At 55.8% G+C, this 55,404-nt stretch carries 59 protein-coding genes and 1 tRNA gene (2 of these 60 only partly in view); 35 read left to right on the top strand and 25 right to left on the bottom strand.

All coding sequences use genetic code 11. The annotated features are described in order from the left end of the window. From coxB to METLA_RS0109310, 4 genes are all read left to right on the top strand, one after another. A protein-coding gene (gene coxB / locus METLA_RS0109330) for a cytochrome c oxidase subunit II (RefSeq protein ID WP_024298300.1) crosses the window boundary here: on the top strand, window positions 1-840 show its 3' portion. The gene continues 684 nt to the left of window position 1, outside the view; the window shows 840 of its 1,524 coding nt (coding positions 685-1,524); its start codon lies beyond the left edge, outside the window; the stop codon is at window positions 838-840. 72 nt (window positions 841-912) lie between these two features. Next, on the top strand, window positions 913-2,535 hold the full coding sequence (ctaD, locus tag METLA_RS0109325) for a cytochrome c oxidase subunit I (protein WP_024298299.1): 1,623 nt from the start codon (window positions 913-915) through the stop codon (window positions 2,533-2,535). A 148-nt stretch (window positions 2,536-2,683) separates the two neighbouring features. Next, the gene (locus METLA_RS0109315; RefSeq protein WP_024298298.1) at window positions 2,684-3,229 is read left to right on the top strand and encodes a cytochrome c oxidase assembly protein; all 546 of its coding nucleotides are present in this window, start codon (window positions 2,684-2,686) and stop codon (window positions 3,227-3,229) included. 11 nt (window positions 3,230-3,240) lie between these two features. Then, complete coding sequence (locus tag METLA_RS0109310) at window positions 3,241-4,113, top strand: cytochrome c oxidase subunit 3 (protein ID WP_024298297.1); 873 nt, start codon at window positions 3,241-3,243, stop codon at window positions 4,111-4,113. 54 nt (window positions 4,114-4,167) lie between these two features. Here the strand turns inward: METLA_RS0109310 and METLA_RS0109305 are convergent, their stop codons facing one another. Next, window positions 4,168-4,449, bottom strand: a complete 282-nt coding sequence (locus METLA_RS0109305) for a twin transmembrane helix small protein (protein WP_024298296.1) — start codon at window positions 4,447-4,449, stop codon at window positions 4,168-4,170. Between the two features lie 89 nt (window positions 4,450-4,538). Between METLA_RS0109305 and METLA_RS0109300 the strand changes: the two genes are divergently transcribed. The 6 genes from METLA_RS0109300 to rpoH all read left to right on the top strand — a co-directional run bounded on the left by METLA_RS0109300 (window position 4,539) and on the right by rpoH (window position 10,478). Then, window positions 4,539-5,240, top strand: coding sequence for an SURF1 family protein (locus METLA_RS0109300; protein ID WP_024298295.1), 702 nt, complete (start codon window positions 4,539-4,541; stop codon window positions 5,238-5,240). Window positions 5,241-5,244: 4 nt separating this feature from the next. After that, a complete protein-coding gene (locus METLA_RS0109295) occupies window positions 5,245-5,841 on the top strand; it encodes a hypothetical protein (protein WP_024298294.1) in 597 nt (198 codons plus the stop codon). 8 nt (window positions 5,842-5,849) lie between these two features. Next, entirely contained in the window at window positions 5,850-7,871 is a 2,022-nt protein-coding gene (gene ftsY / locus METLA_RS0109290) for a signal recognition particle-docking protein FtsY (protein WP_024298293.1), read from the top strand. An 8-nt stretch (window positions 7,872-7,879) separates the two neighbouring features. Continuing rightward, on the top strand, window positions 7,880-8,536 hold the full coding sequence (ftsE, locus tag METLA_RS0109285; protein WP_024298292.1) for a cell division ATP-binding protein FtsE: 657 nt from the start codon (window positions 7,880-7,882) through the stop codon (window positions 8,534-8,536). A 2-nt stretch (window positions 8,537-8,538) separates the two neighbouring features. Beyond that, window positions 8,539-9,540, top strand: coding sequence for a permease-like cell division protein FtsX (gene ftsX / locus METLA_RS0109280; protein WP_084480108.1), 1,002 nt, complete (start codon window positions 8,539-8,541; stop codon window positions 9,538-9,540). A gap of 83 nt (window positions 9,541-9,623) precedes the next feature. Further along, window positions 9,624-10,478 carry an RNA polymerase sigma factor RpoH gene (gene rpoH, locus METLA_RS0109275; RefSeq protein WP_024298290.1) on the top strand — a complete coding sequence of 285 codons (855 nt, stop codon included), beginning with the start codon at window positions 9,624-9,626 and terminating at the stop codon, window positions 10,476-10,478. A 199-nt stretch (window positions 10,479-10,677) separates the two neighbouring features. Here rpoH and METLA_RS0109270 read toward each other — a convergent pair whose 3' ends face one another. Together METLA_RS0109270 and METLA_RS0109265 are read right to left on the bottom strand one after the other, a co-directional pair. Beyond that, window positions 10,678-11,037 carry a helix-turn-helix domain-containing protein gene (locus METLA_RS0109270; protein ID WP_024298289.1) on the bottom strand — a complete coding sequence of 120 codons (360 nt, stop codon included), beginning with the start codon at window positions 11,035-11,037 and terminating at the stop codon, window positions 10,678-10,680. Then, the gene (locus METLA_RS0109265; RefSeq protein ID WP_024298288.1) at window positions 11,034-11,288 is read right to left on the bottom strand and encodes a type II toxin-antitoxin system RelE family toxin; all 255 of its coding nucleotides are present in this window, start codon (window positions 11,286-11,288) and stop codon (window positions 11,034-11,036) included. Before METLA_RS0109265 ends, METLA_RS0109270 begins: the two co-directional genes overlap by 4 nt. Window positions 11,289-11,437: 149 nt before the next feature. On the opposite strand from METLA_RS0109265, the gene METLA_RS0109260 reads away from it, so the two are divergent. Further along, entirely contained in the window at window positions 11,438-13,753 is a 2,316-nt protein-coding gene (locus METLA_RS0109260; protein WP_024298287.1) for an NADP-dependent malic enzyme, read from the top strand. A 38-nt stretch (window positions 13,754-13,791) separates the two neighbouring features. Here METLA_RS0109260 and METLA_RS20795 read toward each other — a convergent pair whose 3' ends face one another. The 3 genes from METLA_RS20795 to METLA_RS0109250 all read right to left on the bottom strand — a co-directional run bounded on the left by METLA_RS20795 (window position 13,792) and on the right by METLA_RS0109250 (window position 15,172). Then, a complete protein-coding gene (locus METLA_RS20795; RefSeq protein ID WP_342665867.1) occupies window positions 13,792-14,184 on the bottom strand; it encodes a Uma2 family endonuclease in 393 nt (130 codons plus the stop codon). Between the two features lie 47 nt (window positions 14,185-14,231). After that, the gene (locus tag METLA_RS23845) at window positions 14,232-14,387 is read right to left on the bottom strand and encodes a hypothetical protein (protein ID WP_342665866.1); all 156 of its coding nucleotides are present in this window, start codon (window positions 14,385-14,387) and stop codon (window positions 14,232-14,234) included. Between the two features lie 65 nt (window positions 14,388-14,452). Further along, window positions 14,453-15,172 (bottom strand): DUF2490 domain-containing protein, encoded by a 720-nt coding sequence (locus METLA_RS0109250; protein WP_024298286.1) that lies wholly within the window; start codon window positions 15,170-15,172, stop codon window positions 14,453-14,455. A 300-nt stretch (window positions 15,173-15,472) separates the two neighbouring features. Here METLA_RS0109250 and sodC point away from each other — a divergent pair, with 300 nt between their 5' ends. The 6 genes from sodC to METLA_RS0109220 all read left to right on the top strand — a co-directional run bounded on the left by sodC (window position 15,473) and on the right by METLA_RS0109220 (window position 21,785). Then, complete coding sequence (gene sodC, locus METLA_RS0109245; protein WP_024298285.1) at window positions 15,473-15,994, top strand: superoxide dismutase family protein; 522 nt, start codon at window positions 15,473-15,475, stop codon at window positions 15,992-15,994. 301 nt (window positions 15,995-16,295) lie between these two features. Beyond that, window positions 16,296-17,498, top strand: a complete 1,203-nt coding sequence (locus tag METLA_RS0109240) for an efflux RND transporter periplasmic adaptor subunit (RefSeq protein WP_024298284.1) — start codon at window positions 16,296-16,298, stop codon at window positions 17,496-17,498. Continuing rightward, entirely contained in the window at window positions 17,495-19,447 is a 1,953-nt protein-coding gene (locus tag METLA_RS0109235; protein WP_024298283.1) for a MacB family efflux pump subunit, read from the top strand. Before METLA_RS0109240 ends, METLA_RS0109235 begins: the two co-directional genes overlap by 4 nt. Continuing rightward, window positions 19,447-20,811: an efflux transporter outer membrane subunit gene (locus tag METLA_RS0109230; RefSeq protein ID WP_245598768.1), complete on the top strand. Its 1,365-nt coding sequence runs from the start codon at window positions 19,447-19,449 to the stop codon at window positions 20,809-20,811. Before METLA_RS0109235 ends, METLA_RS0109230 begins: the two co-directional genes overlap by 1 nt. A gap of 272 nt (window positions 20,812-21,083) precedes the next feature. Next, window positions 21,084-21,173 (top strand) — tRNA-Ser (locus METLA_RS0109225). 222 nt (window positions 21,174-21,395) lie between these two features. Continuing rightward, on the top strand, window positions 21,396-21,785 hold the full coding sequence (locus METLA_RS0109220) for a helix-turn-helix domain-containing protein (protein WP_024298281.1): 390 nt from the start codon (window positions 21,396-21,398) through the stop codon (window positions 21,783-21,785). A 95-nt stretch (window positions 21,786-21,880) separates the two neighbouring features. Here the strand turns inward: METLA_RS0109220 and METLA_RS0109215 are convergent, their stop codons facing one another. Then, window positions 21,881-22,246 carry a hypothetical protein gene (locus METLA_RS0109215; RefSeq protein WP_152539412.1) on the bottom strand — a complete coding sequence of 122 codons (366 nt, stop codon included), beginning with the start codon at window positions 22,244-22,246 and terminating at the stop codon, window positions 21,881-21,883. A 199-nt stretch (window positions 22,247-22,445) separates the two neighbouring features. Between METLA_RS0109215 and METLA_RS0109210 the strand changes: the two genes are divergently transcribed. The 6 genes from METLA_RS0109210 (at window position 22,446) to haoB (ending at window position 29,567) form a co-directional block, all read left to right on the top strand. After that, complete coding sequence (locus tag METLA_RS0109210; RefSeq protein ID WP_024298279.1) at window positions 22,446-23,198, top strand: radical SAM protein; 753 nt, start codon at window positions 22,446-22,448, stop codon at window positions 23,196-23,198. 616 nt (window positions 23,199-23,814) lie between these two features. After that, a complete protein-coding gene (locus METLA_RS21420) occupies window positions 23,815-24,594 on the top strand; it encodes an OmpA family protein (protein ID WP_161635400.1) in 780 nt (259 codons plus the stop codon). A gap of 27 nt (window positions 24,595-24,621) precedes the next feature. After that, window positions 24,622-26,121 (top strand): ExeA family protein, encoded by a 1,500-nt coding sequence (locus METLA_RS0109200; RefSeq protein ID WP_245598767.1) that lies wholly within the window; start codon window positions 24,622-24,624, stop codon window positions 26,119-26,121. 200 nt (window positions 26,122-26,321) lie between these two features. After that, on the top strand, window positions 26,322-26,726 hold the full coding sequence (locus METLA_RS0109195) for a hypothetical protein (RefSeq protein WP_036281615.1): 405 nt from the start codon (window positions 26,322-26,324) through the stop codon (window positions 26,724-26,726). A gap of 187 nt (window positions 26,727-26,913) precedes the next feature. Next, a complete protein-coding gene (locus METLA_RS0109190) occupies window positions 26,914-28,572 on the top strand; it encodes a multiheme c-type cytochrome (protein WP_281171943.1) in 1,659 nt (552 codons plus the stop codon). Further along, complete coding sequence (haoB, locus tag METLA_RS0109185) at window positions 28,572-29,567, top strand: hydroxylamine oxidation protein HaoB (RefSeq protein ID WP_024298274.1); 996 nt, start codon at window positions 28,572-28,574, stop codon at window positions 29,565-29,567. The genes METLA_RS0109190 and haoB overlap by 1 nt, the downstream gene beginning before the upstream one ends. A 35-nt stretch (window positions 29,568-29,602) precedes the next feature. On the opposite strand, the gene METLA_RS0109180 is transcribed toward haoB, so the two are convergent. Next, window positions 29,603-29,902, bottom strand: coding sequence for a DUF1244 domain-containing protein (locus tag METLA_RS0109180; RefSeq protein ID WP_024298273.1), 300 nt, complete (start codon window positions 29,900-29,902; stop codon window positions 29,603-29,605). Window positions 29,903-30,285: 383 nt separating this feature from the next. Between METLA_RS0109180 and METLA_RS0109175 the strand changes: the two genes are divergently transcribed. From METLA_RS0109175 to METLA_RS0109160, 4 genes are read left to right on the top strand one after another with little or no spacing between them, the layout of a single operon-like run. Then, window positions 30,286-30,822, top strand: coding sequence for a septation protein A (locus METLA_RS0109175; protein WP_024298272.1), 537 nt, complete (start codon window positions 30,286-30,288; stop codon window positions 30,820-30,822). Between the two features lie 3 nt (window positions 30,823-30,825). After that, complete coding sequence (locus METLA_RS0109170) at window positions 30,826-31,128, top strand: YciI family protein (protein ID WP_024298271.1); 303 nt, start codon at window positions 30,826-30,828, stop codon at window positions 31,126-31,128. After that, entirely contained in the window at window positions 31,125-31,397 is a 273-nt protein-coding gene (locus METLA_RS0109165) for a BolA family protein (RefSeq protein WP_024298270.1), read from the top strand. Before METLA_RS0109170 ends, METLA_RS0109165 begins: the two co-directional genes overlap by 4 nt. 3 nt (window positions 31,398-31,400) lie before the next feature. Next, window positions 31,401-32,495, top strand: coding sequence for a peptidylprolyl isomerase (locus METLA_RS0109160; protein WP_024298269.1), 1,095 nt, complete (start codon window positions 31,401-31,403; stop codon window positions 32,493-32,495). A 122-nt stretch (window positions 32,496-32,617) separates the two neighbouring features. Here METLA_RS0109160 and METLA_RS22570 read toward each other — a convergent pair whose 3' ends face one another. The 4 genes from METLA_RS22570 to METLA_RS0109140 form a co-directional block, all read right to left on the bottom strand. Next, window positions 32,618-33,646, bottom strand: a complete 1,029-nt coding sequence (locus tag METLA_RS22570) for a TMEM70/TMEM186/TMEM223 family protein (protein ID WP_024298268.1) — start codon at window positions 33,644-33,646, stop codon at window positions 32,618-32,620. Window positions 33,647-34,087: 441 nt separating this feature from the next. After that, complete coding sequence (gene rsmA, locus METLA_RS0109150) at window positions 34,088-34,903, bottom strand: 16S rRNA (adenine(1518)-N(6)/adenine(1519)-N(6))-dimethyltransferase RsmA (RefSeq protein ID WP_024298267.1); 816 nt, start codon at window positions 34,901-34,903, stop codon at window positions 34,088-34,090. Window position 34,904: 1 nt separating this feature from the next. Further along, entirely contained in the window at window positions 34,905-35,906 is a 1,002-nt protein-coding gene (pdxA, locus tag METLA_RS0109145) for a 4-hydroxythreonine-4-phosphate dehydrogenase PdxA (protein WP_024298266.1), read from the bottom strand. Window positions 35,907-35,945: 39 nt separating this feature from the next. After that, complete coding sequence (locus METLA_RS0109140; RefSeq protein WP_024298265.1) at window positions 35,946-37,124, bottom strand: NnrS family protein; 1,179 nt, start codon at window positions 37,122-37,124, stop codon at window positions 35,946-35,948. Window positions 37,125-37,307: 183 nt separating this feature from the next. On the opposite strand from METLA_RS0109140, the gene METLA_RS0109135 reads away from it, so the two are divergent. After that, entirely contained in the window at window positions 37,308-37,871 is a 564-nt protein-coding gene (locus METLA_RS0109135; protein WP_024298264.1) for a thioredoxin family protein, read from the top strand. Between the two features lie 60 nt (window positions 37,872-37,931). Here METLA_RS0109135 and METLA_RS0109130 read toward each other — a convergent pair whose 3' ends face one another. The 6 genes from METLA_RS0109130 to METLA_RS0109100 all read right to left on the bottom strand — a co-directional run bounded on the left by METLA_RS0109130 (window position 37,932) and on the right by METLA_RS0109100 (window position 41,822). Continuing rightward, window positions 37,932-38,822: a carbon-nitrogen hydrolase gene (locus METLA_RS0109130; protein WP_024298263.1), complete on the bottom strand. Its 891-nt coding sequence runs from the start codon at window positions 38,820-38,822 to the stop codon at window positions 37,932-37,934. A 119-nt stretch (window positions 38,823-38,941) separates the two neighbouring features. Continuing rightward, window positions 38,942-39,283, bottom strand: a complete 342-nt coding sequence (locus METLA_RS0109125) for a hypothetical protein (RefSeq protein ID WP_024298262.1) — start codon at window positions 39,281-39,283, stop codon at window positions 38,942-38,944. 95 nt (window positions 39,284-39,378) lie between these two features. Continuing rightward, the gene (locus tag METLA_RS0109120; RefSeq protein ID WP_024298261.1) at window positions 39,379-40,113 is read right to left on the bottom strand and encodes a DUF5765 domain-containing protein; all 735 of its coding nucleotides are present in this window, start codon (window positions 40,111-40,113) and stop codon (window positions 39,379-39,381) included. Window positions 40,114-40,275: 162 nt separating this feature from the next. Then, entirely contained in the window at window positions 40,276-40,602 is a 327-nt protein-coding gene (locus METLA_RS0109115) for a hypothetical protein (RefSeq protein WP_024298260.1), read from the bottom strand. A 90-nt stretch (window positions 40,603-40,692) separates the two neighbouring features. Then, window positions 40,693-41,412, bottom strand: a complete 720-nt coding sequence (locus METLA_RS0109110) for a rhomboid family intramembrane serine protease (RefSeq protein WP_024298259.1) — start codon at window positions 41,410-41,412, stop codon at window positions 40,693-40,695. Between the two features lie 194 nt (window positions 41,413-41,606). Continuing rightward, window positions 41,607-41,822 (bottom strand): DUF2905 domain-containing protein, encoded by a 216-nt coding sequence (locus METLA_RS0109100; protein WP_024298258.1) that lies wholly within the window; start codon window positions 41,820-41,822, stop codon window positions 41,607-41,609. On the opposite strand from METLA_RS0109100, the gene METLA_RS22935 reads away from it, so the two are divergent. After that, the gene (locus METLA_RS22935; protein ID WP_161635399.1) at window positions 41,821-41,976 is read left to right on the top strand and encodes a hypothetical protein; all 156 of its coding nucleotides are present in this window, start codon (window positions 41,821-41,823) and stop codon (window positions 41,974-41,976) included. The two genes, METLA_RS0109100 and METLA_RS22935, sit on opposite strands and share 2 nt — an antisense overlap. Here METLA_RS22935 and METLA_RS0109090 read toward each other — a convergent pair. Both METLA_RS0109090 and METLA_RS0109085 read right to left on the bottom strand, forming a co-directional pair. After that, window positions 41,973-42,545, bottom strand: a complete 573-nt coding sequence (locus METLA_RS0109090; protein ID WP_024298257.1) for a hypothetical protein — start codon at window positions 42,543-42,545, stop codon at window positions 41,973-41,975. The two genes, METLA_RS22935 and METLA_RS0109090, sit on opposite strands and share 4 nt — an antisense overlap. A 133-nt stretch (window positions 42,546-42,678) precedes the next feature. Further along, window positions 42,679-44,175 carry a phenylacetate--CoA ligase family protein gene (locus tag METLA_RS0109085; protein WP_024298256.1) on the bottom strand — a complete coding sequence of 499 codons (1,497 nt, stop codon included), beginning with the start codon at window positions 44,173-44,175 and terminating at the stop codon, window positions 42,679-42,681. Window positions 44,176-44,471: 296 nt separating this feature from the next. Here METLA_RS0109085 and METLA_RS0109080 point away from each other — a divergent pair, with 296 nt between their 5' ends. The 4 genes from METLA_RS0109080 to METLA_RS0109065 all read left to right on the top strand — a co-directional run bounded on the left by METLA_RS0109080 (window position 44,472) and on the right by METLA_RS0109065 (window position 48,616). Next, window positions 44,472-45,890: a diguanylate cyclase gene (locus METLA_RS0109080; RefSeq protein ID WP_024298255.1), complete on the top strand. Its 1,419-nt coding sequence runs from the start codon at window positions 44,472-44,474 to the stop codon at window positions 45,888-45,890. Window positions 45,891-46,016: 126 nt separating this feature from the next. Further along, the gene (gene hemN, locus METLA_RS0109075; protein WP_024298254.1) at window positions 46,017-47,399 is read left to right on the top strand and encodes an oxygen-independent coproporphyrinogen III oxidase; all 1,383 of its coding nucleotides are present in this window, start codon (window positions 46,017-46,019) and stop codon (window positions 47,397-47,399) included. Between the two features lie 8 nt (window positions 47,400-47,407). After that, window positions 47,408-47,617 carry a SlyX family protein gene (locus METLA_RS0109070; protein ID WP_024298253.1) on the top strand — a complete coding sequence of 70 codons (210 nt, stop codon included), beginning with the start codon at window positions 47,408-47,410 and terminating at the stop codon, window positions 47,615-47,617. A gap of 186 nt (window positions 47,618-47,803) precedes the next feature. Beyond that, window positions 47,804-48,616, top strand: coding sequence for a hypothetical protein (locus METLA_RS0109065; protein WP_024298252.1), 813 nt, complete (start codon window positions 47,804-47,806; stop codon window positions 48,614-48,616). 63 nt (window positions 48,617-48,679) lie between these two features. Here METLA_RS0109065 and METLA_RS0109060 read toward each other — a convergent pair whose 3' ends face one another. The 5 genes from METLA_RS0109060 to mpl form a co-directional block, all read right to left on the bottom strand. Continuing rightward, window positions 48,680-49,942 (bottom strand): heme biosynthesis HemY N-terminal domain-containing protein, encoded by a 1,263-nt coding sequence (locus METLA_RS0109060; RefSeq protein WP_024298251.1) that lies wholly within the window; start codon window positions 49,940-49,942, stop codon window positions 48,680-48,682. Continuing rightward, window positions 49,939-51,084 carry a uroporphyrinogen-III C-methyltransferase gene (locus tag METLA_RS0109055; protein WP_342665864.1) on the bottom strand — a complete coding sequence of 382 codons (1,146 nt, stop codon included), beginning with the start codon at window positions 51,082-51,084 and terminating at the stop codon, window positions 49,939-49,941. The genes METLA_RS0109060 and METLA_RS0109055 overlap by 4 nt, the downstream gene beginning before the upstream one ends. 67 nt (window positions 51,085-51,151) lie before the next feature. After that, the gene (locus METLA_RS0109050; protein ID WP_024298249.1) at window positions 51,152-51,940 is read right to left on the bottom strand and encodes a uroporphyrinogen-III synthase; all 789 of its coding nucleotides are present in this window, start codon (window positions 51,938-51,940) and stop codon (window positions 51,152-51,154) included. Further along, window positions 51,937-52,860, bottom strand: coding sequence for a hydroxymethylbilane synthase (hemC, locus tag METLA_RS0109045; RefSeq protein ID WP_029646553.1), 924 nt, complete (start codon window positions 52,858-52,860; stop codon window positions 51,937-51,939). The genes METLA_RS0109050 and hemC overlap by 4 nt, the downstream gene beginning before the upstream one ends. Window positions 52,861-52,902: 42 nt before the next feature. After that, on the bottom strand, window positions 52,903-54,258 hold the full coding sequence (mpl, locus tag METLA_RS0109040; protein WP_024298247.1) for a UDP-N-acetylmuramate:L-alanyl-gamma-D-glutamyl-meso-diaminopimelate ligase: 1,356 nt from the start codon (window positions 54,256-54,258) through the stop codon (window positions 52,903-52,905). A gap of 190 nt (window positions 54,259-54,448) precedes the next feature. Here mpl and apaG point away from each other — a divergent pair, with 190 nt between their 5' ends. Further along, window positions 54,449-54,826, top strand: coding sequence for a Co2+/Mg2+ efflux protein ApaG (gene apaG, locus METLA_RS0109035; RefSeq protein WP_024298246.1), 378 nt, complete (start codon window positions 54,449-54,451; stop codon window positions 54,824-54,826). Between the two features lie 4 nt (window positions 54,827-54,830). Then, window positions 54,831-55,404, top strand: partial view of a symmetrical bis(5'-nucleosyl)-tetraphosphatase gene (locus METLA_RS0109030; protein WP_024298245.1) — the 5' portion only. It continues 275 nt past the right edge of the window; only the first 574 of its 849 coding nucleotides appear in the window; it begins with the start codon at window positions 54,831-54,833; the stop codon falls past the right edge of the window.

The following is a 55,404-nucleotide window of genomic DNA, read 5'->3' as shown; positions in this document are numbered from 1 at the left end:
CAATGCACCGAATTGTGCGGCAAGGATCACGGCTTTATGCCGATCGTGGTGATTGCGATGGATCAGCCCGATTATGATGCCTGGTTCAAAAAAACCAAGGCAGAAGCGGCCAAGGGTCCTGATTTGAGCGATCTGAGCCACGAGGACTTGGTTGCCAAGGGCGCCGGCGTGTACGAAAAGAACTGCTCGACCTGCCATTTGCCGAAGGGCGAAGGCGTACCGGGTGCATTCCCTGCCCTGAAAGCCAGTGCGGTGGTAACCGGCGACATCAACACACAGACCGATCTGGTGTTGAACGGTAAAGGCGCGATGCCGGCATTCGGCAAAATGCTGAAGGCCGACGAATTGGCAGAGGTCATCACTTATACCCGTAACGCCCTGGGCAACTCGGTCGGCGATGAAATCCAGCCGAAAGCGGTGCAGGCGTTGTTGCCGGAAGGCGCGGCCGCCGCTGCGGATGCTGACGAAGAGGAAGAGGATGAGCAAGACGCTGCATCTGCAAAGACCGAAGAAGCCAAGGCCGCTCCAGTCGATCCTACGTCGACAGAGGGTTTGATTGCGAAAGGAAAGACCGTCTATGAAGGCCACTGCGTGTCCTGCCATCAAGCGAATGGCCAGGGCTTGCCGCCTACCTTCCCGGCCCTGAGCGGCAGCGATGTGGTGACCGGCGATATTAGGGAGCAGGTCAAGTTGATGAAGGCAGGCAAGGGCATGATGCCGGCTTTCGGCGAAACCTTGAGCCCCGAAGAGTTTGCCGCGGTCGTCACCTATACCCGTAATGCGCTGGGCAATTCGGTAAACGACAAGATTACGCCTGCGGAAATCGAGGCGCTGCAATAAGGCGGACGAACGGTACGACGTTTACCCGACCCCATGGCTTCTTTTTTTACACTTTATTGAGGTATAACACTTATGTCCGCTGTCATAGCACCCCATGATCATCACCACGATGATCATCATGATGACCACGGCCCGATGAAGGGATGGCTTCGCTGGATCGTCACGACCAACCATAAGGATATCGGCACGCTGTATCTGGTCTTTGCGCTCGCGATGTTTTTCCTGGGCGGCGCGATGGCGATGGTGATCCGCGCCGAGCTGTTCGAACCGGGTTTGCAGTTCGTGAACCCGCAATTCTTCAACTCGATGACCACGATGCACGCGCTGATCATGGTCTTCGGCGCGGTGATGCCGGCTTTCGTCGGTCTGGCGAACTGGATGATCCCATTGATGATCGGCGCGCCGGACATGGCGCTGCCGCGGATGAACAACATGAGCTTCTGGCTCTTGGTCGCCGGCGGCTTATTGCTCGCCAGCACCCTGTTCATGGAAGGCGGCGCGCCCGCCGCCGGCTGGACCCTGTATCCGCCGTTGGTGCTGCAAACCGGAGCGGCGCTGCCGTTCGCGATTTTCTCGGTGCATTTGCTCGGGATTTCGTCGATCATGGGCTCGATCAATATCATCGCGACGATCTTCAACATGCGCGCTCCGGCGATGACGATGATGAAGATGCCGTTGTTCGTCTGGACCTGGCTGATCACCGCGTTTTTGTTGATCGCGATCATGCCGGTGTTTGCCGGCGCGGTAACCATGTTGTTGACCGACAAATTCTTCGAAACCAGCTTCTTTGACGCGGCAGGCGGCGGTGACCCGGTGTTGTATCAGCACATTTTCTGGTTCTTCGGCCACCCGGAAGTGTACGTGATGATTCTGCCGACCTTCGGCGTCGCATCGACGATCATTCCGGTCTTCGCGCGCAAGCCGCTGTTCGGCTACAGTTCGATGGTCTACGCGACCGCGGCGATCGCTTTCCTGTCTTTCATTGTCTGGGCGCACCACATGTTCCTGGTCGGCATGCCGATGGCCGGGGAAATCTATTTCATGTACGCGACCATGCTGATCGCGATCCCGACCGCAGTGAAGGTATTCAACTGGACCGCGACCATGTGGAAAGGCTCGATGACTTTCGAAACGCCGATGCTGTTTTCGATCGCGTTCGTGGTGTTGTTCACGATAGGCGGCTTCACCGGTCTGATGATGTCGATCGCGCCATCCGATTTCCAATACCACGATACCTATTTCATCGTCGCGCATTTCCACTATACACTGGTGCCGGCTTCGGTCTTCATCCTGATGGCCGCCGGTTATTTCTGGCTGCCGAAATGGACCGGCCACATGTATAACGAGCGGATCGGCAAGCTGCATTTCTGGCTGTCGACGATTTCGGTCAACATTCTGTTTTTCCCGCAGCATTTCTTAGGTTTGGCCGGCATGCCGCGCCGTATTCCGGATTATGCGGTGCAGTTTGCCGATTGGAACATGGTTTCAAGTATCGGCGGCTTCATCTTCGGCGCCAGCCAATTGCTGTTCCTGTATATCGTGATCGATACGATCCGCGGCGGCACCGGCGAAAAAGTCAGCGATGAGGTCTGGGAAGATGCGCACAAGCATGGTCTGGAATGGACTCTGCCATCGCCGCTGCCTTACCATACCTTCACGACGCCGCCGGAAACTGTTCCAACCGAACGTTCTTAATTGAGTCGAAACAAATAGATACGCTGCCCAAGGCAGCGTGTCGGTTGATCAAGATGACTATTAAACAGAAAAATATTTTGACGGTATTGATACTGGTCGCGATTGCACTCACGATCTATGTCTTTGCCGTGCTGAAAGCCATTTCGCAATGACCGGCGAATTGCAACGAAAAAACGCCAAGCTGGTCCGCACTCTGTTGCTGGTGGCGGTGGCCATGTTCGGCTTCGGTTTTGCGCTGGTGCCGCTGTATGACGTGTTGTGCGAGGTAACCGGACTGAACGGCAAGGTCGAAAGCACCGCCGCGAAAGAAACCGGCTATCAGGTCGACCCGAGCCGGGAATTGACCGTCGAATTCGTGACCGCCTTGAATGAAGCGGCGCCGATGGAGTTTCGCGCGGAAACGCCGAAGTTAAAGGTGCATCCGGGGCAGTATTATACGGTGAATTTTTATGCGGAAAACAAGACCGACAAGCCGATGGTCGCGCAGGCGATACCGAGCATTTCGCCGGGCCTTGCGGCCGAGTATTTTAAGAAGACCGAGTGTTTTTGCTTTACCGAGCAGAAATTCAAGGCGCGGGAAGGCAGATCGATGCCGGTGCGATTCGTCGTCGATCCCAAAATCTCGCCGGAGCACAAAACGATTACGCTGGCTTATACATTTTTTGACAATACTGAAAAAGCAGAGAAACAATAAAGGGGAACATTATGTCCACACACAATGCTTATTACATCCCGCATAAAGCGACCTGGCCGATAATAGGCACGGTGGGGCTGTTCATCACGCTGGCGGGTTTCGCGAATTATCTGAACGGTTCGTCGATCGGACCGGGCATGATGGTTTTGGGCCTGTTGATTTTTATTTTCATGCTGGCCGGCTGGTTTACCTTGCAGTCGCTCGAAAGCGAATTCGGCATGTACAACACCCAGGTCGGTATTTCGTACCGGATGGGCATGATGTGGTTCATCTTTTCCGAGGTGATGTTCTTCGCGGTGTTCTTTGGCTCGCTCTGGTACACCCGGAATTTGTCGGTGCCTTGGCTGGCCGAGGGCGCCACCGGAGAGATTTTACACCAGGGCTTTGAGGCGGTTTGGCCGACCAATGGTCCTGGCCATCTGCTCGAAGGCAAACCGACTCCGGACGGCGAATTCGAAGCGATGGGTCCATGGGGTCTGGCTTTCCTGAACACCTTGATCCTGCTCAGCAGCGGCGTGACCTGCACCTGGGCGCATCACGGCCTGTTGGCTGGAAAACGCCAGCAGTTGATTCAAGGCTTGATTGCGACCGTTGGTCTGGGTTTCCTGTTCGTTGGCTTACAGGCTTACGAATACCATGAAGCTTACAGCGAAATGGGCCTGACTCTCGGCACCGGCATTTACGGTTCGACCTTCTTCATGCTGACCGGCTTCCACGGTTTCCATGTCTGCGTCGGCGCCATCATGCTGAGCACGGTATTGTTCCGCAGCTGGAGAGGCCATTTCAAACCGGAAAACCATTTTGCGTTCGAGGCGGCCGCCTGGTATTGGCACTTCGTCGACGTGGTCTGGCTGGGCCTGTTCGTGTTTGTATATTTGTTATAATCGGAATTTTGATGCCTTTAAAAGCGTTGCCGCTTAGGCAACGCTTTTTTTTTGTCAGTTGGATTTCGGGGTGTTTTGCGGCGCCGGCGCGGCACTTGCGGCCGGTTTCGGCGCATGCATTCTTACGCCGATGCCGTGCGGCGTGTAAAGCCCGGTCGCTATCATGATGTAAACAAAAATGAACAGCACGAGCGAAAGGGAGATCCGGAAGGTCAGCGCCCTGACCGTTTTTTTTGAGTCTTCATCGCTCCGGTGTTTGACGAGGTGTAAAAGCGCCGAACCGAGACTTATAATGATCAGGATGAACGCGATGGTGACGATGGTTTTGATAATCATGGATGAATGGCGCCGCTGGCTGAATGCTGAAATGAATAAACAACGAAAATTATATCTTTGTCAGGGGAATTGCAAGTTTATTGTGGCCGATGAAATTTGAAAAAATCCCAACCCTGGTAGTGTTGTGCATGCTGCCGATATTGATCTCTCTCGGCTTTTGGCAATTGGACCGGGCCGAGCAAAAGCGCGCTTTTTTCGCGCAGCAAAAGCAGGGCATGGCCGCGCCTTCGCTGCAATTGACCGCGGCAACGCCGGAAGACAAGGACGCATTGCGCTATAAATCGGTTGACGCCAGCGGGCATTATGACGGTGACCATCAGATTTTGATCGACAACCAGGTTGCGGGCGGCAAGGTCGGCTATTTCGTGTTGACGCCGTTCATCCTGGATGCGGGCAATAAGGCCGTGCTGGTGAACCGGGGTTGGATTCCGGCCAATCAGGATCGGAAGACCTTGCCCGCCCCGGCCCTGCAACAGAACCCGACTCAGGTCAGCGGCCGGATCAATCATTTTCCGAGCGTCGGCATCAAGCTGGCCGGCGCGGACCAGCCGAGTGCAGGCTGGCCGGCGGTCGTGCAGGTCGCAGACAGTGCAATCCTGTCCGCAAGGCTCGGTTACCCCGTGTTTCCTTTTATGATCGAACTCGACAAACAGGCGCCCGAAGGCTATCGGCGCGAGTGGCACGAAATCAGTGTGATGCCGCCGGAGAAGCATGTCGCTTACGCGGTGCAATGGTTCGGCCTCGCGCTGGCGCTGGTGCTGTTGTTTCTTTGGTTCAGCCGTGTGAAATAAAAAAATGAATACTCAACAGAAAAAAAATCGTCAGCTCATCCTGATTGTGTTCGCGATGACTCTGATCCCCTTCCTGATCGCCGTGTTGTTCAAGGTCAAGCCGGAGTTGTTGCAGGGTCAGACCAATTACGGCCGGCTGATCGTACCGCCTATCACGACCGAGGCTGCCGAACTGAGTGGTTTCGATACCTTCAGCCGCGACAATATTCAGGAATTGAGCGCGCATTGGCTGATCGTGAATGTGCTTCCGCAGCAGGGCTGTAATGAAGTTTGCCTGGATGCGCTGCATAAAACCAAGCAGATACAATTGATGTTGAACAAGGATTTGCCGAGAACCCGGCGCGTCGCGCTGCTGCTCGGCAATACCGATCCGAAGCTTGCCGAAGCCTGGTGGAAGGACGAGAAGGCCTTATTGCGCGTCAAACCGGCCCCGTCTTTTCTGAACAAACTCAAAGGCATCAGACCCGAGGGCTTTCCGGATGGGGCACTGTTGTTGATGGATCCTTTGCGCAATCTGATGATGCAATACGACCCCGGATTCGACCCTTATAAAGTCAAAAGCGATTTGACGCATCTCTTAAAAATCTCGCAAATTGGTTAGGAACCGCGATGTATAAAAAACTTGCTCTCTTCGGCGTCTTTCTGGCGCTGATCGTGATCGTCTTCGGCGCGTATGTGCGCTTATCGGACGCGGGTCTCGGCTGTCCCGACTGGCCCGGCTGCTACGGCAAGGCGGTGATTGTCGATACTCCGGATTTCAAGGCCGAGGCCGATCTGGCTTTTCCCGAGCATCCTTTCGAGCATGCGAAGGCCATTAAGGAAATGACGCACCGCTATCTGGCGGCGGGTCTCGGCGTGGTGATCCTGCTGCTCGCGCTGCTGTCGCCCTGGGTCAAGACGAACCGTCTGGCTGCGGTCACAGGAAGCCTCCTCTTGTTGATTCTGGTCGGGCTGCAAGCCGCACTGGGCATGTGGGCGGTCAAGCTGCATACGATGCCGCTGATCGTGACCGCGCATCTGTTGCTCGGCATGCTCACGTTCTGGCTGTTGAACGGTCTGTATCTGCGCGTGAAACCGGGTCTGACGCGGCTTCCATCCCGTCAGGGTCCGGTGTGGCTGGCGCGCTTTGCGATGGTGGTCGTGCTGCTGCAAACCCTGCTCGGCGGCTGGACCAGCACCAATCTGGCGGCGCTCGCCTGCGGCAGTGATTTGCCGTTGTGCAACGGTCAATGGTTCCCCGCAGCGGCCGATTTCAACGCCGCGCTGAATCTTTTGAACGGTCTTGTGACCGGCAATACCGGTATCTTGTCGCCGGAGGCGCAAGTCGCGGTGCACTGGCTGCACCGGGTCTTCGCGCTGGTCAGCTTCCTTGTGCTGAGTCTGGTGATGCTGCTGGCGACCTCGGGGAAGAATCCGAAGCAGGTCAGACGGGCCGGCTTGAAGCTCAGCATCCTGCTGATCGTCCAGATCGGCCTCGGCATCGCGATCGTGAAACTGGTCGCGCCGCTGTGGGCGGCGGTGCTGCACAATGCGTTCGCGGCGCTGATGATGATGCCGCTGATTTCGATCAGTTTCTATGGCCGTTATGGCCTGAAGGAAGCCGAAATCCCGGCCGAACGCGTACGGCCGTTGCCGGAAGAAAAAGAAGCTATCAAGGTTCCGGTTTCGGCCGAAAAAGCCGGCGAAGAAGTTTATGTCGAGCCTGCGCCGGAATCCTTGTATCTGCGTCTGAAATCGCAGCTGAAACGGAGCCGTTCGGGACTCGGCGACGCGCTGGCGAGTCTGACGTTCGGTCAAAAAGGCGTCAGCGACGACTTGCTCGAAGACATCGAGGCGACCTTGTTGATGGCCGACATCGGCATCGACGCGACGACCAAGATCATCAACCACCTGACCCAAAGCCTCGAACGCCATCAATTGCGCGACGCGGACATGTTGACCGCCGCGGTTAAACAGGAATTGCTGGCTATCGTCGAACCTTGCAGCGAGCCGCTGAAGATTCCCGAGCAGGATAATCCGTTCGTCATTCTGGTCGTCGGCGTGAACGGCGTCGGCAAGACCACGACAATCGGCAAGCTGGCCAAACGCCTGCAGGCGCAGGGCCACAGCGTGATGCTGGCGGCCGGCGACACCTTCCGCGCGGCGGCGGTCGAGCAGCTGCAAACCTGGGGCGAACGCAACAACATCCATGTGGTCGCGCAGCATACCGGCGCCGATTCGGCCTCGGTGATCTATGACGGCCTGCAATCGGCCAAGGCGAAAGGCATCGATGTCTTGATCGCGGATACCGCCGGCCGTCTGCACACCAAGTCCAATCTGATGGACGAGTTGAAAAAAGTCAAACGCATCATGGGCAAGCTCGATGCAGACGCGCCGCACGAAGTGCTGTTGGTGATCGATGCGGGCACCGGGCAGAATGCGTTGTCGCAAGCCAAGCAGTTCAATGAGGCGGTGGCGCTGACCGGGCTGGTATTGACCAAGCTGGACGGCACCGCGAAAGGCGGGATGATCTTCGCGCTGGCCAAGCAAATCGGCATTCCGATCCGCTTCATCGGCGTCGGCGAAGGCATCGACGACTTGCAGGATTTTCATGCCGACGCCTTCGTCGAGGCGCTGTTCGCCAGGGATTGAATGCTGCCATGTTAAAGTTCGATAACGTTAGCAAGCGCTATTCCGAGGCCGGCGATGTGCTGGCCGGTATCAGTTTCCATCTCGAGCGTGGTGAAATGGCCTTTCTGACCGGCCATTCCGGGGCCGGAAAGAGCACCCTGTTCAAGCTGATCGCGCTGATCGAGCGCGCCAGCCGCGGCCAGATTTTTTTCGACGGGCACAATGTCAGCCAAGTTCAGGATGATCGGATTCCTTTTCTGCGCCGCAAAATGGGCTTGATCTTTCAGGACTTCAAACTCTTGCAGGATCGCACCGTCTTCGACAACGTGGCGTTGCCGCTCGCGGTCGCCGGTTACGGGCATCATGAAATCTCCCGGAAGGTCAGGGCGGCGTTGGACAAGGTCGGACTTTTGGGCAAGGAAAAAAAATTTCCGTTGACCCTGTCCGGCGGCGAACAGCAGCGCGTCGGCATCGCCCGTGCTGTGGTGAATAAACCGCCGATGATCCTGGCTGACGAACCGACCGGCAATCTGGACCCCGAACTGGCCGCCGAAATCATGACTTTATTTACTCAATTTCAACAACTGGGAGCCACCGTATTGATTGCTTCTCATGACATTGCGCTGATCAACAAAATGGACCGGCGCGTATTGACGCTCGACCATGGCCGGCTGATCGCAGGATAATGATGAAACGCAAACGCGCCGTAAATAAAACCCCGCCTCGTCCGGAAGTGCCGCACAATAAGGTCGCCGGCGGCGATTTTCTCGACAAATTGCATGCCTATCGCGATCTGCATGCGCATGCGTTTTTTTCGAGCCTGGGCCGGCTGCTCGTCAAGCCGTTCACGACCGCCCTGACGATTGGCGTGCTGGCGATTTCTATCGCGCTGGCCGCCTGTTTTTATCTCCTGGTTGCCAATCTCGAGCAATTGACCGGTACGATCGAGACGAGCAATCAAATCTCGCTGTTTCTGAAAGATACGGTCAGCGAAGCCGAGGCCAGGAAGCTGGTTCAAACGATCAGCAAAAATGTCGAGGTTGCCGAGATCAAATTGATCAGCAAGGACGAGGCGTTGGCCGAATTCAAGGCCAACAGCGGTCTGGATACGGCGCTCGATGCGCTCGAAGGCAATCCGTTGCCGATCGTGCTCGAAGTCTTGCCCGTGCCGGCGCAAACGAACACCGCGGCGTTGCAGAAACTCCAGCAGACCTTGCAGCAATACCCCGAAGTCGATGAGGCGCAGTTGGATATGCAATGGCTCGAACGGATGCAATCGATCATCAAACTCGCGGAGCAGGCCACCCAAAGCATCAGCATCCTGCTCGGATTCGGTGTCTTGTTCATCACCGGCAATACGATTCGGCTGGAGTTGCATAATCGGCGCGAGGAAGTCGTGATTGCGAAATTGGTCGGCGCGACCAACCGCTTCATTCAACGGCCTTTTTTGTACGGCGGCTTCTGGATCGGCTTTTTGTCCGGCGTCGCGGCCTGGTTCATCGTGACCGTGATCATGTTGCTGCTGTGGCGCTCGGTCGAGAATCTGTCGCTGCTTTACGAGGGCAGTTTTCACCTGCGTTTTCTCGAATACGGCGAATCGGTTTATCTGATTCTGTTATCGTCGAGCCTCGGCGTAATAGGTTCCTGGGCGGTTCTGGCTTATCAGCTTCGGCAATTGCGCCCCGAGTAAGATTGAACTTGCAAAATGATTAGCACTCTTAAAAGCGGAGTGCTAGAATTAAATCAAGTTGACTACCCGAGGTACACTACATCATGAGTCATGCATTAACCTTACCCGTTAATTTATCGGCCGGAACATTCGATGCCTATTTGAATCTTGTCCGGCAAATGCCCAGATTAACATCCGAGCAGGAGCGCGAATTGGCGATAAGGTTTAGAGATCACGGCGATCTGGAAGCCGCGCGGCAACTGGTCATGACCAATCTGCGTTTCGTCGTGCATGTGGCCAGAGGCTACAGCGGTTACGGCCTGTCGATGCCGGACATCATTCAGGAAGGCAACATCGGCCTGATGAAAGCGGTTAAACGCTTCGATCCGGACGTCGGCGTGCGTCTGGTCTCGTTCGCGGTGCACTGGATCAAGGCCGAGATTCACGAATATGTGATCAAAAACTGGGGCATCGTCAAAGTCGCGACCACCAAGGCGCAGCGCAAACTGTTCTTCAATCTGCGCAAATCCAAGCAGGATATCGGCTGGCTGTCGCACGACGAAGCCAAGGCGATCGCCGAAGACCTCGATGTCGATGTCGCCACGGTCTATGAAATGGAGCAGCGCCTGAGCAGCCGCGATGTTTCGTTCGACATGCCGGCAGACGACGATGATGAGCAGACCTACGCCGCGCCGACGCACTATCTGCAACAACACGGCGCCGACCCGGCCGTTTTGCTCGAAAATGCGGAGTGGTCCGGTCATAAGCAGGATTTGTTGATCGACGCTTTATCCGAACTCGACGAGCGCAGCCAGGACATTCTGTCCAGCCGCTGGTTGAGCGAGAAAAAAGCGACACTGCATGAACTGGCCGAGCGTTACAACGTATCGGCCGAACGGATCCGCCAGCTCGAACAAAATGCGATGAAGAAATTGCGGACGGCGGTACTGGCGGCCTGATCGTCTACACATTGAATACTTGGAAGGCTTAACGGGATTCCCGTTAAGCCTTTTTTATTGCCTGCGGTAGGGGGTACGCTGCGCGTACCGTTTTGATATGATAAAACCCGCTCAGAGGCCAGAGAGAAATCATGTCCACTTTTATTAGCCGAAAAATAATCCGCAGGCCTGGGCATGCTTTTTATGCCTGATACGTAGGCTAAACCAAATCATCCAACTCTACAGCCAGGGCTTCGGCAATAGCTTTTAACGCGGCTACGCTACCGGTACGCTTACCGCCTTCCATTTGCGCGACGGTGGCTTGCTTGAGTCCGCAGCGTTCAGCCAATTCCGTTTGCGTAAACCCCCTGTATTCTCGCCAAACCTTGATCTTATTCTCGCCGTCTGCGATTCGGTATACCACGTTGGCGGGGACCAGCTCACCCTCCGACGTCATGGCTTGATCATAGGTTTTAATGTCATCCAACATCTCCGCTTTTTCAAGCAATTCGTCATACAACGCGATCGGAATGACTGCAAACTGCTTTTGCCCGTTATGTTCGATAAATTGAATGCTCATTTGTAAATATCTCCTCGGCTATCGATCTTAACCGCCTCGATCACCATCACAGCATCGATGATGCGGTAAATGGCGCGATAATCGCCAATCCTTAGTCGAAATCCCTCGCGTCCTTCCAGCTTTTTTACGTCCAAACCGATAGAGTCGCCTGCGGCCAACTGGTTAAACGCCGTCCTGAATCGCACCTGATAAGCCGCGGGTAATTTCAAAAAAGACTTGGCCGCTAGTTTGCGATAAGTAATGTTATACATGGCTAAATTATAGCATTTCGCTATATTCGTTCAAGCGCTTAAGCGAATCGGTTGGGATTAAGCTTGCGTTGCGGTAGATGGGGTACGATGCAGCTCCTACTCATCTCTGATACAATCGAGACTAACTCAAGAAAGGGATGGCGGCGCCAATGACTTCATCAGACCGTACTAAAGACGAACTCCGCAAACAACTGCGCGAAGCCGCGCTTGAGTATCACGAATTTCCGGCCCCCGGCAAGATCAGCGTGACGCCGATCAAGCCTTTGGCCAATCAGCGCGATCTCTCGCTGGCCTATTCGCCCGGCGTGGCGGCGGCCTGCGAGGAAATCGCGGCCGATCCGGCCAACGTCTTCAAATATACCGCACGCGGCAATCTGGTCGCGGTGATCAGCAACGGCACCGCGGTGCTGGGTCTGGGCAATATCGGTCCGTTGGCCGCCAAGCCGGTGATGGAAGGCAAGGGCGTGTTGTTCAAGAAATTCGCCGGCATCGATGTGTTCGATATCGAGATCGACGAGCAGGACCCGGACAAGCTCTGCGACATCATCGCGGCGCTCGAGCCGACTTTCGGCGGTATCAATCTCGAAGACATCAAGGCGCCCGAGTGTTTTTACGTCGAGCGTAAACTGCGCGAGCGGATGAAGATCCCGGTATTCCATGACGATCAGCACGGCACCGCGATCATCGTCGGTGCGGCGATATTGAACGGATTGAAGATCGTCGGCAAATCGATCAAGCAATGCAAGCTGGTCGTTTCCGGCGCCGGAGCGGCGGCGTTGGCCTGTCTGGATTTGCTGATCGATCTGGGTTTTCCGATCGAAAACATCACTGTGACCGATCATCACGGCGTGGTTTACCAGGGCCGTGCGGAGGCGATGGACCCGAACAAGGCCCGTTTCGCCCGCGAGACCGACGCGCGCACACTCGGCGATGTGATTCCGGACGCGGACATTTTCCTGGGCCTGTCGGCCGGCGGCGTATTGAAACCGGAAATGGTCAAAACGATGGCGGCGCGGCCATTGGTCCTGGCACTGGCCAATCCGAACCCGGAGATTCTGCCCGAAGAGGTCAAGGCGGTGCGCGATGATGCGATCATTGCGACCGGCCGCTCCGATTATCCGAACCAGGTCAACAACGCCTTGTGTTTCCCGTATATTTTCCGCGGTGCGCTGGACTCGGGCGCGACCACGATTACCCGTGCGATGGAAATCGCCGCGGTCAGGGCGATTGCCGAATTGGCCGAGGCGGAGCAGTCCGAAATCGTCGCGAGCATTTACGGCATCAGCGAACTGACGTTCGGGCCGGATTATCTGATTCCGATGCCTTTCGACCCGCGCCTGATGACCACGATTGCACCGGCGATCGCCAAGGCCGCGGCGGAATCCGGGGTCGCGACGCGGCCGATTCAGGACCTTCCGGCTTATATTGAACGCCTGCAGCAGTTTGTCTATCACAGCGGCACCTTCATGAAGCCGGTGTTTCGGGTCGCCAAAAACGCTCCCGCGGAAAGAAAGCGGATCGTCTTCGCCGAAGGGGAGGATGAGCGCGTGCTGCGCGCGGTGCAGATGCTGGTCGATGAAAATATCGCTTATCCGACTTTGATCGGCCGGCCGGTCGTCTTGCAGCACCGTATCGAAAAGCTGGGCTTGCGTATCAAACCCGGCATCGATTTTACGCTCGTAAATCCCGAGTATGATGAGCGTTACCGTGATTTCTGGAAAACCTATCTGGAGATGACCGTGCGCAAGGGCGTCAGCGAGGCCTACGCGAAAATCGAAATGCGCCGCCGTCTTACCTTGATCGGGGCGATGCTGGTTCATAAGGGCGATGCCGACGGGATGATTTGCGGGCTGTTCGGCACGACCGCGTCGCACCTGCACTATATCGATCAGGTGCTCGGCAAGCGCGCCGGGGTGAACGTTTACGCGGCGATGAACGGGCTGATCCTGCCCGATCGTCAGGTTTTGCTGGTTGATACGCATATCAATCACGATCCGAATGCGGAGCAACTGGCCGAAATCACCCTGCTGGCGGTCGAACAGATGCGCCGTTTCGGCCTGGTGCCGCGCGTCGCGTTATTGTCGCATTCGAACTTCGGGACCAGTCAAAGCGAGTCCGCGCAAAAAATGCGCGCGGCCTTTGCGATCATCCAGCAGCGGGCGCCGGACCTGGAGATCGAAGGCGAAATTCACGGCGACACCGCGCTGGATTACGATATGTTGAAAAAAATGATGCCGGATACGAAGCTGAAAGGCAGCGCGAACCTGTTAGTGCTGCCGAACATCGATGCGGCCAATATCGCCTATAACCTGCTCAAGACCGCGTCCGGCAACGGCATCGCGATCGGACCGGTTCTGCTCGGCTGCGCCCGGCCCGTCCATATCCTGACGCCGGCCGCGACGGTGCGGCGGATCGTGAACATGGCTGCTTTTTGTGTCGTGGATGCGAATGAAGAAATGTCATGACCCGCCGCGTCGCCGCTCAAGAGACCGTCGAAGACGGCCTATCCTTCTGGAAATGATGGCTGTTTGAATTCATTTATATCGGGATTGTCAACGCGGTCGTAAATTTCTTCGACCGTCAGCGTCAGGCCAATCGATTCAAAAGTGACGGAGTCGTCCAGCGAATAATACTCCGTTCGCCAATTGTTGCTCTTTCGCAGCACTTCTACTGAAACAATATCCTGCTCTATCAGGACATATTCTTGTAAAGACGGCAGGTTAAGATAGCGAACAAGTTTCGTCGTGGTATCGGTTTTCCGGGTTGCCCTCGACAGCACCTCGACAATGATAATCGGGGAGGTTGAGAAATAATCGTCTCCCGACATTTTGCTACAGTCCACGAGCACATCGGGATACACATAATCCTTGCCTAGCCGCACTTTCATGTCTGCCATGAACGTGGCGCAGGGCGTACCCTTAAGGCGATTGCCGAATTCACGGGCTAAATAGCCGCAATACAATTATGGTTATATCCGGCGCCGGCCATGGCGTAAACCTGACCGTCAATATACTCGCGCTTCACTTGTGAGGCGGGTTCGCTGCTCAGGTATTCCTCTTCGGTCAGCAAAAAACTCTCGGCTTGACGGTCTTGCGCCATCGCACGGTTCTCGGTGGAATGAAATGGATGCGGCCCATTATATCCTGACGCCGACTGCGGCGGCCTCAAAAATTGATGAACAGCGATCCCATGATCAAATGGTGCATGGTGTTATTCGTGTGGGTCGTGTCATCCAGATATTGATTCAGGTAACCCGCTTCGGCCCGGAAGTTTTTATTGAAAGTCCAGCCGAGGCCCGCAAACGCCCGGTTCTGATCGAAACCGGATTGGCCGCCGAATTTTGTCGAGTTCGCGCGGATGAAAAACTCATCCCAGGCGATCAGGCTCAAGCGCGGTTCGAGATCCAGAGGATGCATGAAGCGGATCATCTGACGCGGCCGGAAACGCACATCGTCGCCTTTTAAAAAATTGCTTTCGACCATCGTCCGGAACATGAAGGTGCCGAAGTCGGTCGGCAGCACATAACGGAACGCCGGCCATACATCCTGCTGAGACACATAATCCTTGCCGACGTTTTGGGTAGGCAGCCAGGTATAGCCCGCCCAGATCGTGGCGCGGTCGCTCAGCGAATAGCCTATTGCCGTGCGGACCATGCCCTGGTACCAATGATCCCAGTTGTCGTCGAAGCGGGATTGGCCTTCCAGCCAGATGCGTCCCTTTTCGAGTCTCGGATCGACCACTTTCAGGCTGCCTTCGCCGACGACTTGCAGCCAGCTGCCGGCATCCTGCAGTAAGTCATCGGCCGCGACGGCGGTCGATGCAAGACTGACCGAACTTAAAATGACTGCCGTCAAGCCGAGGCGATTTATTGCTTTCTTTTTCATAGCGTTTGATCACTCCAAGTACATAAAACTGTCTTTAAAGACGAGCGACGGCTCATAGTGCGGTCGTATCACTCTAATCCGCTGGAGATTCAGCAAGATACAGGCCATTTTTGATTGTTTTTATAAATCAATGGCTTTGTTAATCAGGCTTAATGAAATTTAACGCCATGACGTTGAGAAAAACCGCTGAAGGCAAAGCCGATGGTGGAAAATAACCAACCATTTTAGTGTTGATTTACCTGGCGGCTAGTTTTACTATGGATTCAGTTTTTTCCATTAAATTCATCAACGGAGCGTCAAATGAAATTTTCCTATGCAATCGCGGTATTCGCCTCATCGGTCGGCTGTGCCGTAGCGGCTGATGTCGTAGTCCCGGTTAGTACTGTCAGCGACCAGGGTGTGGTCAAAGCGATCGGCAGCGTCAAAATCAGCGAATCGTCAAAGGGATTGACATTTGCCCCGTCTCTCGAAGGCCTGTCTGCCGGGGAACACGGCTTTCATGTGCATGAGAATCCGAGCTGCGATGCCAAGGAAAAGGACGGCAAGCTGACGCCGGCATTGGCGGCGGGCGGTCATTACGACCCGCAAGCCAGCAAAAAACATGAAGGCCCGGAAGGCAGCGGCCATTTGGGCGACCTGCCGAAATTGGTTGTCGGCGCGGACGGCAAAGCCACAGCCAGCGTTGTGGCGCCGCGCCTGAAACTGGAGGATGTCAAAGGCCGCGCGCTGATCATTCATGCCGGTGGGGATAATTATTCGGACGAGCCCGAGCCTTTGGGCGGCGGTAAGGCGCGGATTGCCTGCGGTGTGATTAAAGGCTAAAATTTGTGGGGCGGCCTCTGCTGTCCCAAAATGTAGTATCATTCCCACGCTCCCGCGTCACGCACCGCTGGAGCGGTGCAAACAAAGGTGTTCCCTCACTTGGAGCGTGGGAGAACGATGAGATAAAATTGCGGAAAGTTGTTCACCAAATCCTAAACGCGGTAGCCTGATTGTTACCGCCCCGCGTCTCTTTGAAATCAGCAGATTTCTAATACAAAAGCCGCCTGAGACAATCGCTGGCACGCTATAATGCAACTCGCAGATATGCGAATGATCCTTATTTTCTTCTAAAATCGATTTGATGCAGGCAAAACAAATTTTTTCTCGCCATCGCGTGTATTGGCTTGTGGGTCTGCTCGTCCTGCTGTTAGCGGCCGGCGCGGCGCTGCGTTTTTATTGGCAAAGGGAGACCGAATCGAAGCAGGCGTCTTTGGCAGATTCGACCGTGCAGATCGCCTACGGCGACATCGAGGAAAACGTGACTGCGCAAGGCAAGCTCGAACCGAAGGAGTATGTCGATATCGGTGCCCAGGTCAGCGGGCAATTGCAGAAGCTGTTTGTCGAGATCGGCGATGTCGTCAAAACCGGCCAACAGCTGGCTCAAATCGACCCGCGCATCTATGCGGCCAGGGTGCAAGCAGATGAGGCCAGTATCAATAATTTAAAAGCGCAACTGGTACAGCAAGAAGCGTTGATCTTGTTTGCAAAACGCCAGTATGCGCGTAACCAGCAATTGTATCCGACCAAGGCGGTCAGCCAGGAAACGCTGCAAAACAGTGAATCGAATTACAAGGCCGCCATGGCGCTCGCCGATTCGATCCGGGCGCAAATACAGCAAGTTGAATCGACGCTTTCCGGCGACCGTACCAATCTGGGCTACACGAAAATTTTTGCGCCGATGGACGGCACCGTCGTGCAGCAAACCGCCCGCGCCGGTCAAACCCTGAACGCGAATCAGCAGACCCCGAACATCATGCAGTTGGCCAAGCTCGATAAGATGACCGTGCGTTCGCAGACCGCCGAAGCCGACATCATGCGCATCAAGACCGGTATGCCGGTCTATTTTACGACGCTCGGCTCGGAGCAGCGCCGCTGGCAGGGCGTCGTTAGGCAGATATTGCCGACCCCGGAAGTGCTGAATAATGTGGTCCTCTACAATGTGCTGATCGATGTGGATAATACCGACGGACAACTGATGAGCGGCATGAGCGCGCAGGTTTTCTTCGTCCTCGGCGAGGCCAAACACGTGCCGGTGATCCCGGTCAATGCACTGGGCAAACGCCTGCACGATCAGGACAATCCACAGGGTAGGGCGTATCAGATCAAGGTGATAGTGTCCGACAACCAGGCACGCGAAAAGGTGATTCATGTCGGCTTGCAGAGCCGCCGTTTCGCCGAGATTCGCGATGGCTTGGCGATCGGCGACCGGGTCAAACTGACGCTGGCCGCCAAGAAGAACGGGGGCAGGGACTCCTACCGACCGCCGAGCATGCCGCGGATATGAGCGCAAATCCCGCAAAAGCGGAGCCGTTGCTGAACCTAGAGCACATCTGCCGGACCTTCAAAAGCGGCGACAATCTGATTCGGGCGCTGGACGATGTCTCGCTGAAGATTTGGTCCGGCGAGTTCGTCGCGATCATCGGTCAGTCCGGTTCCGGAAAATCGACGCTGATGAACCTCCTAGGCTGTCTCGACCGGCCGACATCGGGCTGCTATCGGGTCGCGGGCCGGGATGTCTCCCTGTTCGATCCCGACGAACTGGCCGCTTTGCGCCGGGCCACCTTCGGCTTCGTGTTTCAGCGCTACAATCTGCTCGGCTCGGCCAGCGCGGAAGAAAATGTCGAAATTCCGGCGCTTTACGCGGGCGAACACAAGACCGACCGTATGGCCAGGGCGCGCAAACTGCTTGCCGATCTGGGCCTTGGCGACCGCTGCGACCACCGACCTTCGCAGTTGTCCGGCGGCCAGCAGCAGCGGGTTGCGATCGCAAGGGCCTTGATGAACAATCCGCCGGTGCTGCTCGCGGACGAGCCGACCGGCGCGCTGGACAGCCGCAGCGGCGAGGAAGTGATGGCCTTGCTCGGCGCACTGCACAAGTCGGGACGCACGATTCTGTTGATCACGCACGATGCCGGCGTCGCCGCGCATGCCGACCGGATCATCAATATCAGCGACGGCAAAATCAGCGACGATTCCGCACCCGAAGGCGGCAATACGCCGCACCCGGAGGTGAAGATCGATACTGGCGGCAAGGCCGGCATCCTCGCGGACATCGGCGAAGCGGTCAAGACCGCCTTGCGCGCGCTGCGGGTCAATCTGTTCCGCACCGCGTTGACCCTGCTCGGCATCATCATCGGCGTCGCCGCGGTGGTCACGATGCTGGCGGTCGGCGAGGGCAGCCAACAGGACGTGCTCGATCAGATCCGCTCGATGGGCACCAATCTGTTGTCTATCCGCCCCGGCGCGCCGGGCCTGCGCGGCGCCAGCGACGTGATTACCCTGACGCCCGACGATGCGGACGCGATCCAGGAACTGCCGAATGTCGAGGTCGCCCTGGCCGAACGCAGCAGCCGGCAAACGGTCCGTTTCGGTAATATCGATTATGCGACCAGCATTCAGGGCGTCGGCGCGGCCCTGTCCAGGGTCCGCGACTGGCCGGTCGCGGAGGGTGATTTTTTCACCGAACGCGATATCCGCCGCTATGCGCCAGTCGTCGTACTCGGCCAGACCGTCGCGCAGATTCTTTTTCCCGAGGGCCTCGATCCTCTGGGCCGCTATATTCTGATCGGCAATATCCCTTTCGAAGTGATCGGCATCATGTCGCCGAAAGGCGCGTCCGGCTTCGGCGGCGATCAGGACGACACGGTGTTCGTGCCGGTCAGTACCGGCCTGATTCGCCTGTTCGGACAGAATTACCTGAACGGCGTCACCGTGCGCGTGACCGATGTTTCCACGATCGAAGACACCGAGGATGCGATTAACAATCTATTGCTGTCGCGCCATCAGACCGAGGATTTTCGGATACGCAACATGGCGTCGATCCTACAAACCGCGACCGCGACGCAGAATACCTTGACCACGCTGCTCGGCACGGTCGCGGCGATTTCGTTGCTGGTCGGCGGCATCGGCGTGATGAACATCATGCTGGTCAGCGTGACCGAACGCACCCGCGAAATCGGTATCCGGATGGCGGTCGGCGCGCGCCGCCGCGACATTTTGCTGCAGTTCAACACCGAGGCGGCGGTGGTCTGCACCTTGGGCGGCATCTTGGGCGTCTTGTTCGGTTACGGTACCGGCAAGACGATTTCGATGTTCGAGATGCGCGTGATTTTTTCGCCGCTGCCGGCCATCCTGGCGTTTTCCTGCGCGTTCGGCACCGGCGTGCTATTCGGTTTTTTGCCGGCGCGCAAGGCGGCGCTGCTCGACCCGGTCGTGGCGTTGGCGGCGGAATGATGCGGATCAAACAAGGAATTTTTGGCGTTTTGCTGCTGCTTGCCGGCTGCTCTTTAGTGCCCGATTACCAGCGTCCGGCCGATGCCGCGCCCGAAGCCTGGAAGAATCAAACACCGAAACCGACCAGCGGGGCAACGATTTCCCCCGACTGGTGGAAACTGTTCGGCAGCGCCGAGCTCGATCGTTTGATCACCGAAGCCTTGAGTAATAACCGCGATTTGACCGCGGCGATCCAGCGCATCGACCAATTCCGGGCGCTCGCGAAAATCGCCGGCGCGCCGTTGCTGCCGGCCGTCGGCGCGATTGGCCGTCATATCTACACCGACAGCACCCGTTCCGGTTCAGGTCTGAACACCTTGGAAGGCCAGTGGAACCTGTCCTATGAGGTCGATTTGTGGGGCAGGCTTCGGGCCGGCCGCGACAGCGCCCACGCGCAACTCGACAGCTCCCGCTTTTCTTACGATGCCTTGCGCCTGACCGTGATGGGCGATGTCGCGCAATCCTATTTTACGCTGCTCGGGTTGCGCGATCGCAGACGCATCGCGCTGGATAATCTGAAAAACATCAGCGACGTGCTGGACATCATCGAATCGCGCTTCGAGGCCGGCGCCGCGACCGCGCTCGATGTCGCGCAGCAGCAGACCGAGCGTGCGAACGCCGCGGCCGCGGTGGCCCGGCTCGATCAGGACATCGCGCAAAGCGAAAACGCGCTGGCGGTGCTGCTCGGCCGTCCTCCGCAACAGTTCGAACCGCGCGGCCAAAGCCTGCAAGGCATTTACATTCCCGGTGCCGATCCCGCCCGCCCGGCCACTTTGTTCGAACAGCGGCCCGATATCCAGAGCGCCGAGGCCGAACTGATCGCCGCGCATGCGGACATCGGCGTCGCGCGCGCGGCCTTCTATCCGAAACTTGAACTCAACGCGGACAATATCTTCACCGCCGCGATGATGTCGCAGCCGGCCGGTATCGGGGTCGCGCTGGCGTCATCCCTGACCCAGCCGATCTTCCAGGGCGGCCGCCTCGAAGGCGAACTCGAGCGCACCAAGGCAAGGCGAGGCGAACTGGTCGAGATTTACCGGCAAACGCTGTTGACCGCTTACCGCGAGGTCGAAGATGCGCTAGCGCTCGGCAGCCAGGCCGCGCGCCGCCGCGAGGATTTATTGCTGTCGGTCGACAGTGCAAGGCGGGCTTATGAACTGGGCCTGGATCGCTATCTGGCCGGCGCGACCGATTATCAAACCTTGCTGAATGTGCAGCGTAGTTTGTTGAACGCGCAGGATAGCGAGGTGCAGGCGCATACGGATGTGTTGACCGCGTCGGTGTTGTTGTACAAGGCGTTGGGCGGCGGCTGGCGGCGTTTGTAGGGTACGCTGCGCGTACCTTTCGCATGTTCAGAGCATCCGAAAACTTCTGAAAAGGGTATGCGCAGCATACCCTACGCCCACTAACGAAGGAGTTCCAACGTTCGCGATTGATGGACTTCGAGCCTCTACTGTTCCATGATCTTGTGGATTTTGAAGGCTTTGGACGAGGGATGTTAGCGGTGCATCGGAGGTGTTTGGCTAAATTTTATCTAACCGGCAAGAGCCCTAGTCGATCGAGCCATTTTCTGTGCTATAATGGCACCTTCAAGACAGGAGAGGTGGCAGAGCGGCTGAATGCGCCAGACTCGAAATCTGGTATACGGTTTACCGTATCGAGGGTTCAAATCCCTCCCTCTCCGCCAACACTCTCGATAAAATCAATATTTTAAGAAGATCATTGGTTTTATATCTCATTTGTAGTCTACCTTTCGGTTTTGGTTAGATAACTGCAGCCTTCATCGCGATTGCTGCGTTTCGCTCTCAAGTTTTGTCTGGTTAAAAGCGAGCCCGGAGTTCCGTTTTGAGGCTGAGCGGAAACACAAAATGTGGCGTTGTTTTTTGATACTGTCTGTGTCCAATCTAACATGAAATGGTACGAGAAAGCTAAGGGCCTGATGGTCTATAAAAAAATACGTCAAGATGATTTGCTTGGTGTGTTCGGAGTCACTACCCGTGGAGCTGTTGGCCACTATTTGACCGGCAGAAGGCAGCCCGGTCCGGCCCAGATGAAAGCCTTAGCCGATAAACTTGGATGTTCACTGGATGAGTTGATGACGGAGGGCGAAGTCAATCCGCTACAACTGCAAATTAATCTAATTATCCGCGCCGCCGAAAAAGCGATGGCAATGTCATCTCATCAATTCACGGAATCGGAACGGTTAGGTGTGTATCGAGCGGCCTTTGCCGCTGGCTTAGATATGGAAGTGACCTATGATCAGCTAACTGCGTATCTTGGTAGTTTCGTTAGAAAATAATCAAAATAGCAAGTAGCCAGGATGCAGTATAACGGAATCAGGGAAGAGCGGAGCCGATTACCCCGCATTTCGCATTGCCGTATGCGGGCTACCTGCTAGTGATAAAACTCCCTAATAATCTGTTGCTGGCGTTCTTGCTCCATATCGCTTTGCCTCTGCGAATCATAGTCCAGATAGTCGTCGTAATGATGCCTTGGCTTGCTCTGATTTTCCATTTGAAGCTGTCGCCGCTGTTGATCTAACCGCTGCCGTTCTTTGCGTTGTTGCTCTCGCTGCTGCTGTTCTAAGCGCTCTTGCTCGGCGCGTTGGTAATAAATATCGCTTCGTATCTCTGAATCAGTTTTCTGATTATAGCTGTAATGCTCTGGCTGACGCCTTTCCGCATTTTCATGCTCGATAGACAGGGCGTTGCCGATGTCTGACGTGACAGCAAGGATGATAAAAAGTGAGAGGGCTTTCATGGGATTCTCCCTGCAATTGTATTCAAAGTTCTGACGATAGCGTTTTGTTGGGATACTTTGTTTCCCAGGGGCAGCCGCAGTGATTTTGTATGGAATGACAGTCAAACCGAAACTCATCCCGTTCCGATACGTCATATTAGAAAGCGTATCGCAATGGCGAGTTCAGACCCATTGACGCCAAGCACGAGAGGAGTGCTTTATGTTGAGCAACCCAGCGACGAAGCCCGCTCAAAAAGCCCATGCTGGCTTTCAGGCCGCTTATCTGGCTTTGCTTGAAAGCGGTGAACTGGAACAGCGCGTCCGTATTGCCCGCCGGCATCTGCAAGACTGCGACCTCTGCGCGCGCTATTGCCGCGTTGATCGCATCCGAACCGTTCAGGGCGCGGTATGCCGGATCGGCGAGCGCGCCGTCGTTTACAGCTACGGCCCCCATCACGGCGAAGAAGACGTGCTCGAAGCGACTCTGATCGCGGCCCATCAAGGGCTCAGGCTGCCTCTGGTCTATAATACCGGCGGATTCGACAGCCCCGAGGCACTCGCCTTATTGGATGGCGTGATCGACATCTATATGCCGGACATGAAATACGGCGATTCTGCGATCGCCCACCGCTATTCCCATGTGCGCAATTATTGGGAGGTCAATCAAGCGGCGGTCAGGGAAATGCATCGTCAGGTCGGCGATTTACAATTGGACAAGAATGGCCTGGCCTATCGGGGATTGTGGGTACGGCACCTGGTTCTGCCGAACGGATTGGCCGGGACCGGGAAGGTGCTGGAGTTCATCGCCCGCGAGATTTCCACGGGCACTTATCTGAATCTGATGGACCAGTACTATCCCTGCTACCGGGCCGGCGGCATCCCGGAGCTGTCCCGCCCTGTCAGCGCGGCAGAGTATCAGGAAGCGCTGGCTGTCGCCCTGCGTCTTGGTCTGACTCGGCAGTCCGGCGCATAGAATGGGCGAACGAAGGAAATCCAGCGTTCGCGATTGCCTGGCTTCGTGCCTGAGTGTGCCTTAAATCCCACCAAGGTTAGCCATCCTGGCAAATATTGAACACGCTTTGAAACCTCTTGCCCCCGATGCTACTCTAACAGACCAGTTATTGGTAATTCGAGCGTCACACTAGCTCACCTCGTCACAAACCAATGACTAAGGGCTAGCGTTTTTTCTATAGGAATCCCCGTCAATCCGGCATGACAGCAACAGGAAAATCGCATAACCTTCTTGAAAGCAATAACCCTAATCTTGTAATGAAATTTATGAAATTTGCATAAAAACTTATGATAGGATTAAGTGGCGGGGTTGTCTGATTGATGCCGGCTTTATGGGAAACGCAGGGCAAGCTCTCGGAGAGCTAGGCAAAGTGCCTTGAAAATACCGATGAGACCACGGTCATTGTCCTGCTGGCGGCAATCTATGGCTTTGGCCGTGCCATTCGGTGGTGCGGGGATGCTTTGAGCTGCTATTGAGATTTCTCCCTCGACTCCGCTACAACCCGGTTCGAATCGGGAACAGAGGATTTTCACGGGACGAAGTGGATTCTATGGGGAACAATAACCGGAGCATTGCAATGCGCAGAGCGATTACCGTGATCTCATTTACGTTGTATGGGCTGTCCCTATTGATTTTTATTTCGGCACTGTTAATCCCTTTGCGGAGAGAACCAGCTTCACAAGGAGGCAAAACAGAGGCCTATGCATCGTCAGAATCATTCGATCAGTCTATTGATAAACCGATGCAGGAACAAACGCAGAGTTCCGAGGTCGATAATAAGCTAGAGTCATCCATCACGCAGTTTGAAGGCAAGGTTGAGCAAATCGATAATGCAATTGATACAAGCCGGGGGGATTTGCGCACTACGCAATCACTGCAAGCCGTCCCGGAGGCAACTATCCCGCCACTCGATGAAAAATCGCCAGAGTTAGTCAAGCCAATCGCGGCAGAGGAAAAAACTTCTCCTCCAAAGGGACCGGTGACGCTGCTCGTTCTGGGTGATGGCTCGTTTTCTCCAGGAGTGGCAATACCCATAGCCAGCGCACAAGAAGCGATCGATAACATTATCCCACTTATCCAGGCGCAGCCTTCGGATAAAGTCATTGTTGAGGGACATGCCGATAAATCGATACCGGATGGCTTCACCCCTTTGCAAGCCTCAAAGTGGAATAAAATCGTCTCGATGCTGCGGGCAACGTCTATCGCCCGACTGCTGAAGAAAAAAGGCGTCGCCGGCGACAGAATCATTGTGAAGGGGCTTGGCGATGCTGTTCCGGTGGCTTCCAACCGTACCAAAGCGGGCCGCTCGAAGAATCGCCGAGTGGAGATAAAACTCTCGCCTGCTCGACAGAAATAGTTAAATTGCACTTTGCCTGGAAATCGTTTGTCCTTAGAAAGCCTGCCCTTTGAAAATCTGCCTGATCCGGCATATTTTTTCGACCTAGACTATTATCGGTATTTGCTCAGTCGAATGATGGACAGTCTATGGGCGGAAAGAAGCTTGATGGTGGTGGCGGGCCCGAGTGGTTCGGAAAAAGCCGCCTTTACTGAGAAACTCATGGCGTCTGTTTCCGAGAATACTAGAATAATCTGGTTAGCGAAGCCGCCCGCTAGCAGTGACGATCTGTTATTTTTTCTGACACAAGAATTGCAAATCAGCCCTGAATCGCCCGACAGGACTTTTGTTTTAAGAGATATTAAGGAGTATGTGCTAAAACTCCATAACGAGGGCAATCGTTGCCTGGTCATTATGGAGGAAGCGCATAAAATTTCCGACGATGTGCTGGAATGTGTCCGGCTTTTGAACAATCTGGAACAAGGTAGTATGTATATAAATCATTTTGCATTACAAAACATGCCGTTTGAAAATGTTGCTGATCCGTCATGCTTTTTCAACCAAGGCGATTATAGCCGTGTGCTCAGCCGCATGATCGATAGTTTGTCGGCGGGCAAAGGCTTGATGGTGGTGGCGGGGCCAATCGGCACAGGGAAAACCACCTTGAGTCAAAAACTCATCATATCCGTTCCCGAACAAACCAGAATCATCTGGTTAGGCGAGCCTCCCGAGACCAGTGAAGAATTGCTGCTTTTTCTGACACAAGAATTGCATATCAGCCCTCAATTGCCCGGCAGAGTTTTTGTGTTAAAGGATATTAAGGAATCTTTACTCAAGCTTCTCAATGAGGGCAATCGCTGCCTGTTGATTATAGATGAGGTGCATAAAATAGCCGACGAGGTGCTGGAGTGCGTCCGGCTTTTGAATAATCTGGAACAAGGCAGTTTCAAGCTTATTCAAATACTCCTGGTTGGACAGGATGACTTCCTTGTTAAATTGAACAGGCCGAATCTGGAGTCGTTCAAACAGCGCATTGCCTGGTTGGAATCGATTGGCCAAATGACTCCTTTGCAAACGTATGAGTATATTCTGCATCGATTGAAAGTCGCGGGGAGTCAGTCGAGCATTTTTACTGACGATGCCCTTGAAACCGTCATCTATGCGGCTCGCGGCACACCTCGTTTAATTAATACGTTTTGCGACAGGGCGCTTCGTATTAGCTATGAAGCCAACAAAACGATCGTTGATCTGGATAGCGTGAGACAGGCAGCTGATGAAATAGGCTTAGGCGGTGAAGTTTTTCTGCGGCTGGTGAATCGTCGCGGGGAGGAAACGCAGCAAAAGGTTGCACCGCAGGCTTCGTACTTAAAGGAAAACACCGAGACGATCGAGTCCGATACAAGAAGAATGGAAAGCCCACCTGTTGGCAAAGTCCAATCGGCGCCTACACATCAGGATAAATCCTCATGGTTGTTTACGATATTGCTGCTTTTGGGCTCCCTTTTATTGTTGGCAGCGAGTCTTTTGTTTTATACCGAAAGCATGTGAGCGTGAACTCGACGTTTTAACTTTGTATTCCTTGGCTTTTTATAGGCAAGCGATGGTAAAAGTAAAGGCTTTTCATTCCAGAGGCTGCGGGTATATTCGATAATAACAGTCCAGAGGGCTTTGACATGGTTAATGATGATCGAACCCACCTATCCCGCTCTCGCGCGAGAAATATCGAACAACAACAGTTAAGGCGACGGGTGCTGAAAATCGTCAACCGCTATACGTTGTTATCGAGTGGCATGGGACTGATTCCGACGGTTTTGTTATATCAGATCGCCGTAGATGGCGTGTTAAGCAAAATACTGTGCGACCTCTGCGGGCTTTACGGTACCCACATGAGCAAGCAAAAGAATAAAGCGATCGTAGCCGCTATTCTCGGTGGCGCGCATTCCGAATGGATTAGCGTTTATCTGGGAAGTAGCATCAGAAAAATCCTACCCAGCTTGACAGCAGTCGGCCATCCCGTTGTCCGACCGGTCGTTGCGGCCGGCATCACTTACTCCATCGGTAAACTTTTTATTCAGCATTTCGAGAGCGGCGCCTGGTTGCAGGAAACATCGGCAACGAGCGTATTGCGTCTTTCTATCCGGCAAAGAGGTTAGGACAAGAAACGTCCTTACAGATAGGACGCAGGATCATCGGCATGAATCATGCCCCTGTACATCTGACAACCGTAGGCCCCCTTGCATTAGTTGTTTTATTCTGACGCGTATTGCGCTAGACTTTAGTATTGAATCGATACAAAATAGCAATAAAGACCGGTTACAGGGGTGCATTATGAGATACAAGATGCTTACTTTGCTGATGTTGTTATTCAGCCTAATGGGGTTCAGCGGCATCGGGGTTGCCGGCACGGACAAACCCGATTTTGAACAGCTCAAGAAGAATTATTATGACGCGCACCCCGGCAAGGGATCGCACGCCGCCTATTGGGAGCCGATTCCAATCCAGAAATACTGGAATCCGAAGGATTTCTACAAGCCGCCCAAAACCGTTCAGGGCGAATTTGGCCGCGCTGCCTGCGCCACTTGCCATGAAGCCTCCACGCCGGGCGCATTCCATGCCTGGAAAAACAGCGTCCACAGTAATCTTTCCGCGATTCGAAACCTGCCGGACAGCGATGTGCGCGCCTACAAAAAGCAAAAGCTGGCCGAAGTGGAAGGCAACCTGGTCAAACAGGGTCTCCTGAAACAAGGCCAGCCGCTCGATCAGGTCGGCTGTATCGATTGTCACGGCGGTGTCGGTAAAGAAAAAGTCAACCACGCCGAGAATCTGGTGATGCCGGACCGCGCGGCCTGCGGCACCTGCCACCTGGATGAATTCGCCGAAGCCGAGTCGGAAAAAAACCAGGAATGGCCGCAGAAACAGTGGGGCAAGGGCCATCCTTCCCATGCGGTCGACTGGGAAGCGAACGTCGAAAACACCATCTGGGCGGCCATGCCGGAACGGGAAGTTGCGCAAGGCTGCGACATGTGCCATTACCAGCAAAACAAATGCGACGGCTGTCATACCCGCCACAGCTTTTCCGCCGCCGAAGCCCGGCAGCCGGAAGCCTGCTCCACCTGCCACAACGGCGCGGATCACAATGAGTTTGAAAACTTCATGATGTCCAAGCACGGCACCGTGTATCAAACGCAGGGTAAAGCCAAGTGGAATTTCGAGGTCCCGCTGAAAGACGCGATCGCGAAGGGCGGCTATACGGCGCCGACGTGCCAGGTCTGCCACTTCGAATACAAAGGCGGCTATTCCCACAATCTGGTGCGCAAAGTGCGCTGGGCATTCAACCCGACGCCGGCCATCGCCGACAACCTCGGCCATTCCTGGTTCGAGGACCGCAAACAGGCCTGGGTCGATACATGCAGCTTGTGCCATTCGGCCAGCTTCGCGAAGGCCTATCTGGATGCGGCCGACAAGGGCACCATACAAGCCTTGGCCGTGGAGCAGGAAGCCAAGAAAGTTGTCACTCAGCTTTATGACGACGGCCTCTTGGTTGGGCAGAAAACCAATCGCCCCCATCCGCCGGCGCCGGAAAAGGATGCGCCGGGCGGCTTCTTCCAGTTGTTCTGGGCGAAAGGCAACAACCCCAGTCGCGTCGAGCGTATCCATGCCGACATGTGGGAGCATGATTTGATCAAACATTATAAAGGCATGTTCCACACCAATCCGGGCGGCTTCACTTACACCGAAGGCTGGTCGGAGCTGATGAAGGACTATGCCGAAATCATGGATGAAGACACCCGCCTGCGCGAGGCGTCAGGGAAATCAGCGGCCGGCAGTAAAGCAGTAGCCGCACCGGCATCAACGGCAAAGAGCAAAGAAGGTGGCAGTGGCCTGAGTTTCACCGGCCTGTTATTGATCGTGTTGGGACTTGGCGTCGCCTATAAGGTGTTTGGACCTTTTCGATTCAAAAAAGCAGAAACCAGCGAACAGGGCGAAGAGTCCAAGTGATGTCTGAAAAAACAAGGAAGGCACTGCTTTTGTTGCTCAGTATCGTGCTGCTCGCAACGGGCGGTACGATGTTGTACCGGCAATGGGCATCCTCGCCTGCGATGCAGGCGGATGGCGGTGAACAACTTGCTGTCCGCCATGCGCCGGCAGCACAGACCGGTGCGCCGGGCCGTTTCCCTGCGCAGTCGGTCGAACGCTATATCTTTAGCCAGGACGGCAAGGATCTATTCGATCTGCTGCTTGCCCGCTATCAGGATAACGAAGGTATGCAACAGGGCGCGGTGCTGTTTCCGAAGGACGCGCAGGAGATTGCTTCCAGTCCGACCGGCTTGCGTCATGATGTTTGGCAGTCCGCCGCCGATGTGATTGCCCGCAAGGCGCCGGAAGACGCCCTGTTTCTGAGCTGGTGGGACGATGGCCAGCGCATCCGTTACCTGAGTGGCAAGGCGCCCTGGTTGCAGAGACCGGCCATGCAGACTTTCGTCAATCCGGTGTGGAAGGCGTTGAAGGACAATCTGCCCTTGGCATCGGCCGAGGAGGGCGCGCGCTTGATGCAAATGGCGCGCTGGCTGACCATGGATAGCGACACAGCCCTGGCCGAGATCGCCGCGCATTTCGGCACCTCGCGGCCCGTCTATCTGCTGGTGAATAATGACCTGCTGTTGCATCTGGCCGAGCTTTCCGCCTACGGCGGCGCGGCCTTGGCGCTCGATTCCAAAAATATCCTGGCGGGCAATGACTTGCATGGGGATATCGCCCAGGTCAAGCGCTGGGCTCAAGAAACCGGCGACGGCAATTATCTGGCCCAGAAAGAAGGCAATTATTACCGCGTCTGGTCCACGCCCGATGCGAAAGCGAAAAACTCGCTGCTGGTGCGGCTCCTGCCTTTTGTCGATTCGTTAAAGCAATTGCCCGAGGGCGTCAGCCTGGTCTACCAGAGTCATTGGGGCGGATTTCTGTCCATTTACAAGGTCGATCAGCCGCCAATGCGTTAACGCCTGAAGCGCGGAGAAGAGCGAGGGCTCGACGCTCAGGATTTTTGTTTCTGCTTCAGCTCGAACGCGGCCAATTGCTCGGGCGTTGCCTCCTGCTGATATTTCTCGCGCCATTCCTGATAAGGCATGCCATAGACGATCGTCCGGGCTTGTTCATAATCGACCGCTTCGCCGCGTTCCTGCGCGGCCGCCGCATACCATTTGGCCAGGCAGTTCCGGCAAAAATCGGCCAGCAGCATCAAATCGATATTCTGCACCTCGGTATGCTGTTGAAAATGTGCGAGCAGCCGTCTAAAGGCCGCCGCCTCGATTTCTGTCTGTGTTTGTTTATCCATACCTATTCTCCTGTAATTCAAAACCATTTTATCAGAATCCAAAAGTCGAATGATGTACATTTCACCGCGTCACCATTATAATACCAACCCATTCCTGATGGACTAACAGTCCACGACCTCGGAACTTGCAGGTTCCTGCCCCAACCGCGAAAGGCGGTCACGGCGATCTCAGCTGAATTAACATTTTTCCGGCAGCGGATACGACGAAAACAGCGAAAGTTGAAGGCAAATGGGACCGTTTCATGACAGCGGGAAAAGCGGCCTTGAATTTAGCCGTCGCCATCCCCATTATCTTTGCTCGGGCTCTTTCTGGTCATGACCGCACCATCAGAGTTTACATCCAACACTAACGAAAACACTGCGTCCTCCATCGCACCAGCCGCATGAATCCGATACTCGAATTTTTTCCGATCGTTTTATTTTTTATCGCCTATAAGTTTTACGATATTTACGTCGCCACCGGCGTCGTGATTGTCGCGACCATTCTGCAGGTTGCCATCAGTTGGTATAAGACCCGTAAGGTCAGCACGATGCAGTTGATAACCTTAGGCTTAATCCTAGTGATGGGCGGAGCCACGATCATTCTGCAAAACGAGCAGTTCATCAAATGGAAATTATCGATCATCGAATGGCTGTTCGGCGTGGTCTTCCTGGGCAGCCAGTTTGTCGGTAAAAAAACGGTGATCGAACGAATGCTGTCGGCCAATCTGACCCTGCCCGATGCGGTTTGGCGGCGTCTGAATACGCTGTGGGCGATCTTCTTCCTAAGCATCGGCTTTATCAACGTCTATGTGATGTATCACTACAGCACCGACGAATGGGTCATGTTCAAAACTTTCGTGGTGCCGGGGCTGATGGTTGTTTTTCTACTCGGGCAAGTCGCGTTGATTTATAAACATCTTCCGGAAACCGAGGAATAATCCGTGTTATACGCGATCATCAGTGAAGACGTAGAGAATAGTCTGGCCAAAAGACTGGCCGTCCGCCCGAAACATTTGCAAAGACTGCAGGCGCTTCAGGACGCGGGACGGCTCGTGTTGGCCGGTCCGCATCCCGCGATCGACAGCGAAAATCCGGGCGACGCCGGTTTTAGCGGCAGTCTGGTCGTTGCCGAATTCGCGAGCCTCGAGGCCGCGCGGCAATGGGCCGACAGCGATCCTTATATCGAAGCCGGCGTTTATGCCAAGGTTATCGTCAAACCGTTTAAAAAGGTCTTTCCTCAATGACAGCGCAATTGATCAAGCAATTACTCACCGAAGCCCTCGCACCGCAAACGCTCGAAATTATCGACAATAGCGCGGCGCATGCCGGACATGCCGGCAACCGCGGCGGCGGCCATTATCATGTCACGATTGTGTCGCCGCAGTTTGAAGGCAAATCCATGGTGCAAAGACACCAGATGATTTATCAGGCGCTCGGTGATCTGATGAAGCAACAAATTCATGCCTTGGGCATTAATGCACTTACCCCCTCAGAAGAAACCAAAGGAAATTAATCGATGAATAAAAAAATCATCCCATTGCTCGTCGCAGGCGCCGGCCTGGTTGTCGGTTGTGAACAACAATCCGGTGATACTGGCGCCCCCTCTGCCTCGGCGCCGATCGAAAGCATTGTCAAAAAAGAAGACGCGGTCGCTTCGGTTAACGGCAAATACATCAGCAAGGCGCAACTGGAAGCCCTGGAAAAAGAAATCGCCACGCGTGCGCATGGCGCAAATTTCCCCAAAGAAAAGCTGGTCGAAGAGTTGATTCAGCGCGAATTGCTGGTTCAGGATGCGCTGCAAAAACAATTGGACAAGTCGCCTGAATATCTGGAACAACTGGAAGATGCCAAAAAATCTATCCTGACCCAGACCGAACTGAAAAACTTCTTCAAGACCAATCCGGTCACCGATGCGGAAGTGAAGGCCGAGTATGACACCAAGGTCGCTGCCGAAGCCGGCACCGAATACAAGGCGCGTCATATCCTGGTGAAGACCGAGGATGAAGCGAAAAAGATCATCGCCGAACTCGACAAGGGCGGCGACTTTGCGAAGTTGGCGAACAAAAATTCGATCGATGCGAAGGATTCACAAAACGGCGGCGATCTGGGCTGGTTTGTCTCCGACCAAATGGTCAAGCCTTTCTCCGAAGCGGTCGCCAAACTCGAAAAAGGCAAATACACCGCCGCGCCGGTGCAAACCCAATTCGGCTGGCATGTGATCCTGCGTGAAGATTCCCGCAAGCAAACGCCTCCTCCACTGGAAGCGGTCAAGGACCAATTGACGCCTTACCTGCAACGTCAAAAATTCCAAAAAATGATTGAAGGGATGCGTCAGCAGGCAAAAGTCGAGATTCTGGTGCCGCTGACCGAAGAAAAACCGAAAACCGAGCCTGCTGCGGGTGCGGAACAAAAACCGGCCGCTGAAGGCGCTGCCGGCAAAGAAGCGGCGCCGGCCGAGGCTGCGCCAGCGCCTGCACCTGCGGAAGAAAAAGCGCCGGCAGCCGAGGCGGCTCCAGCTGCGGAACCTGCAACCGCCGCTCCAGCAGAAGCCGCGAAACCGGCCGCAGAGCCTGCAAAGGAAGAAGCCAAGCCGGCGGCTGAAAAGAAATAATCAGGATGATTTAATCCTGGCTACACCCGGGACGGGGCGTTCGCCCCGTCCTTCAAATCTACGGACGGAAACCACGTCTTCCGCCCAGCCTGATCTTCGTCTCTGCCGCTACCGGGTTTTATTCAGCCCGCAGCCAGCAAAACTTCATTGAATGCATCAAAATGCCGGCCCAGCATCGAATCGGTCGGACGCTCGGGCAATGGCTGTTGCGCTTCAATTTTCACCGGAAATGTCGCCAAGAAATGCCGTCTGAGCAACGAGTCTTCGGGCAGCTTGACAGGATCGGAGCATCCGCTGCTGCATGACTTTGCGGCTGCAAACGCTACAGGTGTTACAGGTGTTACAACCGGCCGGGCGGAATCCACCGCCGTCCGCTTCGCCAGCATCGCATCATAATGGCGGGCCAGCATCGAGTCGGTCGGGCGGGTCGGCACTGAAGGCGTGGAGTCGGTCGATCGGGCAGGCGCTGAAGGCTTGGCTGCCGCGGCCAGGTGGGTGATGAAATGACGGCGCAGCATAGAATCCTGGGGCTGTTCATGCGCCGGATCGGGTTTCGGATACAGCGCGGACGCAGGCTGCGCTTCCACTTCGACTTTCGGCTGCGGTTCCGCTGCCGGCCGAGGCTCGGCAACCGGCGACGGATCGATCACGGCGATTTCGGCCGGGATGGATACGGTTTCTTCTATAACGCTGGCAGCGACGGTTTGCACCGTCGGCGTTTCGGGAGTCCTTTCCTGGCGCGCGGCTTGTTGACGACGTTGCCCGGCAGCCTGGATCGCTGCAGCTGTTTCCTGGTCCGCCTTGCGGCAGGCACTCCAGACGATGAAAGGCGTTATCACGCCGATAAATGCGGAGACGCCGGCGACCACGGCCAGGCCTGGATTTTCGAGGATGATCAGATACATCATCCACCACACGAAAAGGGCGAATGCGGCGAAGCCGAAAATAAACTGTATACTCAAGCTGAATAGCGGGATCAGGTGTTGTTTCTGTGCCGGAATCTCGCCGTTTGCGATGGCATGCAGTTCCTGCCGATGCAGTTTCCTTGCACGCTGCAAATTGATGATTTCGAATAAGGTGATGATCAGCAGGATCAGCACGCCGGCAACCGTTGCCTGAATTTCTATAGGGGTCGAATCTAAAATAGCCATAAATCCTCCTACTTGTTAATTAAAAAATCATCAAACACGGCAATTCTTGCCGGCAGCCCTCGATAATTAAGTTAGGCGAAAGTTTTTGCAACTTGCAGCAAGTGTCTGGGTTTAACGCTTGAAATTTATCAGAAACGCCAACGATTTTCTAATAAATTATTTTTGATGCCCAGCCGATCGCGTTTTTAACTTGGGATGTTGAAAGCGCAAGAATAAGACAAATTTTGACGGCGATTGTCCCCCGTGGCGGAGCAATAAAATTAGGGGATGGGATCAGGCGAAAGCGGGAGGCAAAAAACGGCGGGCAAAAAAAATGCGGTGGGTTAGACCGCATCAGAGAAGGATAAGTAACTCCGGATTCCCGTCGGGAATCTTGCATCTCAGGAGTCACTTAATATTCTAATCAGATTTGTCAAGATGGGAATGTGGCATTTTGTCGCATCATTTTTCGCCCTCTTCCGGGGGCTCGGTTTGCGGCTCAATATCCAGCAGATTGCTCAGTTTCGCAAAGTCTTCCAGCGTCAGATTTTCCGCCCTGAGTTTCGGGTCGATAGCCAATGCATTCATCTCGTCATCGGAAATCAGGTCTCTCAATGAGTTGCGCAAGGTTTTTCGGCGCTGCGAGAAGGCATGCGTGACGACACGATTCAAATTTTCCCGGCTATCGACCTGAACCATCCGTTGGCGGTGCGGCGTGAGCCGAACGATAGACGACATCACCTTCGGCGCCGGATCGAAGCTTTCCGGCGGCACATCGAATATATGTTCCGCCTCGCAGTCATATTGCATCATCACGCTGAGCCGGCCGTATTGTTTATTACCCGGTTCCGCGCACAATCTGTCGACGACTTCTTTTTGCAGCATGAAATGCATGTCTTCGATGCAAGGCGCGCTGCTCAGTAGATGAAACATCAACGGCGTCGAAATGTTATAAGGCAGATTGCCGACGATGTGCAGCCTTTCGCCTTCCTTTGCCAGCGCCGAAAAGTCGAATTTCAATGCATCGGCGCTGTGAATGGTGAAGTTCTCTCGGCCGGCAAATTTTTGCTTCAATAAGACCACCAGATCGCGGTCCAGTTCGACCACGTCGAGACGCACGCCGGCTTGCAGCAGCGGCTCGGTCAATGCGCCTTGGCCGGGGCCGATCTCGATCCAATGCTGACTGGGCCGGGCACCGATGCAGGCGATGATCTGGCGGATCACCGACTGATCATGCAGAAAATTCTGCCCGAAACGTTTGCGTGCCATATGCGCCATCTTATTTCTCTCTTCCGATCGCCATTTGCGCGGCGGTTTGCAGTGCATAGAAGAGGCTTCCGGTCTCGGCCTTGCCGGTGCCGGCCAAATCCAGGGCGGTGCCGTGATCGACCGAGGTGCGGATGATCGGCAAGCCCAGGGTAATGTTGACCGCCTGGCCGAAGCCCATGTGTTTCAGGACCGGTAAGCCTTGATCGTGATACATCGCCAGCACCGCGTCCGCGTCTAGTAGATATTTGGGCGTAAACAAGGTATCCGCAGGCAACGGGCCGTGCAGATTCATGCCTTGTCGGCGCAGGTTGTCGAGCACCGGCTCGATCACGTCGATCTCCTCGCGGCCCAGGTAGCCGTTTTCGCCGGCATGCGGATTGAGGCCGCAGACCAGGATCTTCGGTCTTTCGATGCCGAAACGGCAGCGTAAATCGTGTTCGAGCACGCAGATGACCTGGCGCAGGCGGCTGTGTGTGATCGCCCGGCTGACATCGGCCAGCGGCAAATGGGTGGTGACCAAGGCGACCCTGAGGCCGGGCGTCGCCAGCATCATCACCGGGTTGCCGCCGGTGATGCCGGCGATGTATTCGGTATGTCCGGTAAACGCCTGGCCGGCATCGTTGATCACGCCTTTGTGCACGGGACCGGTCACCATCGCGTCGAACAGGCCGTCGATGCAGCCTTTGACCGCTTTGTTCAGCGTTTTGAGCACATAAGGGCTGTTGGCGGGATTCAGGCGTCCGCATTGCGCCGGCTCGATCAGCTCGACAGGCAATACCGACAATTCCCCGCGTCGGTGCGGCGCGGGAGTCGAGGCGCCGTCAAAGCGCTTCAGCCGGATAGGGAGGCCCAAGAGTTCAGCGCGCTCGGCCAGTAAGGCTTCGCTGCCGACCACGACCACTTCGCAAGGCAAATCCTGTTGTGCGATCTGAATGCAAAGATCGGGGCCGATGCCGGCCGGTTCGCCGGGCGTCAGGGCGATGCGGGGCAGCGCGGAGGAGGGGCTATTCATTGATTATTTGGCAAAGCGGTCGTAAGCGCCATCGTCCAGTTAACCCGCCTGGCCGTCGACACGCGGGGCCGTCAATATCGGGGAATACACATAGACGAACAGCGCAAACGCGGCCAGCCAGAACAGCATCGATGCATAAACCAGCGTGCCGTACCAGTCGGGCAAGGCAATCGGCAGTACTACCCGGATCAGGGCCCCGGCATTCAGCAGGATGAAGCCTATCGCCATCGCATTCGAAACGCGCAGCGCCCGGCCGGTATGGCCGAGGGAGACCCGCGCCATCATGCCCAGGGTTAAGACGCCGATGCCGCCGACCGTAAAGGCGTGCAGGGGCAGGGACGGCAACACCTTGCCATACGCGGACAGCGCGGTCAGGCCAAAGCCCAGAATGATCCAGCCGTAACCCGCATACAAGACCCACAGCAACGGCACATACCAGACGCGCTGCACATACCAGCCCCAGATGCGCGCGAAATTGAACAGCACCGCAAGGCTCGAAGCGAGCGCCAACAGTGTTCCCGAAACGCCGGCCAGCAGCAGGCCGTACACCAGCACCGCGCTGCCGATCGCGCCGTATTCATACAGCGGTTGGCTGTTGACGCGGATGCCCGGCAAGCCGCGTTCGGTAAAAAACGGAAACACGCGTCCTGCGATTACCAGAATCAACAACACGATTGTCGCGACCGCCAGTTGCAGGCCCAGCCAGGTCAGATGCGGGAGCGACGTCAGAATGCCGGCGTGGATCAGGCCGTTCGCAGCGGTCAATACCAGCAAGATGCCGACAAAAATCAGATTGACGTATTGCCGGGTTGCCAGGATCGGTTTGGCGATCTGATAGGCCAGCGCGGGCAGGAAGGCAAAATCGATCGCCGCGATCACCGCATCGGGCAACAGCCCCGCATAAAACGGCGCAATGCGTCCGTACAGCCAGATCAGGCTCAGGGTCGCCAGTTGGTCGCCGGTCGGCGTTAATCTGGAGGAGGTCCAGTTTTTGACCGCGGTCAGCAGAAAACCGGCGATTACCGCGGCGGAATAGCCGAGCAGCATCTCATGCGCATGCCAATTGACATTGCCGAAATAATTGGCCGCGCTCAGCTTGCCGTTATAGATCGCATTCCACAGCACGATCAGCAACAGCGCCGATAGGCCGGCCAGTACAAAGAACGCTCTGAATCCTAAGGCGAAAAGCGGGTAATCGAAAAGTTTGGGTGTGGTCATAAAAGTGCTCCATCCGATCCGGTTCGGCTCCATAAACCCCGCTATTATACGCAATTCTCTGCAAAAGGGTCTTATGCTTTGCCCGTCGACAGTCAAACTGTGAACGCAAGCAAAGGTTTATCCGTTATCAGGATCGATTTATAATCGGTCGGACTTCAAACTTTAAGATAAGGAGACTCGACCATGGCGGAAACGTTATCCCAAATGATCCCGCTCGGCGCGATCGCGCCGGACTTTTTATTGCCCGATACGGTGACCGGTAGGACTTTCGGTTTACAGGACCTGAAAGGCGACAAGGGCACGATCGTGATGTTCATCTGCAATCACTGCCCCTATGTGCTGCATGTGAAGGACCAGTTGATCGCAATCGCGAAAGAATACAAGGACAAGGGCATCGCGACGATCGCGATCAGTGCGAACGATGTGCAAAATTATCCCGACGATGCGCCGGATAAGATGAAGGCCTTGATGGAAGCATGGGGGCGGCCTTTCGCGGCGTATCTGTATGATGAAAGCCAGGACGCCGCCAGAGCCTATAAGGCCGCCTGCACGCCCGATATTTACCTGTTCGATGCGGCGTTGGCCTGCGTTTATCGCGGACGCCTCGACGGCTCCACGCCGAAGAACGAGGTGCCGCTGACCGGCGCGGATCTGCGCGCGGCGCTCGACAATCTGCTCGCGGGCCGGACGATCGATCCGCAGCAGATTCCGAGCATGGGCTGCAATATCAAATGGAAAGCGGATTGAGCCTTTGATAAGAAGCCGCCTGTCCGGATGGTCCGGGCAGGCGGCTTTTTAGTGAACGCTTCAGTCGATAAAACGCCGGGTGATGTCGCCGAAGGCATCGATCCGGCGGTCGCGCAGGAACGGCCAGACCTGCCGGACGCGCGCGCTGCGCGCCGGGTCCAGCGTCGTGGTCAGGACTTTCACTTCGCTCGCATCCGCGCTGTCCTGGATGTCGCCCTGGGGGCCTGCGATGAAGCTGTTGCCCCAGAAATTGATGCCGACGCCGGCTTCCTGGTCGGGCGCCTGCTCGAAACCGATCCGATTGCAGGCAATCACCGGGATGCCGTTCGCGACCGCATGCGCGCGCTGGATCGTGATCCAGGCGTTCAACTGGCGCTGCTGTTCTTCCTTGGTGTCGTTCGGGTCCCAGCCGATCGCGGTCGGATAGATCAACAGGTCCGCGCCGGCCAATGCCATCAGCCGCGCGCCTTCCGGGTACCATTGGTCCCAGCAGACCTGCACGCCGAGCTTGCCGATCGAGGTCTCGATCGGGGTGAAGCCGAGGTCGCCGGGCGTGAAATAATATTTTTCGTAGAAGCCCGGATCGTCAGGAATATGCATTTTGCGGTATTTGCCGGCGATCCGGCCGTCCTTGTCGAAGACGACTGCGGTATTGTGGTACAGGCCCGGCGCTCTTTCTTCGAAAATCGTCGAAACGATCACGATCTTCAATTTTTTCGCGACGGCGGACAAAATTTCGGTAGTGGGGCCCGGAATCGGCTGGGCCAGGTCGAAGTTATGATAGTCTTCGTTTTGGCAGAAATAAGGTCCCAGGTGCAATTCGGGCAGCACCACCAGATCGGCCCTGGCGGCCGCGGCTTCATGGATTTTCTCGATCGAAAAGTCGAGGTTGCTTTGCCTGTCCAGATGGCAGGGCTGTTGTACGGCGCTAACGATGATAGGCGATTTCATAAAACGATTCAAAAAAGGTTGGCTCAATCCGCTTATTTTATAACGGTTTGTATGACAGGTGTGCAGGAGATGGTCGGGGCAGGATTTGGGTTCCGCCCCTGTAGAAAATGAGCGATTCCTTAGCGTAAGCTGTCCAGATGCTTGAACAGCAACAGGATGATCGCGCCCGGAATGATCGCGGCGGTGATCTCCCAGTAACCCATCTTCATCAGCACGAGTTGATTGCAGATCAGCAAGACGGTATAGGCGAATGCCGCCCAGCGCCTGAGCAGCCACAAGCCGGCGATGCAGACCAGGCTCAACGCCACCGAAAACGCAAAATAGGCCGGGTAGAGCGCGCCGACCTGTTTGGACATCGGCGAAAATACCAGATTGATCATCTGTATCGCATTGATCAGGCCGACCGCGCAGAGGGCGATGATCACGGCCGGTTTTTCCGGATTCCAGCGTGTGTCGTTCATCAGGATTTCCTCAAACAAATCGAAGGAGAGGTCGCGTTCTTGCCGAGGCAGTCGGCTGATTTCCCGTCTGCCTCGTGCAGGGAACTAGCCGATTCTCAGGCGCTGCCGCGCAGATCGAAGGCGGCCTCTGCTTCGGTCGGACTCGGCGTAAAATATTTTTTGAAGGCCGGCACGAAGCTGCCGGTAATCGGGATCGAGTAGAAGCAATAAATCGCGGCCGCTTCGCCGGTCGAAACGCCGAACAGCCATTGCGGCACGAACAAAGTGAAAAGCGCCATCACGCCGTGATAGAGGCCGATCCGCCAGTTATTGGGCCAGACGAAGGCGCTGAGCGCGAGCGCGAACAACGAGCCCCAGGTCACCAACAGCCCGAGGGCGCTCTGAATCGCATAGGCGACATGGTAAGTGCCCATATACAGGCAGGAAATCATGTCGCCGATGAAGTTCGGCTGGATGGCGAATATCTGGATTTCTTTCGGCAGGAAGCTGAACAGGATGAACGAGCCGCTCAGGGTCGCGCCGACAATTGTCGCGCGTTTCAGGGCGCCGGGATCGGTCGAATAGGTCGCCAAGGCCGGCATGATCGCGAAGGACTGCAAGGCGATATGATAGGTCGATAATTCGCTGAGTAACTGGTTGGTGCCGTAGCCGCATTGTCCGACGACGGGGTACGCGAAATACTGGATCAATTCCATCAACGAAAAGTGAAAGATTGCGAAGGCCCTGGCCGCGCGCACCGGCAAGGTTTCGCTTCTATCCATAAACGTAACGCCTGAGGCGGCGAAGCCGACGATACCCAGGCCCAACGACATATTTGCACTAAAACACATAACGATCCTCAATCAATTAATAGTTGATACAATGCAAAGCAAAGCAAACGGCGCGGAGAATAGCATATTCCCCTTAAGTGGTAATGTTTTTTGATGCGCCCAATAAAAAAGGCGTGGCGGACAACTCCGTCACGCCTTTTCCCCCGGGCAAGGGGTGAAAAACTAGGCTTTTACCGAATTTGCGATCGCGTTGAACGCTTCGACTTTGGCTTTGCCGATCTTGACCAGATCGACGCCGGTTTCGATGATCATTGGGCACAGGCCGGGCGTCCGATAGACGATCAAGCCCAGGTAGGCCACGGCTGGAATCGCGATAGCAGCACCGATGAAGCCATGCAGGCCGACCAGACCGAACAGCTTGATCAGCAAGGTGACCGCATCCAGAGGCAATAAAATCATCGCCCCGAAATAGGTGATGACCACGAAGGTGAACACGACGAACACCACGAACTGGAGCAACCTGACCAAGGCAACATTAATTTTTTTCATATGACTCGTAATTTCCTGATTCCACTAAGTAAACTTTAGTCAAAAAAGAACCCACAGCGCATCGAGGCGCTTTCTTTTTTTAATCGGGAATTATATCTTAAAGCTGCTCGAATCATCCATTTTTATTCCATCCGGCGGCTTCTTCAGGAAAAAGCGATACAGCAGGAAACCCGCAATAAAGCCGCCCAGGTGGGCCCACCAGGCCATCTTGGCCGCGCCGCCTTCGAACAAGAGTGACGTGGTCGCATCATGCAGTTGAATGATCACCCAGACGCCTAAAAAAGCGATGGCGGGGACACTGACCACGATCGGCAGCAAGAAGATCGGCACCCATAGAATGACGCGCTCCAGCGGATAGAGAAAAAAATACGCGGCCAACACGCCCGCAATAGGACCGGAGGCGCCGACCACCGGAATCTCCAGGCGCTGATCGAAATACCACTGCAAGGCCGTCGCGATCAGGCCGCACAGCAAATAGAAGGCCAAAAAAGACAGGCGCCCCATCCTATCCTCGACATTATCGCCGAAGATCCATAAAAACCACATATTCACGAGCAAATGCAACCAGTTGCTGTGCAAAAACAGGTTGGTCAGAAACGATAGATAGCCGTCGAAAGGCAAGCCCACCCGTTCCGCCCATGCCGGGTCCGAATATCGCAGCGGTATCATGCCGAAGCGGGCAATCAGCGGATTGCTGATCTCAAAGGGCAAAAGCTGCATCCAGACAAAAATGCTCACACAAACCGCGATCAGTCCCCAGGTGACTACCGGGCGGGAATTGCATGGTGCGGTATCTCTGATGGGGATCATGATTTCACTCCCGTGAAAGCGGCTGATAATTGATATAGTAATGCAAAAGGCCGATCATGAGGCGATAAAGTTCCCGTTCGGCCAAGATAGCGAATCCCATCGGAAAAACGCTGGCGCACCGAGGTTCTCGAATCGAGGCGGATAAGGAGGGGGGCAGGGGAGTCCCGCTTGTTTTCTGAGCGGCAGGGAAGGACTTATTTGCGGAAAAACAAATTGGCCAGCAGCGTTAACAGCAGGCTGATCACGATCATCGAAGTGATCGGTATGAAAATGAATTTTTTGCCGTCTTCGATGCGGATATCGCCCGGCAATTTGCCGAACCAGGCGAAGAGGCCGGGCAGATAAGTCAGGACAAGCCCGATCAACGCCAGCGCGATACCGATAAGCGTGAATAATTTACCGATCGGCATGAAGATCCTCGCAAGAATGACAGGCGGTAAAAACGGCGGCGCGAAAAAACAGCCAGCGACATCGGGCTGGCTGTTTTCGCAGTGGACAAGCGTTATCTTACCTGAAATCCTGAGTCAGAAGACTCGTATCGCCATCGAGGTGGGGCGGCATTAACCTTTATCGGTCACGGTCACGCAAAGGTTGGTCGGTTTTTGCTGGGCATTCAGCACCGGTTTCAAGGTAAATGCAACGATCGTGTCGACGCCGGCATCGCCTAGATCCTTGACCGGCACATTTTCGACCGAAATTTTACTGCCATTGACCTTCCATTGATAATCGGCGTCGAAGGCGGTGTTTTTAGCCGAATTTTCCAGATCCACCTCGAAGTTGGCGCCCGCGCAGGCGGCCGTCGGCTGTTTTAAATCGAGCACATGGGTGTGGAAGCCGCTTTCCTGATTTTCGTGCGAGCTGTCGTCGATCGGCAGGTGCGTGACCACGACGAGCAGATTATTCGCATTGTCGGTCAGCGCCGCATAGCCGAAGGCGCCGGATTTGCCGTCCACCGGGATCGGCTTCGCGGTCTGGATTTCCAGTGCCAGGGTTTTATTGTCACCCTTTCCCGCGACTTTGACCGAAGAGCGCCAGATCGACAGATAGCCTTCGGTTTCGGACATCGCCGCGCTGCTTGCCAGGCTCAAACCGGTTGCAGCGGCCAGCAGAGTGATAGTCTTGATGAATTGCATAAGTGACCTCCGAGCATTATTAGTATCGAATCGATATTATAATGACAATGCAGAGGAATGCAAACTTTTACTTTGCTTATTGGCTAGGGCGAACCTCGTTGGAGCCAAGATTACGCCCCTGAGCACGGAATCATCAGGTCGCATTCCGCCGCGTATAGCGGTGCTTAACGCCGACAGGAAAATAATCCGGATCGCCGAAAGGCCGTAATTCGATCCGAGGCATTTGTTTGGCTGGCGGTACATAGTTCGCGAATTCGCTGTTCAGCCGGAGCAATTGATTGCGAATCGACGCGGCGATGGCGGCCTCTGTGTCCGTGTCCGCCGCAACCCTGGGCAGCAGTTCGACCGCGACAGCCAGGAATTCGGCGCCGTCGCGGTCGTTTTTGACTTCCATCACGAATTTGCCGCTGACCCAGGGTGTCAACTCGGCCTGCTCCAAGCCGACCACCACGTTTTCCGGATAGATGTTCGCGCCGTAGAACGATACGGTGAAATCGGCGCGGCCGAAAACCCAGACAAAGGGCAGGGGGAATCCTTCGTCTTTGAGTGCGGGCAGCCCGCGCGTTTTCAGGAAAGCGAGCAAGTCGGCATGACTGATCAGTCCGCCGCGGTCGGCGATGTGGTAGCGGATCAGCGGCACGCCGTTGTCGCCGGTGACCGCCAGGGTGGCGCCGTCGATCAGTTCGAAGTAACGGCTGCAGGGATCGTATTGGACCAGGGTCGGCAGGCGCGATTCGCCGAACAGTTCGCGGGCGACGGCGGGATGCTCGGCCAGCCAGCGCCGGATCGCGACGCTGAGCGGCGTCTCGTTGCCCAATACGCCGCCGTCCGCCGTGCCGTAGAGCGAGGCGGAGTCGTGGCAGGGCGCTGTCGAGCCGACGCGTTGCAGCATCAGGCTGCGCCATTCTTCGCTGTACACTTCGCCGGCAAAGACGAACTTGATTTTGTAAATGGGCCAATCGATGCCCTGAGCGGAACCGGCATCGATCACATCCTTCACGAAGGGCGGATAGCCGAGCAGCACGGTCTGTTCAAAATAAGGCCCCAGCTCACGCACCACGCGCAGGATTTCATCCGGTTTGTTGCCCGGCGTCGCGACGGTCAACGGATAGCCTTTTTGCGCGAGATGCCAGCAGCAGGAGGTCGTGAACACGCCGCCGACCCAGTTGCCGAGCGGAAAGCAGACGACCGCCAGGGTATCGCTCCGATCGGCGCGGAAGCTGTGGCGGAAGACCTGCTCGAAGCGCAGCGCGATGTCCAGTTCGTCGGTCATCGCGCGCGGCCAGAAGGTCGAAATTCCGGTCGATCCCGAAGAGACTGCCAGGCGGTCGCAAGCGCTGAGCTGGCCGCCTTGGCAGCGCGCCGGCAGCGGATATTTCTGCATATAGTTCGCCTTGTCCATGAGCGGCAGCATCGCAAAATCTTCGAAGTCTGCGATCCGGTCGGGATCGGTGCCTTGGTCCTGAAGAAATTGCCGGTAAGCCGGCACGTTGGCGGCCGTTTTTTTGAATAATTGCAGCGCGTGTTGCCGAGAATCGGCGGCCAGCCGTTGCTGCATGAGCGTATCGAGCGGGGTGTTCAGAAAGGCCGAAAGCCGTTCGATCACGGCGGCGGGACGGTCGGTTTTCATCAGGCTCTCCGGGTTAGGCGGCAACGGGAAAAGAATTTTATCGGACAGTGTCTCCGATGACTGGAAATCATGCGCCTTAGACAGCCGCGCCACAGGCGCTTGCCGCATTGCGCGGCTATATCAAATAGCGGGCTTGGGTTTTTGTCAAGGACGGCCGTCAAGCGTTCGTTGGTATCGGCATGCCGGCACAGCCGCCGCGAAACCCCGGCCTAGGCTGCGGGTGCAAGCGCGAAGAATATCGGCTATACTGAGTTGCCTATCATAATAAAAGCTTAAGTCGTCGTCGGCATTCAAAAATGCGCATCAAGGTTCTGATTTTGATTTTTGCGTTGTGCTTTCCCCTTTGGGCGGCCGATCGCTTTGTGCCGAAAAACGCTGTTTCCACATTGCCGCTGAATGCCGGCGAAATCGAGTTTTTGCAACGCATCGACCCTATCGGCGTCTGTGTCGATCCCGACTGGATGCCTTATGATTTTGTGACTGATCAGGGCGACTATATCGGCATCAACGCCGATTTCCAGAAAATTTTTGCCGAACGGATAGGCAAGGAAATTCGTTTGGTAAAAACGGCGGATTGGCAAGAGTCGCTTGAATATGCCCAACAGCGGAAATGCTCTATCCTATCCAGCGCGACGAGGACCCCTCAGCGCCTGGCGTATCTGGATTTTACGCGCCCGTTCAATGTCTATCCGATCGTGATCGCCACGCGCAATGATCAACCGTTCATTGCCGATTTTCGGACTGTTTTGCACAAGACCTTTGTGACCGTCAAAGGTTTTGCCGCGCTCGATTTACTGAAGCAAAAATATCCGAATATACGAATCCTCGAAGCCAAGGATGCCCATAGCGGGCTCGAATGGGTCGCCAGCGGTAAGGTGTTCGCTTATCTCGATACGGTCGCGACGATTGCCTACCAAAGTCAAAAACATGGAATATTGAACATCAAAGTCGCCGGCGTGACCGATGTGCATTATACGATGTCGGTCGCGGTCAGAAACGATCAGCCCTTGTTACTCAGCATCTTCGAAAAGGCGGTCGCGTCGCTGACCGAGACGGATAAACTGACGATTTTGAACAAATGGATTGCCATCGCCTATGAAAAGAAGCGCGATTACCGATTGCTCGTCTATGTCCTCTTGGGTTTTGGGGTTTTGCTCGTGCTTTTGATTGTACGGGAATGTGTCGTCCGTCGATACAGGACCAAATTGCAGACCTTGAACAAGGAGCTTGAGCAATTATCGAATACCGATGCGCTGACCGGCATCGCGAATCGGCGATTTTTGGATCATGTCTTTGCCAAGGAAATCGCCAGGGCTCGGCGCTATCATTCCAATTTTTCGGTGATCATGCTCGATGCGGATCATTTCAAAGTGATCAATGATAATTTCGGCCATCATGCCGGCGATCAGGTGTTGAAAAAATTGGCGACCTTGATTGGCTATACGGTCAGGACAAATGATCTGCTCGGACGCTGGGGCGGCGAGGAATTTTTGCTGCTGTGCCCCGAAACGGACCTTGATGGGGCATTGCGATTGGCGGAAACGATCCGGCTAAAGGTTCAGCTGTTTGATTTCGGCATACCGCAACGGATCACCGTCAGCCTTGGTGTGGCGGAGTACCGCTATAGCCAGTCTCTGGAAGATTTCCTGAAAATCGTCGATGCCGCGCTCTACGAGGCGAAAGCCTCCGGGCGCAATCGGGTGAAGGCCAATTGATAAGCGTGTTCGATAGACGTTTGCTTTGACCGTGGACGTTCGGCAACGACTGCGTCTACAATAAGCACACATCCCCTTGGGTTGTTTATTCTTTGCCGGCATTTTTGCCCCCCAGACTTCTCTTTCATGGATCAATCAATCATCTTCGACCTGAACCTGATCAACCGTTACGATAAGGCCGGGCCGCGTTATACCTCTTATCCGACTGCGCTCGAATTGCACAAGGGTTTCGGCGATACCGATTACCGCTGGCATATCGCCAAATCGAATCGGGCGGGCGGGCCGTTGTCGCTGTATTTCCATCTGCCGTTTTGCGATACGGTTTGCTTTTATTGCGCCTGCAACAAGATCGTGACCAAGAATCGCGGGCATGCGGCGCCGTATCTGGACAATCTCTGCAAGGAGATCGCGATGCAGGGCGCGCTGTTCGATAACAGCCGGGTCGTCAATCAGCTGCATTGGGGTGGCGGCACGCCGACTTTTTTGAGCGATGCGCAGATGCGCAAGCTGATGGAAGTCACGCGCGCGCATTTCAAGTTGCGGGACGACGACGGCGGCGAATATTCGATCGAAGTCGATCCGCGCGAAACGCATGACAGCACGATCAGGCTGCTGCGCGAGCTCGGCTTCAACCGGATCAGCCTCGGCGTGCAGGATTTCGACCCTGACGTGCAAAAGGCGGTCAACCGGCTGCAAAGCGAGGAGCAGACATTAAGCGTTCTGGAAGCCGCGCGCGCCGAAGGCTTCCGCTCGACCAATATCGACCTGATCTACGGCCTGCCGCTGCAAACGGTCGCAACCTTCGCCAAAACGCTGGACAAGATTCTGGCCGTAGAGCCCGACCGGCTGTCGGTGTTCAATTACGCGCACATGCCGGTGCGCTTCAAAACCCAGCGCCAGATTCATGAGGCCGAGCTGCCGTCGCCGGAGGTGAAGCTCGCGATCCTGCAAATGGTCGGCCTCAGGCTGACCGAGGCCGGTTATGTGTATATCGGCATGGATCATTTCGCGAAACCCGATGACGAACTCGCGGTCGCGCAGCGCGAGGGCAAACTGTACCGGAATTTTCAGGGCTATTCGACGCATTCGGACTGCGACCTGGTCGGCCTCGGCATCACCTCGATCGGCCGGGTAGGGGATGCGTACATTCAGAACGTGAAAGACCTCGAAACCTATGACCGGCTGATTCATCATCAAAAATTGCCGGTGTTCAAGGGCGTCGATCTCGATCAGGACGACAAATTGCGCCGCGCGGTGATCACGCAATTGATCTGCCATTTCGGCCTGAGTTTTGCCGCGATCGAAAAAGAATTTGCGATCGATTTTGCCGGCTATTTCGCGCGCGAACTCGAAGCCTTGCGGCCGATGCAGGTCGACGGCCTGCTCAGATTGTCGGCCGCCGGCATCACGGTATCCTCGGCAGGCCGCTTGCTGATCCGCAATATCTGCATGGTGTTCGACCGTTATCTGGCGCAAAAAACGCAGCAGCAATTTTCAAAAGTCATATGAAGCAAGCGATGAACGAAGAACGGATCATAGAACTCGAAATCAGGGCCGCCTATCAGGATGATTTACTCCAGGCCTTGAATCAGATCGTCAGCCAGCAACAGCAGCAGATCGACCGGCTCGAAACGGCCTACCGCCAGTTGAACGAGAGGATGCAAAACCTGCTGACCGAAGCCGGTACCCCCGGCGAAACGGTGCATGAAATCCCGCCGCATTATTGAGCTCAAGCGCGGCCGGCAAGCCTGATTTGGCTTGCCGGCCGCGCGCAGGCGATGCTTTGATGTGCCGAAGACAGGCCCATGTCGCCGTCTCATCGTTTATTATGCTTGACTTTTTTGGAATCGCTTGTTATCAATGCCGGTGTTCCGAGTAAAAATATAACAACAACATCACAGAGGGGGAAGGGTATGGAATCGAATGGCGACACCGTCCAGGGCGACTTGCTGGTCAAATTGAACCGGCTGGAAGATCAAGTCTCGACGCTAACCATGCAGCTGGAGTTGAACAAAGAAACCATCGCGTTTTTGAAAACGACCTTGTCAGAGCGCGATTCCTATATCAGCGATCTCGAAATGAAACTGGCCGCGGCGCAAAAAGATCTCGAAAAATCGACGCTGGAGAAGATTTACGAATTGCGCGATCAAATCAAAAACGGCATCGACGACAAAATGGTCACGCCGGTATTGGCCGAAATCCGGCGCAATATCGGAGTGCTGCAGGGTTTTGTCGAGCAGACGCGGGAGATCATCAAGCAGAAGCAACGTTTGATCCGGGAGAATAGTCAGGCTACGGTCAATATGATTTCGCGCACTCCCGATCGGGCAATACGCTATGTCGAGGAAACGATCATTGAGCCGGCGCGTTTCGCCCTGCATCACATCAGTCAGCAGACCGCGATCCGCTACGCGGCGGTTGTCCAGCAACTGGAAGAGGAAGTGTTAAGACCCGGTGTCCGGAACTACCAGCGCCTCGCGCATCTGGCAAACGAGCTGCCGTCGGACATTGCGGTATTGTTTCAGATGCGGGTGGTCGAGCCCTGGCTGGCTTTCGTCCATGACCTTCCGCGCGCGACGGACGAAGTCGGCGGCGCGTCGAAGGCGCAGCTGAAGCAGTTGATCGGCTATAACCGCAAGCTGGTCAGGCAATTCATCGAGTTCTTGTCGGATGCAATCAAGAAATCGCCATTCTGGGACGGTAAAAACCGGATCGCGTCGGCTTGAGGATGCTGCGCGTCAGGGTCACGTTGCCGAGTCAACGGTGACGCGACCCTGGGGGTGGTGGGTTCAGCTTTGCGGTTCGGATGCCTGCTCGCCATATTCGGCGATTTGATCCAGGCGCGTCACGATTTCACTCGAAGACAATTCCAGCGCGGATTTGTAGCTCGCGCAGGCCTTGTCTTTTTCGTTTTGTGCGAAATACAAATCGCCCAGCAGTTGATAGGCCTGTACGGTCGGATCGCTGGCGAGGCTTTGGCTCAGGTAAACTTCGGCTTTTTCATACTCACCCTGTTGCAGGCACAGTTTGCCGAGCAGCGACAGCAATACCGCGTTGTTCGGCCCCGAAATCAGCCATTGTTCGGCGTTCGCCAGTTGTTTTGCCGCATCGTTCGATTGCACGCTGCCGTATAAAACCAGCAGGGTATCGTCCAGGTTGACCGACAAGGTGTGCGCGAGTTCGGCTTCGATCGTGTTGCCGGCGCCGGCCTCGATCATCGCGGCAAAATAGATCGCCGCCATGCCGTGCATTTTTTTGATATGAGTCGGCGTTTCGGACCAGAGCAGGGCGATCTGCTTCGCATCGCCCATCTCGGCGGCCTGTTTCAACAAACGGCTGAAGGTTTCGGTTTCGAGCAGCTTGACTTCGGCTTCCATCAAGACCTTGTTCTGGTTCAGCGACGGCAACAGTTTTCGGATCGCTTCCCAGTCGCCGATGCTCTGATAGGTCTGATGCAGCAATTTCAATACGCTGGCGTGGGTCGGATTGATCGATTGCAATTTGGTCAGGGTTTCGAGCGCCTGATCGAACTGATTGCCGGACAGATGCAGTTCAGCTTGGGTCAGGCCGATCGCGATATTCGAACCGGGGGCCTGATCGGCGGCTTTTTGCAGATATTCATCGCGCTTGTCGAAAGCGCCGCGCGACTGCGCCGCGCGCGCGGCAGTCAGGTAATGGATCAACGGCGCGCCGCTGTGCGAGGCATGCTTGATCAGCACTTTTTCGGCCTGTTCCCAGTTGCCTTCGGCCGAATCGACAAGACCCGCGATCAAGGCTTCCTGCGAGCGGTTGAATTTGATGTGGGTGCCGCGCTGTTTAAGCTGGCCCGGCAGTCGGATCAGCCAGCCGAGGAAGCGGAAAAAAACATAAAACAGAAAAAAACCGATCACCAGCGCGACCGCGAAAGCGGCGAGCGTCGTCTCGATCGACCAGTGGCCGATCCCGACCAGCACATAGCCGGGGGTTTCCAGGCTTTTGAAGCCATAATAAACCGCGAGCGCGGCGGCAACCGTAATGAACAGCGGCCCTAGAAAATAAAGGATCTTTTTCATTTTTTAGTCGGTTCCGGTTGAGCGGGGGCGGCAGGTGCAGGTGGTGGCGTGACCGCCGCCGGGGCTTCCGGAAGCGGATTCGCTTCAGGCGCTTTCGGTTTTTCGGCCGGCGCCGCCTGCAGGACTTTGTCGGTTTCGACCCGTAATTTGGTGATGTCTCTGAGCAATTTCAGCGAGGTGCTGATATCCGGGAAATGGCTGCGGATATTGATCGCCAGGAAGCGGTCAAGCTCGCCGACGAATTTGCGCGTTTCAGGGGTCGGCGTGAAATTCAGTTCGGTCCATTTTTTCGCGTCCTGCAGACCGGCTCGGTACAAGGCTTCGTTTTGCTGCACCAGCGCGATCTTGACCGTTTCGAGCTTCGCGCGCAATTGCTCGCGGATGAACTGCGCTTCTTCCGGCGTCAGGGTTTCCTTGATTGGCTGATCGGTATGGCGGATCGTGACGATGCCGTGCAGGCTTTCGATCGCCGAGTCGAGCAGCTTATGCGCGGGCTCCTGGCTGTCCGCGTGGCTGTGGATTTCGGTCGACGGACTCAGCGTTTTCCCTGCATAGGGCAGCAGCAAGGCCAGTTTTTCGGACGTATCCTGAAGGCTTTGCAAGGCGGCGTACAAGCCGACGATATCGGCTGCGGCAACGTTTTTGAGCGCGGCGATCTCTTTCGCGATTTCCTCGCGCACCTTGAAGACGGCGGCGTCGCCGCTTTCGTGCAGGCGCTGATCGGCCGCTTCGAGCGCTTGGCGCGCGGTATTCACGTCGCCGACCAATTGCAGGCGCTCATTGGCCGCGCCGAGTAAATATTCGGCATCCGCGATCAGCCAGTCGCCGCGGGTTTTGCCGAGTTGGCGTTGCAGGCGGGCGATTTCCTCGCTCAAATCCTTGCGCGTGTTGTCCAGTTTCTCGCTCTGTTGCTTCGAGATTTCGTCCAGTCTTGCGGTGAAGTGATCGTCCTTGTGCGCGATCGTCGATTCGAGCGTCGCCAAATGCTCCTGGATCGCGGTAAGCTGGGCTTGGTAGTCGGAGATTTTCTTCGCCATCTCGCCCTTGACTTCGCCGCCCAGGTTGGACTGGCGGTCTCGGAGCTGCATCAGAAAATAATAGCCGGCGCCGGCGACCGAGAAGATGATCAGGATGATAATCACGCCAAACCATAATCCGCTCCGGGATCTCCGCGCTTTTTTTGAATTTTCCGCATTCCCTTCTATTTGTTCATTCAGTTCGGCCACTTTTTTCACCTGTTGCCCAAATTATTATTTTTTCAAGAATTGCTGTATCCGAAGGGCTGTCCGTCACAAAAATTCGTCCAAATCCACTGTTTTCCGCGATCTGCCGGATACGGTCGCTAACGACCACGAGCGGGATAGCCAACGCCAGGCTCCGGTTATTTTCACCCAGCATGATCAATAAGTTCTGTAGCGCTTCGCCGCTGGTCGCGGTGATCAGATCAAGCCGGTCTTGTCTGAGCAAATCCAGCACCGGCGCGGGATCTACAGACGGAATTACCCGGCGATACACATCGAGAGTGTCGACATCCGCGCCGCGCTGCTTGAGCTCCTGTCCGAGCTTTTCGAGGCCGCCGGCGCCGCGCACGATCAGGATGCGCCGCCCTGCAACGCTCTGCATCGGCGGCGTCGCCAGCAAGGCCTCGCTATCCGAGCCGTGTTCGGGCACAAGATCGGCCTTCAAGCCGGCGGCGTCGAGCGCTCTGGCGGTCGCGCGGCCGATCGCGGCAATCCGCATGCCGCGAAACTGGTCTATTTTGCCACCATTCGCGAGCAGAGCAAAATTTACTGCATTTGCGCTAATAAAAACAAGCCATTGGAATCGATGCAGGTGCGCCAGTGTCGCGGCGATTCGATCGCGGTCGTTGGCGGCAACGATGTCGATAGTCGGAAACGCGACCGCCACGCCATGTTGCTGCTCGATCAGGCTGCAAAGGTTGCCCGCCTGGCGCTCGGGGCGGGTGACCAGAATACGCGCGCCGTTCAGCGCATTCATTCCTGGTATAGCGCCGCGAGAATTCGATCCGCGCCTTGCGCGAGCAGGTCTTCGGCGATTTTTCTGCCCAGGGCTTCCGCCTGATCCAAGTCTTCCCAGCCTTCGCTGCGGTAAATCACCGAACCGTCCGGCGCGCCGACCAGGCCGCGCATGAACAGGCGTTCGCCGTGTTTTTCGGCGAATCCTGCGATCGGCACCTGGCAGCCGCCTTGCAGGCGGGCGTTCATCGCGCGTTCGGCCCGCACGCAGAGCGCGGTGTCGGCATCGTGCAGGGCGCTGAGTAGGGCGTTGATTTGATCGTCGTTACTGCGGCATTCGATGCCGATCGCGCCCTGGCCGATCGCCGGCAGGCTGAGACCGGGATCGAGGCGCTCCTTGATGCGGTCCTTCATGCCCAAGCGAATCAGGCCGGCCGAGGCCAGGATGATCGCGTCGAAATCGCCGGCGTCGAGCTTGGCGAGCCGGGTGTTCACGTTGCCTCGGAGTTGCAGGATTTCGGCATCGGGAAAACGCTGCTTGATCTGGCATTGCCGGCGCAGGCTCGAGGTGCCGATCCGGGCGTTGGCCGGCAAGTCGTTCAGACGGTCGAAACGGTTCGAGACGAAGGCGTCGGTCGGGTCTTCGCGTTGCAGAATGACTGCCAGATGCAGCCCTTCCGGAAATTCGACCGGCACATCCTTCATCGAATGCACCGCGATGTCGGCCTCGCCTTCCAGCATGCCTTGTTCGAGTTCCTTCACGAACAGGCCCTTGCCGCCGACCTTCGCGAGCGGCGCGTCCAGAATCCTGTCGCCCTTGGTGGTCATTTGCACCAGTTCGGTTTTGATGTCCGGAAAGTGTTGTTCCAGAAGTGCTGCGACATGATTGGCCTGCCACAGTGCCAGCGGGCTTTTGCGCGTTGCGATTCGGATCAGTTTCATGATTCGGGAAAAATTCTGTTGAGTGTAAAAAGTGGTGAAAAGCTATCGGTTCAGTTCTGCCAGCAGCTTCGCGTAAATGCCGCCGAAACTGCCGTTGCTCATCAACACGAAATGGCCGCCCCGGCGCGCTTCGAGCTTCAGCCGGTCGATGATCTGATCGAGGCTTTCGCAGATCTCGATATTCGCCGCGTGCTGTTTGAGTTGGCTCAAGTCCCAGCTCAGTTCTTTCGGCTGATAGATCAGCGCCTGATCGGCCTCGCGGAGTGAGTTGGCCAGGGTTTCGGTATGCACACCGAGCCGCATCGTATTCGAGCGCGGTTCGACGATCGCGATGATGCGTTCCCGGCCGACTTGCTTGCGCAGGCCGTCCAGGGTTGTCGCGATCGCGGTCGGATGATGCGCGAAATCGTCATAAATCGTGACGCCATTCAGCTTTGCGATCACTTCCATGCGCCGTTTGACATTCTGGAACAGGGCCAGGGCATTGATCGCCTCCCCCGGCAGAATGCCGACGTGGTGCGCGGCGGCAATCGCCGCCAGCGCGTTCGAGACATTGTGCTCGCCGGTCAGCGTCCAATCGACTTCGCCTTGCTTGTTGCCGTTGTGGAGCACCGAGAAGCGGCTGCCGTCGGCTTTGATCAGTTCCGCATTCCATGCCGATTTGCCGTTGATCGAAGTTTCTGCCACCGGCGTCCAGCAGCCCATGGCCAGCACGTCGCGGATATTGTGTTCGTTTTCGGGCGTGATGATCAGGCCTTGGCCCGGAATCGTCCTGACCAGATGATGGAACTGTTTCTTGATCGCGTCGAGGTCCGGAAAAATGTCCGCATGATCGTATTCGAGATTGTTCAAGATCGCGGTGCGCGGCCGGTAATGCACGAATTTCGACCGTTTGTCGAAAAACGCCGAATCGTATTCGTCCGCTTCGACCACAAAGAAAGACGATTCGCCGAGCCTTGCCGACACGCCGAAATTGAGCGGAATGCCGCCGATCAGGAAGCCGGGCTTGAAACCCTGATGCTCGAGTATCCAGCTCAGCATGCTGGACGTGGTCGTCTTGCCGTGCGTGCCGGCGACGCCGAGCACCCAGCGGTCCTGCAAGACGTGTTTGGCGAGCCATTCGGGGCCGGAGACATAATTCAGGCCAAGGTTCAGCACCGCCTCGGCTTCCGGGTTGCCGCGCGACAGCGCATTGCCGATGATCACCAGATCCGGTTTCGGATCGAGATTTTCGGCCCGGTAGCCTTCCATCAGCACGATGCCCTGGGATTCCAGTTGCGTGCTCATCGGCGGATACACGTTGTGGTCGGAGCCGGTGACCTGATGGCCCATTTGCCGGGCGATTACCGCCAATCCGCCCATGAAGGTGCCGCAAATGCCGAGTATGTGAATGTGCAAGGTTAAGTCCTGATCGCAGTTTTGCCGAGGGTTAAGACTGCTTATGATACTGTAGTGTGGGCGGATTGGTAAAACCGCGCTGACTTCTTTGTCGTCTCAAGGCTTGCGTTAGCGGCCAAGTTAAGATGAAATAAGGCCAATTTCCGATCGAAACCGGCTTGCCGGTCATGATTCCAATGATGATTCGAACATGAGCGAAAAAAATAAAATTCTTGTTGAAGCGATGCCGCATTATATCGAAGCGCAGTCCGCGCCGGACGAAGGGCGCTTTGTGTTTGCCTACACGATTACGATCACGAATGTAGGATCGGCCTCTGCGAAGCTGTTGACCCGGCATTGGCTGATTACCGATGCGAACGGCAAAATTCAGGAGGTCCGCGGCGACGGCGTGATCGGCGAGCAGCCGCATCTGAAACCGGGCGAGTCGTTCCGCTATACCAGCGGCGCGATGATCGAAACCCCGGTCGGCACGATGCAGGGCGAATACACGATGCGTACGGACGACGGCGATCAGTTCAATGCGCTGATTCCGCGCTTTACCTTGTCGATTCCGCGGACGCTGCACTAAGCCGATGGCGATTTATGCAATCGGCGATGTGCAGGGCTGCTACGACGACCTATTAAGGCTGCTCGATCGGATCGCGTTCGATCCGGCAACCGACTACCTCTGGATGGCGGGCGATCTGGTCAATCGCGGGCCGAAGTCGCTGGAGGTCTTGCGTTTCGTGAAGTCGCTCGGCGAGAGGGCGGTCACCGTGCTCGGCAACCATGATCTGCACCTGGTGGCCGCGCATGCCTCCGGCATCGTGCACAAAAAAGACACGTTCCGGCCGGTGTTGGAGGCCGAGGACGCGGACGAATTGATCGACTGGCTCAGGCGTCAGCCGTTGTTCCATACGAACGGCGAATTCTGCCTGCTGCATGCGGGTCTGCCGCCGCAATGGGATTTGGAAAAGACGCAAGCGATGGCCGCGCTGGCCGAACAGGTCTTGCAGGGCGACGATTACCGGTCTTTTTTGCAGGAAATGTACGGCAATCAGCCGAATCTCTGGTCGGACGATCTGGAAGGCGTGCCGCGGCTCCGCTTCATCGTCAATTGCTTCACGCGGATGCGCTTTCTGGATGCGGAAGGACGCCTTGATTTTA

It is taken from the genome of Methylomicrobium lacus LW14, assembly GCF_000527095.1.
In the GTDB taxonomy this organism is placed as follows: domain Bacteria; phylum Pseudomonadota; class Gammaproteobacteria; order Methylococcales; family Methylomonadaceae; genus Methylomicrobium; species Methylomicrobium lacus.
Note: the sequence above shows the minus strand (reverse complement) of the source record. Positions and strands in the feature narration are given on the sequence as shown.

Excerpts from the sequence above, each read along its gene's own strand:
- METLA_RS0109110 (WP_024298259.1), bottom strand. The coding sequence starts at position 41,412 with ATGATCCCCATCAGAGATACCGCACCATGCAATTCCCGCCCGGTAGTC.
- rsmA (WP_024298267.1), bottom strand. The coding sequence starts at position 34,903 with ATGGCGCATATGGCACGCAAACGTTTCGGGCAGAATTTTCTGCATGAT.
- haoB (WP_024298274.1), top strand. The coding sequence starts at position 28,572 with ATGTCTGAAAAAACAAGGAAGGCACTGCTTTTGTTGCTCAGTATCGTG.
- METLA_RS0109250 (WP_024298286.1), bottom strand. The coding sequence starts at position 15,172 with ATGAAAAAGAAAGCAATAAATCGCCTCGGCTTGACGGCAGTCATTTTA.
- ftsX (WP_084480108.1), top strand. The coding sequence starts at position 8,539 with ATGAAACGCAAACGCGCCGTAAATAAAACCCCGCCTCGTCCGGAAGTG.
- METLA_RS0109260 (WP_024298287.1), top strand. The coding sequence starts at position 11,438 with ATGACTTCATCAGACCGTACTAAAGACGAACTCCGCAAACAACTGCGC.
- ftsY (WP_024298293.1), top strand. The coding sequence starts at position 5,850 with ATGTATAAAAAACTTGCTCTCTTCGGCGTCTTTCTGGCGCTGATCGTG.
- METLA_RS0109125 (WP_024298262.1), bottom strand. The coding sequence starts at position 39,283 with ATGAACGACACACGCTGGAATCCGGAAAAACCGGCCGTGATCATCGCC.
- apaG (WP_024298246.1), top strand. The coding sequence starts at position 54,449 with ATGAGCGAAAAAAATAAAATTCTTGTTGAAGCGATGCCGCATTATATC.
- METLA_RS0109120 (WP_024298261.1), bottom strand. The coding sequence starts at position 40,113 with ATGTGTTTTAGTGCAAATATGTCGTTGGGCCTGGGTATCGTCGGCTTC.
- METLA_RS0109305 (WP_024298296.1), bottom strand. The coding sequence starts at position 4,449 with ATGATTATCAAAACCATCGTCACCATCGCGTTCATCCTGATCATTATA.
- METLA_RS0109070 (WP_024298253.1), top strand. The coding sequence starts at position 47,408 with ATGAACGAAGAACGGATCATAGAACTCGAAATCAGGGCCGCCTATCAG.
- METLA_RS0109315 (WP_024298298.1), top strand. The coding sequence starts at position 2,684 with ATGACCGGCGAATTGCAACGAAAAAACGCCAAGCTGGTCCGCACTCTG.
- METLA_RS0109165 (WP_024298270.1), top strand. The coding sequence starts at position 31,125 with ATGACAGCGCAATTGATCAAGCAATTACTCACCGAAGCCCTCGCACCG.
- METLA_RS0109215 (WP_152539412.1), bottom strand. The coding sequence starts at position 22,246 with ATGAAAGCCCTCTCACTTTTTATCATCCTTGCTGTCACGTCAGACATC.
- ftsE (WP_024298292.1), top strand. The coding sequence starts at position 7,880 with ATGTTAAAGTTCGATAACGTTAGCAAGCGCTATTCCGAGGCCGGCGAT.
- METLA_RS0109065 (WP_024298252.1), top strand. The coding sequence starts at position 47,804 with ATGGAATCGAATGGCGACACCGTCCAGGGCGACTTGCTGGTCAAATTG.
- METLA_RS0109240 (WP_024298284.1), top strand. The coding sequence starts at position 16,296 with ATGCAGGCAAAACAAATTTTTTCTCGCCATCGCGTGTATTGGCTTGTG.
- METLA_RS0109140 (WP_024298265.1), bottom strand. The coding sequence starts at position 37,124 with ATGACCACACCCAAACTTTTCGATTACCCGCTTTTCGCCTTAGGATTC.
- METLA_RS0109060 (WP_024298251.1), bottom strand. The coding sequence starts at position 49,942 with ATGAAAAAGATCCTTTATTTTCTAGGGCCGCTGTTCATTACGGTTGCC.
- METLA_RS0109180 (WP_024298273.1), bottom strand. The coding sequence starts at position 29,902 with ATGGATAAACAAACACAGACAGAAATCGAGGCGGCGGCCTTTAGACGG.
- sodC (WP_024298285.1), top strand. The coding sequence starts at position 15,473 with ATGAAATTTTCCTATGCAATCGCGGTATTCGCCTCATCGGTCGGCTGT.
- METLA_RS20795 (WP_342665867.1), bottom strand. The coding sequence starts at position 14,184 with ATGGCAGACATGAAAGTGCGGCTAGGCAAGGATTATGTGTATCCCGAT.
- METLA_RS22570 (WP_024298268.1), bottom strand. The coding sequence starts at position 33,646 with ATGGCTATTTTAGATTCGACCCCTATAGAAATTCAGGCAACGGTTGCC.
- METLA_RS0109175 (WP_024298272.1), top strand. The coding sequence starts at position 30,286 with ATGAATCCGATACTCGAATTTTTTCCGATCGTTTTATTTTTTATCGCC.
- METLA_RS0109190 (WP_281171943.1), top strand. The coding sequence starts at position 26,914 with ATGCTTACTTTGCTGATGTTGTTATTCAGCCTAATGGGGTTCAGCGGC.
- hemC (WP_029646553.1), bottom strand. The coding sequence starts at position 52,860 with ATGAAACTGATCCGAATCGCAACGCGCAAAAGCCCGCTGGCACTGTGG.
- METLA_RS0109135 (WP_024298264.1), top strand. The coding sequence starts at position 37,308 with ATGGCGGAAACGTTATCCCAAATGATCCCGCTCGGCGCGATCGCGCCG.
- METLA_RS0109300 (WP_024298295.1), top strand. The coding sequence starts at position 4,539 with ATGAAATTTGAAAAAATCCCAACCCTGGTAGTGTTGTGCATGCTGCCG.
- METLA_RS23845 (WP_342665866.1), bottom strand. The coding sequence starts at position 14,387 with ATGGCGCAAGACCGTCAAGCCGAGAGTTTTTTGCTGACCGAAGAGGAA.
- METLA_RS0109210 (WP_024298279.1), top strand. The coding sequence starts at position 22,446 with ATGTTGAGCAACCCAGCGACGAAGCCCGCTCAAAAAGCCCATGCTGGC.
- METLA_RS22935 (WP_161635399.1), top strand. The coding sequence starts at position 41,821 with ATGAAGATCCTCGCAAGAATGACAGGCGGTAAAAACGGCGGCGCGAAA.
- ctaD (WP_024298299.1), top strand. The coding sequence starts at position 913 with ATGTCCGCTGTCATAGCACCCCATGATCATCACCACGATGATCATCAT.
- METLA_RS0109270 (WP_024298289.1), bottom strand. The coding sequence starts at position 11,037 with ATGAGCATTCAATTTATCGAACATAACGGGCAAAAGCAGTTTGCAGTC.
- METLA_RS0109230 (WP_245598768.1), top strand. The coding sequence starts at position 19,447 with ATGCGGATCAAACAAGGAATTTTTGGCGTTTTGCTGCTGCTTGCCGGC.
- METLA_RS0109310 (WP_024298297.1), top strand. The coding sequence starts at position 3,241 with ATGTCCACACACAATGCTTATTACATCCCGCATAAAGCGACCTGGCCG.
- METLA_RS0109090 (WP_024298257.1), bottom strand. The coding sequence starts at position 42,545 with ATGCAATTCATCAAGACTATCACTCTGCTGGCCGCTGCAACCGGTTTG.
- rpoH (WP_024298290.1), top strand. The coding sequence starts at position 9,624 with ATGAGTCATGCATTAACCTTACCCGTTAATTTATCGGCCGGAACATTC.
- METLA_RS0109085 (WP_024298256.1), bottom strand. The coding sequence starts at position 44,175 with ATGAAAACCGACCGTCCCGCCGCCGTGATCGAACGGCTTTCGGCCTTT.
- METLA_RS0109080 (WP_024298255.1), top strand. The coding sequence starts at position 44,472 with ATGCGCATCAAGGTTCTGATTTTGATTTTTGCGTTGTGCTTTCCCCTT.
- METLA_RS0109235 (WP_024298283.1), top strand. The coding sequence starts at position 17,495 with ATGAGCGCAAATCCCGCAAAAGCGGAGCCGTTGCTGAACCTAGAGCAC.
- METLA_RS21420 (WP_161635400.1), top strand. The coding sequence starts at position 23,815 with ATGCGCAGAGCGATTACCGTGATCTCATTTACGTTGTATGGGCTGTCC.
- pdxA (WP_024298266.1), bottom strand. The coding sequence starts at position 35,906 with ATGAATAGCCCCTCCTCCGCGCTGCCCCGCATCGCCCTGACGCCCGGC.
- METLA_RS0109160 (WP_024298269.1), top strand. The coding sequence starts at position 31,401 with ATGAATAAAAAAATCATCCCATTGCTCGTCGCAGGCGCCGGCCTGGTT.
- METLA_RS0109265 (WP_024298288.1), bottom strand. The coding sequence starts at position 11,288 with ATGTATAACATTACTTATCGCAAACTAGCGGCCAAGTCTTTTTTGAAA.
- METLA_RS0109100 (WP_024298258.1), bottom strand. The coding sequence starts at position 41,822 with ATGCCGATCGGTAAATTATTCACGCTTATCGGTATCGCGCTGGCGTTG.
- hemN (WP_024298254.1), top strand. The coding sequence starts at position 46,017 with ATGGATCAATCAATCATCTTCGACCTGAACCTGATCAACCGTTACGAT.
- METLA_RS0109130 (WP_024298263.1), bottom strand. The coding sequence starts at position 38,822 with ATGAAATCGCCTATCATCGTTAGCGCCGTACAACAGCCCTGCCATCTG.
- METLA_RS0109050 (WP_024298249.1), bottom strand. The coding sequence starts at position 51,940 with ATGAATGCGCTGAACGGCGCGCGTATTCTGGTCACCCGCCCCGAGCGC.
- METLA_RS0109220 (WP_024298281.1), top strand. The coding sequence starts at position 21,396 with ATGAAATGGTACGAGAAAGCTAAGGGCCTGATGGTCTATAAAAAAATA.
- METLA_RS0109115 (WP_024298260.1), bottom strand. The coding sequence starts at position 40,602 with ATGAAAAAAATTAATGTTGCCTTGGTCAGGTTGCTCCAGTTCGTGGTG.
- METLA_RS0109295 (WP_024298294.1), top strand. The coding sequence starts at position 5,245 with ATGAATACTCAACAGAAAAAAAATCGTCAGCTCATCCTGATTGTGTTC.